This window comes from Streptomyces callyspongiae (assembly GCF_047200695.1).
In the GTDB taxonomy this organism is placed as follows: Bacteria; Actinomycetota; Actinomycetes; order Streptomycetales; family Streptomycetaceae; genus Streptomyces.
The window spans coordinates 1-55,001 of the sequence record NZ_JBJZOM010000015.1 but is presented as its reverse complement, the minus strand read 5'-3'; the positions used below and the strand labels follow the sequence as shown (position 1 = coordinate 55,001).

At 72.0% G+C, this 55,001-nt stretch carries 59 protein-coding genes; 41 read left to right on the top strand and 18 right to left on the bottom strand.

Annotated elements, in window-relative coordinates:
- Positions 1 to 116 precede the first annotated feature (116 nt).
- Positions 117 to 1,940: a bifunctional metallophosphatase/5'-nucleotidase gene (locus tag ACL06G_RS15970; RefSeq protein WP_412786226.1), complete on the top strand. Its 1,824-nt coding sequence runs from the start codon at positions 117 to 119 to the stop codon at positions 1,938 to 1,940.
- 114 nt (positions 1,941 to 2,054) lie between these two features.
- Here ACL06G_RS15970 and ACL06G_RS15965 read toward each other — a convergent pair whose 3' ends face one another.
- Positions 2,055 to 3,080: a LacI family DNA-binding transcriptional regulator gene (locus tag ACL06G_RS15965; RefSeq protein WP_412786227.1), complete on the bottom strand. Its 1,026-nt coding sequence runs from the start codon at positions 3,078 to 3,080 to the stop codon at positions 2,055 to 2,057.
- Positions 3,081 to 3,104: 24 nt separating this feature from the next.
- Positions 3,105 to 3,926: a winged helix-turn-helix transcriptional regulator gene (locus ACL06G_RS15960; RefSeq protein ID WP_412786228.1), complete on the bottom strand. Its 822-nt coding sequence runs from the start codon at positions 3,924 to 3,926 to the stop codon at positions 3,105 to 3,107.
- 197 nt (positions 3,927 to 4,123) lie between these two features.
- On the opposite strand from ACL06G_RS15960, the gene ACL06G_RS15955 reads away from it, so the two are divergent.
- From ACL06G_RS15955 to ACL06G_RS15930, 6 genes are all read left to right on the top strand, one after another.
- Positions 4,124 to 4,996 carry an alpha/beta hydrolase gene (locus tag ACL06G_RS15955; RefSeq protein WP_412836202.1) on the top strand — a complete coding sequence of 291 codons (873 nt, stop codon included), beginning with the start codon at positions 4,124 to 4,126 and terminating at the stop codon, positions 4,994 to 4,996.
- 127 nt (positions 4,997 to 5,123) lie between these two features.
- Positions 5,124 to 5,390, top strand: a complete 267-nt coding sequence (locus ACL06G_RS15950; protein WP_412786230.1) for a MoaD/ThiS family protein — start codon at positions 5,124 to 5,126, stop codon at positions 5,388 to 5,390.
- Positions 5,387 to 6,247, top strand: coding sequence for a hypothetical protein (locus ACL06G_RS15945; RefSeq protein WP_412786231.1), 861 nt, complete (start codon positions 5,387 to 5,389; stop codon positions 6,245 to 6,247). Before ACL06G_RS15950 ends, ACL06G_RS15945 begins: the two co-directional genes overlap by 4 nt.
- Positions 6,248 to 6,382: 135 nt before the next feature.
- Positions 6,383 to 7,096 carry an LmeA family phospholipid-binding protein gene (locus ACL06G_RS15940; RefSeq protein WP_412786232.1) on the top strand — a complete coding sequence of 238 codons (714 nt, stop codon included), beginning with the start codon at positions 6,383 to 6,385 and terminating at the stop codon, positions 7,094 to 7,096.
- 502 nt (positions 7,097 to 7,598) lie between these two features.
- Complete coding sequence (locus ACL06G_RS15935; protein ID WP_412786233.1) at positions 7,599 to 8,435, top strand: sulfurtransferase; 837 nt, start codon at positions 7,599 to 7,601, stop codon at positions 8,433 to 8,435.
- A 43-nt stretch (positions 8,436 to 8,478) separates the two neighbouring features.
- Positions 8,479 to 8,766, top strand: a complete 288-nt coding sequence (locus ACL06G_RS15930; RefSeq protein WP_412836201.1) for a DUF1416 domain-containing protein — start codon at positions 8,479 to 8,481, stop codon at positions 8,764 to 8,766.
- A gap of 127 nt (positions 8,767 to 8,893) precedes the next feature.
- Here the strand turns inward: ACL06G_RS15930 and ACL06G_RS15925 are convergent, their stop codons facing one another.
- A complete protein-coding gene (locus ACL06G_RS15925) occupies positions 8,894 to 9,256 on the bottom strand; it encodes a DsrE family protein (protein WP_412786235.1) in 363 nt (120 codons plus the stop codon).
- A gap of 126 nt (positions 9,257 to 9,382) precedes the next feature.
- Between ACL06G_RS15925 and ACL06G_RS15920 the strand changes: the two genes are divergently transcribed.
- The 6 genes from ACL06G_RS15920 (at position 9,383) to ygfZ (ending at position 14,317) form a co-directional block, all read left to right on the top strand.
- Positions 9,383 to 10,255 carry a hypothetical protein gene (locus tag ACL06G_RS15920; protein WP_412836200.1) on the top strand — a complete coding sequence of 291 codons (873 nt, stop codon included), beginning with the start codon at positions 9,383 to 9,385 and terminating at the stop codon, positions 10,253 to 10,255.
- Positions 10,252 to 11,025 (top strand): hypothetical protein, encoded by a 774-nt coding sequence (locus ACL06G_RS15915; protein ID WP_412836199.1) that lies wholly within the window; start codon positions 10,252 to 10,254, stop codon positions 11,023 to 11,025. The genes ACL06G_RS15920 and ACL06G_RS15915 overlap by 4 nt, the downstream gene beginning before the upstream one ends.
- Entirely contained in the window at positions 11,022 to 11,942 is a 921-nt protein-coding gene (locus ACL06G_RS15910) for a hypothetical protein (RefSeq protein ID WP_412836198.1), read from the top strand. Before ACL06G_RS15915 ends, ACL06G_RS15910 begins: the two co-directional genes overlap by 4 nt.
- Before the next feature lie 298 nt (positions 11,943 to 12,240).
- Positions 12,241 to 12,804: a heme-binding beta-barrel domain-containing protein gene (locus tag ACL06G_RS15905; RefSeq protein ID WP_412786239.1), complete on the top strand. Its 564-nt coding sequence runs from the start codon at positions 12,241 to 12,243 to the stop codon at positions 12,802 to 12,804.
- 84 nt (positions 12,805 to 12,888) lie between these two features.
- Positions 12,889 to 13,335 carry a Fur family transcriptional regulator gene (locus ACL06G_RS15900; RefSeq protein ID WP_412836197.1) on the top strand — a complete coding sequence of 149 codons (447 nt, stop codon included), beginning with the start codon at positions 12,889 to 12,891 and terminating at the stop codon, positions 13,333 to 13,335.
- 10 nt (positions 13,336 to 13,345) lie between these two features.
- Positions 13,346 to 14,317, top strand: a complete 972-nt coding sequence (gene ygfZ / locus ACL06G_RS15895; RefSeq protein WP_412836196.1) for a CAF17-like 4Fe-4S cluster assembly/insertion protein YgfZ — start codon at positions 13,346 to 13,348, stop codon at positions 14,315 to 14,317.
- Between the two features lie 50 nt (positions 14,318 to 14,367).
- On the opposite strand, the gene dtd is transcribed toward ygfZ, so the two are convergent.
- Positions 14,368 to 14,793: a D-aminoacyl-tRNA deacylase gene (gene dtd, locus ACL06G_RS15890; RefSeq protein WP_412786242.1), complete on the bottom strand. Its 426-nt coding sequence runs from the start codon at positions 14,791 to 14,793 to the stop codon at positions 14,368 to 14,370.
- 176 nt (positions 14,794 to 14,969) lie between these two features.
- Here dtd and ACL06G_RS15885 point away from each other — a divergent pair, with 176 nt between their 5' ends.
- From ACL06G_RS15885 to ACL06G_RS15870, 4 genes are all read left to right on the top strand, one after another.
- Positions 14,970 to 15,551, top strand: a complete 582-nt coding sequence (locus ACL06G_RS15885) for an RsiG family protein (RefSeq protein WP_412786243.1) — start codon at positions 14,970 to 14,972, stop codon at positions 15,549 to 15,551.
- 161 nt (positions 15,552 to 15,712) lie between these two features.
- On the top strand, positions 15,713 to 16,675 hold the full coding sequence (locus ACL06G_RS15880) for an asparaginase (RefSeq protein ID WP_412786244.1): 963 nt from the start codon (positions 15,713 to 15,715) through the stop codon (positions 16,673 to 16,675).
- Between the two features lie 55 nt (positions 16,676 to 16,730).
- A complete protein-coding gene (locus ACL06G_RS15875; protein WP_412836195.1) occupies positions 16,731 to 17,984 on the top strand; it encodes a GNAT family N-acetyltransferase in 1,254 nt (417 codons plus the stop codon).
- A 179-nt stretch (positions 17,985 to 18,163) separates the two neighbouring features.
- Positions 18,164 to 18,580 (top strand): ankyrin repeat domain-containing protein, encoded by a 417-nt coding sequence (locus ACL06G_RS15870; protein ID WP_412786246.1) that lies wholly within the window; start codon positions 18,164 to 18,166, stop codon positions 18,578 to 18,580.
- Between the two features lie 42 nt (positions 18,581 to 18,622).
- On the opposite strand, the gene ACL06G_RS15865 is transcribed toward ACL06G_RS15870, so the two are convergent.
- Complete coding sequence (locus ACL06G_RS15865; protein WP_412836194.1) at positions 18,623 to 19,444, bottom strand: class I SAM-dependent methyltransferase; 822 nt, start codon at positions 19,442 to 19,444, stop codon at positions 18,623 to 18,625.
- A gap of 96 nt (positions 19,445 to 19,540) precedes the next feature.
- On the opposite strand from ACL06G_RS15865, the gene ACL06G_RS15860 reads away from it, so the two are divergent.
- Positions 19,541 to 20,209 carry a hypothetical protein gene (locus ACL06G_RS15860; protein ID WP_412836193.1) on the top strand — a complete coding sequence of 223 codons (669 nt, stop codon included), beginning with the start codon at positions 19,541 to 19,543 and terminating at the stop codon, positions 20,207 to 20,209.
- Between the two features lie 266 nt (positions 20,210 to 20,475).
- Positions 20,476 to 20,838: a DUF805 domain-containing protein gene (locus ACL06G_RS15855; protein ID WP_412836192.1), complete on the top strand. Its 363-nt coding sequence runs from the start codon at positions 20,476 to 20,478 to the stop codon at positions 20,836 to 20,838.
- A 79-nt stretch (positions 20,839 to 20,917) separates the two neighbouring features.
- Here ACL06G_RS15855 and ACL06G_RS15850 read toward each other — a convergent pair whose 3' ends face one another.
- Positions 20,918 to 22,033 (bottom strand): MerR family transcriptional regulator, encoded by a 1,116-nt coding sequence (locus ACL06G_RS15850; RefSeq protein WP_412836221.1) that lies wholly within the window; start codon positions 22,031 to 22,033, stop codon positions 20,918 to 20,920.
- 233 nt (positions 22,034 to 22,266) lie between these two features.
- On the opposite strand from ACL06G_RS15850, the gene efeO reads away from it, so the two are divergent.
- From efeO to ACL06G_RS15820, 6 genes are all read left to right on the top strand, one after another.
- Complete coding sequence (efeO, locus tag ACL06G_RS15845; RefSeq protein ID WP_412786251.1) at positions 22,267 to 23,406, top strand: iron uptake system protein EfeO; 1,140 nt, start codon at positions 22,267 to 22,269, stop codon at positions 23,404 to 23,406.
- A gap of 3 nt (positions 23,407 to 23,409) precedes the next feature.
- The gene (efeB, locus tag ACL06G_RS15840; RefSeq protein WP_412786252.1) at positions 23,410 to 24,711 is read left to right on the top strand and encodes an iron uptake transporter deferrochelatase/peroxidase subunit; all 1,302 of its coding nucleotides are present in this window, start codon (positions 23,410 to 23,412) and stop codon (positions 24,709 to 24,711) included.
- The gene (gene efeU / locus ACL06G_RS15835; protein WP_412786253.1) at positions 24,711 to 25,643 is read left to right on the top strand and encodes an iron uptake transporter permease EfeU; all 933 of its coding nucleotides are present in this window, start codon (positions 24,711 to 24,713) and stop codon (positions 25,641 to 25,643) included. Before efeB ends, efeU begins: the two co-directional genes overlap by 1 nt.
- 342 nt (positions 25,644 to 25,985) lie before the next feature.
- On the top strand, positions 25,986 to 26,381 hold the full coding sequence (locus tag ACL06G_RS15830; protein WP_412786256.1) for a helix-turn-helix domain-containing protein: 396 nt from the start codon (positions 25,986 to 25,988) through the stop codon (positions 26,379 to 26,381).
- 49 nt (positions 26,382 to 26,430) lie between these two features.
- Positions 26,431 to 27,144, top strand: coding sequence for a hypothetical protein (locus tag ACL06G_RS15825; RefSeq protein WP_412836191.1), 714 nt, complete (start codon positions 26,431 to 26,433; stop codon positions 27,142 to 27,144).
- Between the two features lie 128 nt (positions 27,145 to 27,272).
- Complete coding sequence (locus ACL06G_RS15820) at positions 27,273 to 27,620, top strand: DUF2516 family protein (protein WP_412786258.1); 348 nt, start codon at positions 27,273 to 27,275, stop codon at positions 27,618 to 27,620.
- A 91-nt stretch (positions 27,621 to 27,711) separates the two neighbouring features.
- Here ACL06G_RS15820 and ACL06G_RS15815 read toward each other — a convergent pair whose 3' ends face one another.
- Entirely contained in the window at positions 27,712 to 29,088 is a 1,377-nt protein-coding gene (locus ACL06G_RS15815; protein WP_412836190.1) for a PP2C family protein-serine/threonine phosphatase, read from the bottom strand.
- A gap of 179 nt (positions 29,089 to 29,267) precedes the next feature.
- Complete coding sequence (locus ACL06G_RS15810) at positions 29,268 to 30,626, bottom strand: C40 family peptidase (protein WP_412836189.1); 1,359 nt, start codon at positions 30,624 to 30,626, stop codon at positions 29,268 to 29,270.
- Between the two features lie 385 nt (positions 30,627 to 31,011).
- Between ACL06G_RS15810 and pstS the strand changes: the two genes are divergently transcribed.
- The 4 genes from pstS (at position 31,012) to pstB (ending at position 35,285) form a co-directional block, all read left to right on the top strand.
- Positions 31,012 to 32,130, top strand: a complete 1,119-nt coding sequence (gene pstS / locus ACL06G_RS15805) for a phosphate ABC transporter substrate-binding protein PstS (RefSeq protein WP_412786261.1) — start codon at positions 31,012 to 31,014, stop codon at positions 32,128 to 32,130.
- Between the two features lie 215 nt (positions 32,131 to 32,345).
- Positions 32,346 to 33,362: a phosphate ABC transporter permease subunit PstC gene (gene pstC, locus ACL06G_RS15800; RefSeq protein WP_412786262.1), complete on the top strand. Its 1,017-nt coding sequence runs from the start codon at positions 32,346 to 32,348 to the stop codon at positions 33,360 to 33,362.
- Positions 33,359 to 34,438, top strand: a complete 1,080-nt coding sequence (gene pstA / locus ACL06G_RS15795) for a phosphate ABC transporter permease PstA (RefSeq protein WP_412786263.1) — start codon at positions 33,359 to 33,361, stop codon at positions 34,436 to 34,438. Before pstC ends, pstA begins: the two co-directional genes overlap by 4 nt.
- Before the next feature lie 70 nt (positions 34,439 to 34,508).
- Positions 34,509 to 35,285 (top strand): phosphate ABC transporter ATP-binding protein PstB, encoded by a 777-nt coding sequence (gene pstB / locus ACL06G_RS15790; protein WP_412786264.1) that lies wholly within the window; start codon positions 34,509 to 34,511, stop codon positions 35,283 to 35,285.
- A gap of 157 nt (positions 35,286 to 35,442) precedes the next feature.
- Here the strand turns inward: pstB and ACL06G_RS15785 are convergent, their stop codons facing one another.
- The gene (locus ACL06G_RS15785) at positions 35,443 to 36,438 is read right to left on the bottom strand and encodes an inorganic phosphate transporter (protein WP_412786265.1); all 996 of its coding nucleotides are present in this window, start codon (positions 36,436 to 36,438) and stop codon (positions 35,443 to 35,445) included.
- Between the two features lie 6 nt (positions 36,439 to 36,444).
- The gene (locus ACL06G_RS15780) at positions 36,445 to 37,065 is read right to left on the bottom strand and encodes a DUF47 domain-containing protein (protein ID WP_412786266.1); all 621 of its coding nucleotides are present in this window, start codon (positions 37,063 to 37,065) and stop codon (positions 36,445 to 36,447) included.
- Between the two features lie 353 nt (positions 37,066 to 37,418).
- Here ACL06G_RS15780 and ACL06G_RS15775 point away from each other — a divergent pair, with 353 nt between their 5' ends.
- Positions 37,419 to 37,784 (top strand): metal-sensitive transcriptional regulator, encoded by a 366-nt coding sequence (locus tag ACL06G_RS15775; protein WP_412836188.1) that lies wholly within the window; start codon positions 37,419 to 37,421, stop codon positions 37,782 to 37,784.
- 34 nt (positions 37,785 to 37,818) lie between these two features.
- Here the strand turns inward: ACL06G_RS15775 and ACL06G_RS15770 are convergent, their stop codons facing one another.
- From ACL06G_RS15770 to ACL06G_RS15760, 3 genes are all read right to left on the bottom strand, one after another.
- Complete coding sequence (locus tag ACL06G_RS15770) at positions 37,819 to 38,430, bottom strand: dihydrofolate reductase family protein (RefSeq protein WP_412786268.1); 612 nt, start codon at positions 38,428 to 38,430, stop codon at positions 37,819 to 37,821.
- A 259-nt stretch (positions 38,431 to 38,689) separates the two neighbouring features.
- Positions 38,690 to 38,953: a hypothetical protein gene (locus ACL06G_RS15765; protein ID WP_412786269.1), complete on the bottom strand. Its 264-nt coding sequence runs from the start codon at positions 38,951 to 38,953 to the stop codon at positions 38,690 to 38,692.
- Between the two features lie 114 nt (positions 38,954 to 39,067).
- The gene (locus ACL06G_RS15760; protein WP_503167829.1) at positions 39,068 to 39,904 is read right to left on the bottom strand and encodes an SCO4651 family lipoprotein; all 837 of its coding nucleotides are present in this window, start codon (positions 39,902 to 39,904) and stop codon (positions 39,068 to 39,070) included.
- Between ACL06G_RS15760 and ACL06G_RS15755 the strand changes: the two genes are divergently transcribed.
- Entirely contained in the window at positions 39,855 to 40,208 is a 354-nt protein-coding gene (locus ACL06G_RS15755) for a hypothetical protein (protein WP_412836187.1), read from the top strand. The genes ACL06G_RS15760 and ACL06G_RS15755 overlap by 50 nt on opposite strands.
- 31 nt (positions 40,209 to 40,239) lie before the next feature.
- Here ACL06G_RS15755 and ACL06G_RS15750 read toward each other — a convergent pair whose 3' ends face one another.
- Together ACL06G_RS15750 and ACL06G_RS15745 are read right to left on the bottom strand one after the other, a co-directional pair.
- Positions 40,240 to 40,968, bottom strand: a complete 729-nt coding sequence (locus tag ACL06G_RS15750; RefSeq protein ID WP_412786272.1) for a phosphatase PAP2 family protein — start codon at positions 40,966 to 40,968, stop codon at positions 40,240 to 40,242.
- 229 nt (positions 40,969 to 41,197) lie between these two features.
- Positions 41,198 to 42,169, bottom strand: a complete 972-nt coding sequence (locus ACL06G_RS15745) for a C40 family peptidase (RefSeq protein ID WP_412786273.1) — start codon at positions 42,167 to 42,169, stop codon at positions 41,198 to 41,200.
- Between the two features lie 105 nt (positions 42,170 to 42,274).
- Between ACL06G_RS15745 and ACL06G_RS15740 the strand changes: the two genes are divergently transcribed.
- Positions 42,275 to 42,583: a DUF8827 family protein gene (locus ACL06G_RS15740; RefSeq protein WP_412786274.1), complete on the top strand. Its 309-nt coding sequence runs from the start codon at positions 42,275 to 42,277 to the stop codon at positions 42,581 to 42,583.
- A 29-nt stretch (positions 42,584 to 42,612) separates the two neighbouring features.
- Positions 42,613 to 43,242 carry a 4'-phosphopantetheinyl transferase family protein gene (locus ACL06G_RS15735; protein ID WP_412786275.1) on the top strand — a complete coding sequence of 210 codons (630 nt, stop codon included), beginning with the start codon at positions 42,613 to 42,615 and terminating at the stop codon, positions 43,240 to 43,242.
- A gap of 21 nt (positions 43,243 to 43,263) precedes the next feature.
- Here the strand turns inward: ACL06G_RS15735 and ACL06G_RS15730 are convergent, their stop codons facing one another.
- Positions 43,264 to 44,127 carry a winged helix-turn-helix domain-containing protein gene (locus tag ACL06G_RS15730; protein WP_412786276.1) on the bottom strand — a complete coding sequence of 288 codons (864 nt, stop codon included), beginning with the start codon at positions 44,125 to 44,127 and terminating at the stop codon, positions 43,264 to 43,266.
- A gap of 282 nt (positions 44,128 to 44,409) precedes the next feature.
- On the opposite strand from ACL06G_RS15730, the gene ACL06G_RS15725 reads away from it, so the two are divergent.
- Together ACL06G_RS15725 and ACL06G_RS15720 are read left to right on the top strand one after the other, a co-directional pair.
- Entirely contained in the window at positions 44,410 to 44,664 is a 255-nt protein-coding gene (locus tag ACL06G_RS15725) for a hypothetical protein (RefSeq protein ID WP_412786277.1), read from the top strand.
- A gap of 261 nt (positions 44,665 to 44,925) precedes the next feature.
- Positions 44,926 to 45,756, top strand: coding sequence for a maleylpyruvate isomerase N-terminal domain-containing protein (locus ACL06G_RS15720; protein WP_412836186.1), 831 nt, complete (start codon positions 44,926 to 44,928; stop codon positions 45,754 to 45,756).
- Positions 45,757 to 45,904: 148 nt separating this feature from the next.
- On the opposite strand, the gene ACL06G_RS15715 is transcribed toward ACL06G_RS15720, so the two are convergent.
- A complete protein-coding gene (locus ACL06G_RS15715) occupies positions 45,905 to 46,486 on the bottom strand; it encodes a suppressor of fused domain protein (protein WP_412786279.1) in 582 nt (193 codons plus the stop codon).
- Positions 46,487 to 46,623: 137 nt separating this feature from the next.
- Between ACL06G_RS15715 and ACL06G_RS15710 the strand changes: the two genes are divergently transcribed.
- The 6 genes from ACL06G_RS15710 to ACL06G_RS15685 all read left to right on the top strand — a co-directional run bounded on the left by ACL06G_RS15710 (position 46,624) and on the right by ACL06G_RS15685 (position 54,444).
- A complete protein-coding gene (locus ACL06G_RS15710) occupies positions 46,624 to 47,406 on the top strand; it encodes a GNAT family N-acetyltransferase (protein ID WP_412836185.1) in 783 nt (260 codons plus the stop codon).
- Positions 47,407 to 47,615: 209 nt separating this feature from the next.
- Positions 47,616 to 48,485 carry a DUF8175 domain-containg protein gene (locus ACL06G_RS15705; protein WP_412786281.1) on the top strand — a complete coding sequence of 290 codons (870 nt, stop codon included), beginning with the start codon at positions 47,616 to 47,618 and terminating at the stop codon, positions 48,483 to 48,485.
- Entirely contained in the window at positions 48,475 to 49,824 is a 1,350-nt protein-coding gene (locus ACL06G_RS15700; RefSeq protein ID WP_412836184.1) for a hypothetical protein, read from the top strand. Before ACL06G_RS15705 ends, ACL06G_RS15700 begins: the two co-directional genes overlap by 11 nt.
- Positions 49,821 to 51,380 carry an SCO6880 family protein gene (locus tag ACL06G_RS15695; RefSeq protein WP_412836183.1) on the top strand — a complete coding sequence of 520 codons (1,560 nt, stop codon included), beginning with the start codon at positions 49,821 to 49,823 and terminating at the stop codon, positions 51,378 to 51,380. Before ACL06G_RS15700 ends, ACL06G_RS15695 begins: the two co-directional genes overlap by 4 nt.
- Before the next feature lie 17 nt (positions 51,381 to 51,397).
- Entirely contained in the window at positions 51,398 to 52,825 is a 1,428-nt protein-coding gene (locus ACL06G_RS15690) for an ATP-binding protein (RefSeq protein ID WP_412786284.1), read from the top strand.
- A gap of 2 nt (positions 52,826 to 52,827) precedes the next feature.
- Positions 52,828 to 54,444: a type IV secretory system conjugative DNA transfer family protein gene (locus ACL06G_RS15685; protein ID WP_412836182.1), complete on the top strand. Its 1,617-nt coding sequence runs from the start codon at positions 52,828 to 52,830 to the stop codon at positions 54,442 to 54,444.
- A gap of 12 nt (positions 54,445 to 54,456) precedes the next feature.
- On the opposite strand, the gene ACL06G_RS15680 is transcribed toward ACL06G_RS15685, so the two are convergent.
- Positions 54,457 to 54,990 carry a GNAT family N-acetyltransferase gene (locus ACL06G_RS15680; RefSeq protein WP_412836220.1) on the bottom strand — a complete coding sequence of 178 codons (534 nt, stop codon included), beginning with the start codon at positions 54,988 to 54,990 and terminating at the stop codon, positions 54,457 to 54,459.
- Positions 54,991 to 55,001 lie beyond the last annotated feature (11 nt).

Below are 55,001 nucleotides of genomic sequence, written 5' to 3'. Positions count from 1 at the left end.
ACCTGCGCGTTCCCTGCCGACGCCAAGTCGTCACCGTCCGGCACGCTGACACGCAACGTGCACCGACCGTACGCTTCAGCGGCCTTCCCATCATCCGCAGAGGGGGATCACACTCGATGGCCGGGAAACTCCACTTCGGCTCGCGCCGCAGACGCACCACGGCTGCGAGCGCCGCGCTGGCCGTGGCGGCCGGACTGGTCGCCGCCGCGCTGCCCGCATACGCCGGTACGGGCGCGGACGGTTCGCGCCACCAGAGCACGCACCACCACTCCGGGCGCACGGTCGACGTGCAGTTGCTCTCCTTCAACGACTTCCACGGCAACCTGGAGCCGCCGCAGGGCTCTTCCGGCCGGGTGACCGAGCAGCATCCGGACGGCAGCACCGAGGAGGTCGACGCCGGCGGCGTCGAGTACCTCGCCTCCAGCCTGCGGGACGCCCGCAGGGGTCACCGGTACTCGGTCACGGCCGCCGCGGGCGACCTCGTCGGGGCGAGCCCCCTGATGTCCGGCCTGTTCCACGACGAGCCGACCGTCGAGGCGATGAACGCCCTGGACCTGGACGTGACCTCGGTGGGCAACCACGAGTTCGACGAGGGCATCGACGAGCTGCGGCGCCTCCACGACGGGGGCTGCCACCCCGAGGACGGCTGCTATGTCGACGGCCGCACCTACGGCGGCGCCGACTTCCCGTACCTCGCCGCGAACGTCACGGACGAGGACACCGGTAAGCCGGTGCTCCAGCCCTACACGATCTGGAAGCACCGCGGTGTCCGCATCGGCTTCGTCGGAGTGACCCTCGAGGGCACCCCGGACATCGTCTCCGCCGAGGGCGTGAAGGGCCTGGAGTTCCACGACGAGGTCGAGACGATCGACAAGTACGCCGCGCAGTTGAAGCGCCGGGGCGTCAACGCGGTCGTCGCGCTGGTCCACGAGGGCGGCTACCCGTCCGGCGAGGCGTACAACTACGACTGCGACAGCCCGGGCCCCGGCGACGGCATCTCGGGGCCGGTCGTCGACATCGCGCGGCACACCAGCCCGATGGTGGACGCGCTGGTCACCGGCCACACCCACGAGGCCTACGCCTGCACGATCCCCGACCCGAACGGCACGCCGCGGACCGTCACTTCGGCCGCCTCCTACGGTCGGCTGTTCACCGAGACGACGCTGACGTACGACCGCGCCACCAAGGACATCGTCCGGCCCGGCGTCGAGACCGGCAACCACGTGGTGAGCCGGGAGCAGCCGAAGGCCGCCGACCTCACGCGGCTCGTGGACCGCTGGGGCGAGCTCGCCGCGCCCGTGGCGAACGCGCCGATCGGCTGGATCTCCGAGGACGTCCCGGGCCGCGGCGCCGGAACCCTCGAATCACCGCTCGGCGACCTCATCGCCGACGCCCAGTTCGCGCACGCGGCCGAGGTCGACCCCGACGCCGACCTCGCGCTCATGAACCCCGGCGGCATCCGCTCCGACCTGGTGCACGCCGCGTCGGGCAGCGAGGGCGACGGGGTCGTGACGTACGCGGAGGGCTTCACCGTCCAGCCGTTCTCCAACACGGTGAACCTGGTCGATCTGACCGGCGACCAGCTGCTGCAGGTGCTGCGCGAGCAGGTCGGCGGGGCCAACGCCGAGTCCCCGAAGGTGCTCCAGGTCTCCGACGGCTTCACCTACACCCTGGACATGACCCGTTCGGGCGCCGACCGCGTGGTCGCCGACTCCGTGCGGCTGAACGGTGAACCGCTGGACCCGGACGCCACGTACCGCGTCGCGGTGAACAGCTTCCTCGCGGGCGGCGGCGACGGCTTCGCCACCCTGGCGGAGGGCACCGACCCGTACGTCGGGGGCAACGACCTCGACGTGCTGGAGGCCTACCTGACGGCGCGCTCCTCGGCGAGCGACCCGCTCGGGGCTCCGGCCGCCGACCGCATCACGGTCGTCGAGTGATCCGCTGAACGCACGGACGGACGCCTCGTCCCGGCACGGCCGGCGGCGGGGCGTCCGCGCTTCCGGCCGCGGCCGGCGCGGGGCTCCGGCGGTGGGCGGACGACGGCCGGCCGGTCAGCCGCCGCAGCCGCAGGAGCGGCGGACGACCAGGCCGGAGGGGAACTGCCGGACGCGTTCACGCCGGGAGCCGAGCACCCGCAGGCCGTCGTCCAGCACGAGGTCCACCGCCGCCCGGGCCATCGCCACCCGGTCCGAGGACACCGTGGTCAACGGCGGGTCGGACAGCGCGGCTTCCTTCACGTCGTCGAAGCCGGCCACCGCGAGATCGCGGGGTACCTCGATACCCAGTTCGCGTGCCGCACGCAGCACTCCGAACGCCTGGTCGTCGGTCGCGCAGAACACGGCGGGCGGCCGGTCCGGCCCGCGCAGCAGGTCCAGCGCGAGCCGGTAGGTGTCGTACCGGTTGTAGGGCGCCTTGACGAGCCGCCCGTCGACGGAACGCCCCGCCTCGCGCATGGCCCGGCTCCAGCCCTCGACGTGGTCCGTGACCGGGTCGCCGCTCTCCGGCGTCGAGTCGATCCCGCCGAGGCAGACGACGTGGTCGTGGCCGTGTTCGAGCAGGTGCCGGGTGGCGAGTTGGGCGCCGCCCACGTCGTCCAGCACCACGGCGACGTCGTCGATCGCCTCGGGGCGGCGGTGCAGCAGCACCACGCGGGCGTCCCAGGCGTCGATCTCCGACGCCGCGCGCTCGGAGGGTCCGGAGCTGATGAGGATGAGCCCGGAGACCCGCATCCCGAGGAAGGCCCGCAGATAGTGGACCTCGCGGTCGTCCAGATAGTCGGAATTGCCGACCAGGACCATCTTCTCGCGTTCGACGGCCGCCTGTTCCACGGCGTGCGCCATCTCCGCGAAGAAGGGCTGCCGCGCGTCGGGAACGACGAGCCCTATGAGGTCGGTGCGCCGGGAGGCCATCGCCTGCGCGACCCGGTCGGGCCGGTAGCCCAGTTCCTTGATCGCGGACAGCACGCGTTCCTTGGTGGCCGAGGCCACGGGACGGGGCCCGTTGTTGATCACATAGCTGACCACCGCGGTCGACGTACCCGCCAGTCTTGCCACATCGTCCCGCGTCACCTTGGCCACGGCGGTCAGTCTACGTGCGACGCCTCAGCCCTCGGACGGCCGTGCCCCGGTGCGACGCACGTCACCGCCGGACGCCGCCTCACCGGCCGCGCTCCTGGCGACCTGCTCCGCCGCGTCCGTCACCGACTTCGCCTCGGCCTCGGCCTTCTTCTCCGCCGCGGACTTCTCCCCCTTGGCCGGGACGACGAAGCGGTAGCCGACGTTCCGCACGGTGCCGATGAGCGACTCGTGCTCGGGCCCGAGCTTCGCGCGCAGCCGCCGCACGTGGACGTCCACGGTCCTGGTGCCGCCGAAGTAGTCGTACCCCCACACCTCCTGCAGCAGCTGGGCGCGGGTGAACACCCGCCCCGGGTGCTGCGCGAGGTACTTCAGAAGTTCGAACTCCTTGAAGGTCAGGTCGAGCACGCGGCCCTTGATCTTCGCGCTGTATGTCGCCTCGTCGACGGTGAGGTCGCCGCTGCGGATCTCCGGGGGCGCCTCGTCCGCGGCGGCGGCGCTGCTGCGGCCGGTCGCCAGCCGCAGCCGGGCCTCGACCTCCGCGGGCCCCGCGCTGTCGAGGAGAACGTCGTCCACGCCCCAGTCGGCCGTCACGGCCGCCAGACCGCCCTCGGTGACGACGAGGAGGACGGGGGAGGTCGTTCCGGTGGAGCGCAGCAGCCGGCACAGGGACTTCGTCTGCGGCAGGTCGCGGCGGCCGTCGACGAGGATCACGTCGGCGCCCGGGGTGTCGACGAGCGCGGGACCCTCCGCCGGTGCGACGCGCACGCCGTGCATCAGCAGCCCCAGCGCCGGGAGGACCTCGTCCGAGGGCTGCAGGGCGTTGGTGAGGAGCAGCAGGGAACTCATCGCGCGGACACCTCCCGTCGGCCGGGGGGCGGAGGGGTGCCGGTTCCGTCTCGCTTGCCCATGACGTCGAATTCCTTCCTTCGGTCCCGGTGGGGCCTGGGGAACTGTGGTGTCGTACGTCGTCGTACGGCTGCCGGAAAGCGCGAAAGGACCCGGGGGCGACGCTGCCCGAGTCCTCTGCCAGCAGAATAGCCCACATGCACGGCAGAACGGAGTGCGAGACCGCTCGACCCGGTGACCTCGTCGTCACGGAGAGCATCGGTGGGCGTGTGTGGACGTCCTCGTCCGGTGACCGTGTACCCCTTCGCGGGGTTCTCCGAACGGCGGACGGGGTGGCGATCGAGGCGGCGTACCGTCCGCCGCCCCGCGGCGGGGCCGACGCCCCGGTGCTCGTGGTCGCCCACGGCTTCAGCGGCGCCCTGGACCGGCCGGCACTTGCCGGCGCGGCGGAGGTGTTCGGTGCCCGGGCGGCCGTGGTCACCTTCTCCTTCCGCGGCCACGGGAGGTCCGGGGGACGGTCGACGGTGGGCGACCGGGAGGTCCTCGACCTGGCGGCGGCGGTGCGCTGGGCCCGCGCGCAGGGGCACCGGCGGGTGGCGACCGTGGGCTTCTCCCTGGGCGGCTCCGTGGCGCTGCGGCACGCGGCGCTGTTCGGCACCGCCCTGGGCAGCCCGCGGGAGGGGACGGATGCGGTGGTCGCCGTCAGCGCCCCTGCACGGTGGTACTACCGGGGCACGGCCCCCATGCGGCGACTGCACTGGGCCGTGCAGCGTCCCCTCGGGCGTGCGGTCACCCGCTGGGGCCTGCGTACCCGGGTGGATGCGGCCGGCTGGGCCGCTCCGCCGCTCTCCCCGACACAGGCGGCACCGCGGATCGCGCCGACGCCGCTGCTCGTGGTGCACGGCGACCGGGACACCTACTTCCCGCTGGACCATCCGAGGAGCGTGGTGGCCGCTGCGGACGCCTCCTGCACCCGGCTGTGGATCGAGGGCGGCTTCGGGCACGCGGAGAACGCTGCGCCGCCGGAGCTGCTGGATCGCGTCGCGCGCTGGGCGGTGAGCCGGATCTGACGGGAGCGGTCCCGCCGGGACCGGCGGACACACCGTGGACGGCAGGGGTGCGGCACGGCGCCGCGGCAGCGGGCGCGATGATGGAGGGGCACCGACACCAGACCCGCCGGCGAGAGGGACGAGCACGATGGCGAGCGGCACCATCCGCTACTGGGCGGCGGCCAAGGCCGCCGTCGGCCGGGCCGAGGAACCGTACGAGGCCGCGACGCTCGCGGAGGCGCTCGACGGCGCCCGGCACCGGCACGGAACGAACGCGGAGTTCGCCCGGGTCCTGGGGCGGTGCTCCTTCCTCGTGGACGGCACCGCCGTCGGGCGCCGCACGCACGACGCGGTGGAGCTGACCGAGGGCGGCACCGTCGAGGTGCTCCCGCCGTTCGCGGGCGGCGCGCAGTGACGGCGGCACGTCCGGACCACCCGGCGCCCGGGCCGCTGCCGCCGGAGCGCACCGCGCCCGCTGCGGCGCCGCCCGGGAGTCCCGCACCGCAGGACCGTGCGGCCGACCCGCTGATCCCTCCCGGCCCGCTGCCGGCGCTCGCCGGGGCGGCCCTCGCGGGGCTGCTGGCCGGGACGGCTGTCCTGCCGCTGCCGGTCTTCGTCTGCGCGGTGGTGGTGCTGCAAGGGCTGACCGCCGCGGGATGGTTCCGCCTGAACGGCATGTGGCCCGCCCGTCAGGGCATCGCACTGGCCTTCCTGGCAGGGGTCGCGGCGGACGTCGCGATGCTCGCGGTGGACGAGGACGACGCGATGACCGCCGTGGTCGGGACGTTCGGGGTCTGGGCCCTGTTGAACCTCGTCCTCCACCTGCGCAACCGGTCCGCTCCCGAGGAACGGCTGTACGCGCTGACCGCCGCGCTCACCGCCACGGCCCTGACCGTCACGGTCTGCGGGTGGCTCGCAGCGGCTGCCGCGGGAGGTCCGGGCGGAGCCGCGACGGGCTCCGTGGTCGTCGGCGCCGCGGCCGTCGCCGCCGCGGTGCTGCTGCGCGCGGCGCCGCTGCCGTCCGTCGTGTCCCTCGCGCTGTCCGCGCTCGCTGCCGCGGGCGCCGGGCACCTCGCCTCCCTGGCGACGGGCTTTCCGGCTCACGGCGAGGGGGCGCTGCTCGGTGCCGCGGCGGGGCTCTGCGCGCTGACGGGGCTGCGCGTCGCGAGCTACGACTTCCCCTCCCGTTTCGTGCACATGACGGCCGGGGTGGCGCTCCCCGCGGCCCTCGCCGCGCCCGCGGTGTACGGCCTGGGGCACCTGCTGGGCTGAGGCACCGCCCGGAGCGGGGCGCTCCCGGCCGTGTACCGGAAATGTCACACCTGGCCCGTGGGGGTTCCGCTCGCCCCTCGCCCGCCGGGCGGCGGGGTTAGGCTCGCGGCAGCCGAACACCTGGGGGAATCCCGCATGCGTGCCCTACGTCGCACCCTCGTCGTCCTGCTCGTGCTGGCCGGACTCTTCGTCGCCGCGGACCGGATCGCGCTGCACCTGGCCGAGAGCCGGGCCGCCGACCGGATCGAGAACGCCAGGGGCGTCGCCTCGACCGACTCGACCTCGGTCGACATCCGCGGCTTCCCCTTCCTGACCCAGGTGGCGGGCAAGAACCTGGACCGGGTCGACGTGGAACTGACCGGCATGACCACGGCCTCCGCCGACCGGCGGATCACGGTCTCGCGGATGGCGGCGACGCTGCGGGACGTCCGCCTGGGCGACGACTACGGGTCCGCGGTCGCGCGGGACGCCACGGGCACGGCGGAGATCTCGTACGCGGACCTGAACGCGATCGCACCGGACGGCATCGAGGTGTCCTACGCCGGCAAGGAACGGGCGCGGAAGAACCAGGTGCGGATCACGGCGAGCATCGAGGTTCTGGGGCGGCGGCTGGAGTTCCCCGAGCCGATCTACAGCACGGTGCGCGTCCTCGGCGACGACCGGCTGGAGCTGCGCGCCGACGTGGTGCCGGGCGCCTCGATCCCCGGAGCGGAGGCGCAGGTGCGGCAGCGGGTCGACTTCGGCAGGGGCGTCGACGGCCTGCCGTCCGGACTGGCCCTGGAGAAGGCGGAGGCGACGAAGGGCGGTCTCCGCTTCACCGTCACCGGCACGGACGTCCCGCTGGGCTGAGGCCGCGGACCCGCCGCCACGCCGGGAAGGGGTTCACCCGTCCGTGTCACCCACCCGCTCCCGACACGCGAGACGGTTCCGCTCGTCGATCGGACGTCGCCCCCGGTGAGAGCCCGCCCCGCGCGCGCCCCGGAGCACCGCGGCCCCCTGCCGCGATCACCATGCGGACGAGAACGTCTCACATGACGGATTCACGGTGACAGCGCCCTCCCTCCCTCCGTACGATCGGGCCCATGAAGCGACAGGCGGATCTCACCAAGCGACGGGCAGTGGACTTCTGCCGCGTCGCCGCCATGCTCTGTCGCGCAGCCGCCTGACGGCCGCTCCGGCACTTTTCCGCGCCGGCAGGACGCCCGTCGTCGCCCCTCTCCTCGCACTCCCCGGCGGGCCCCCGTGTGCCCGCTCGCGCCGCGGCGCCGGAGTGCGGCAGCCCGCCGTGTGCGCAGAGCGCCGCGCACACCGGACATCCACCGGCACCACCTGCCTTCCTCAAGGAGATCCCATGAGCCGCAGTGACGTCCTGGTCGACGCCGACTGGGTCGAGGCCCACCTCGACGACCCGAAGGTCGTCCTCGTCGAGGTCGACGAAGACACCTCGGCGTACGAGAAGAACCACATCCGCAACGCGATCCGCATCGACTGGAAGCAGGACCTGCAGGACCCGGTGCGGCGCGACTTCGTCGACCAGACCGGCTTCGAGACCCTGCTGTCCGAGAAGGGCATCGCCAACGACGACACCGTCGTGCTCTACGGCGGCAACAACAACTGGTTCGCCGCATACGCGTACTGGTACTTCAAGCTCTACGGCCACCAGGACGTGAAGCTCCTGGACGGCGGCCGCAAGAAGTGGGAGCTGGACTCCCGCGACCTGGTGACGGAGGTGCCGGAGCGCGCGCGCACCGAGTACACCGCGCAGCCGCAGGACACCGCGATCCGCGCGTTCCGCGACGAGGTCGTCGACGCCATCGGCACGAAGAACCTGGTGGACGTCCGCTCCCCCGACGAGTTCAGCGGCAAGCTGCTGGCCCCCGCCCACCTGCCGCAGGAGCAGTCCCAGCGCCCCGGCCACGTGCCGACCGCGCGCAACATCCCGTGGTCCAAGTCGGCGAACGACGACGGCACCTTCAAGTCCGACGAGGCGCTGAAGGAGCTCTACGAGGGCGAGGGCGTGGACCTGGGCAAGGACACCATCGCCTACTGCCGCATCGGCGAGCGTTCCGCCCACACCTGGTTCGTGCTGCACGAGCTCCTCGGCCAGGAGAACGTCAAGAACTACGACGGCTCGTGGACCGAGTACGGCTCGCTCGTCGGCGTGCCGGTCGAGGTCGGCGCCAACTGAACCCGCCGGGACACGTCCCGACCCCACTTCAGAAGGAAGCAGCATGTGCGGAGCACAGGCGGGCGGCCCGGATGCCGCCACCATCAAGCCCGGTGAGACGACGATCCAGGGCAGCATCACCAAGGACGGCGAGCCGGTGACCGGCTACGTCCGCCTCCTGGACAGCACCGGCGAGTTCACGGCAGAGGTCCCCACCTCCGCCACCGGCCAGTTCCGCTTCTACGCGGCGGAAGGCACCTGGACGCTGCGGGCCCTGGTGCCCGGCGCCAGCGCCGACCGCACGGTCGTCGCCCAGCAGGGCGGGCTGGCGGAGGTCGCCATCTCCGTCTGACACGCCCCGGTCCGCCCCCGGACCGCCGGCGAACCGGCTGAGGGCCGCACCCCTCGGGTTGGACACCCGGGTGCGGCCCTCACGCCGTTCCGGCACGGGACGCGGCGGTGCGGGAGTCCCGTGCCGTTCAGTAGACCAGCGCCTGGGTGTCCTCCGCCGTCGCCTCGCTGACGAACACCTGCGCACCGGCGATGCGCACGCCCTCGGCGACGTCCTCCTCCCCGATGTCGCGGCGCTTGGCGCACTGCGTGCACAACGTGATGCGCCCGCCCGCCAGGACACCGTCGATCAGCTCCGGCAGCGGTGCCGCGTGCGGCAGTTCGAACTCCGCCGCGCGGCCCGGCAGCGCGAACCACGCCGATTCGCCCGTCAGCCAGAGCGACACCTCCACACCGCTCGCCGCGGCCACCGCCGCCACCGTGAACGCCTGCGAGCAGCGCTCGGGGGCATCCGCCCCCGCCGTCACCTTGATCACCAGCTTCTTCGCCATGACCCCACGGTAGGCCGCCGGTTCCCGACTTCCGCCGCGCCGTGCCGCAACCGGATCGTGATGTCCGTGGAGGGCAACTCTCGGCCACGACGGCGTGTCAGCGCAGGGACGATACGTGGAGGACACATGGAACCCCTGCCGCCGAAGCCTCCGGGAAGTCTCCCGGAGACTCCCCCGGCATCTCAGGAGCAGATCGCGGCCCCGAGCGCCGCCCCGAGCACCGATCCGGCACCGCCGGATCCCCTGCCGGAGGCCGCCGGAACCGCACCGGCACGCCGGCCGCGCGGCCGCACGAGCCTGATCCTCGCCGCGGCCGCGCTGCTGGGCGTCGCCGGCGGCGTGGCGACCGGATACACGGTCCAGGCCGACCGCGCGCCGACACCGCTGCCACCGCTTTCCCAGGCGTCGCTGAGCTACCCGGACGGCCACCTCTCCGAGGACGCGTGGGAGCCGCTCCCCGCGAAGCACGACCACCGGGTGAAGACCGACGGGGACCTGCGGAAGTTGCTGGTCCACAAGCCGAAGGGCAGCCAGGACTCCACCTTCCACGCGGTCACGGACGGGTGGCTCGGAGTGGAGGACTACGCGCGGGACTTCGTCGATCCCGCCCAGATGTTCTCCGGGTTGGCGTCCCAGGACGTGCGCCGCATCGCCGCGACCCAATGGGAGGAGAGCAGCACCGAACTCACCTATGTCCAGCTCGTGCAGTTCAACGAGGCCACGACCCACCGGGCCGCCAACCACGCGCGGGAACAGCTGGCGTACATGCCCGGTGAGGAGTTCGCCGGCAACCCGGGCGTCCCGCTCGAGGGGTCCAGCACCGGCCGGGCCTTCGTTTTCGACGAACCGTCCCGCAATCCCGGCTTCCTGCCGCTCTATGAGGCACGGGCGATCGCTCACCGCGGCGACATCATGATGGACATCCGCGTCACCGACACCGCGCCCGTGAGCGAGAAGGAGATACAGAACCTCGCCGAGCAGCAGTTGGAGCGCCTGTGAGGACAGCGGGACGACAGAAGCTGCTCCGGGCCCTGGCCGCCGTGGCGGTGCTGGGCACCGTCGGCGGCCTGGCCACCTTCACCGGCGCCACCGTGGACGCGGCCGACCGGACCGCCCCCACCCGGGTGTGGGACGCGCCCGACCGCGCACCGTCCGTCGACGATCCGGCACCGGACCTCACCCGGGGGCGCAAGGACGAGCCGCTGAGCAAGGAACTGCTTCCGGTCCCCTCCGCCTTCCGGCTCGGCCCGGACATCGACGGGATCGGCAACGACGTCCACCTGACGGGGAAGCAGGCCGAGGAGCAGATGCGCCGGAGCGCCGCCCTGCTGCCCGCGCAGCAGCGGAAACAGCACCGCGCGTCCCTGAAGAAGCTCGATGTCAAGGGCGCGGCGATGCGCTCCTACACCCGGTACAGCGACGATCTCGTCGTGGAGATCCGGTTGTCGCAGATGGGTAACCGGAGCGCGGTGAAGGACCTCGCCGCCGTCCAGTCGGCGCTCGGCGAGGCGCTGTCGCCGCTGCGGAAGGGACCGGAGATCAAGGGCTACGACAACGCCTCGTGCTTCCTCATGCCGAAGAGCGACGCGGCGGACGACGAGCGGATCGAGGAGATGTTCTGCACGGCCTACGAGGACGACGTCCTGGTGTCGCTCTCCGCGACGGGCAGCGCCTCGTACCAGGGCACCACGCACGTCCGCCGGGAAGGCGGCAAGCTGCTGAGGAAACAGCTCGAGCGGCTGACCGAGGGCGGGGGGATCAGCGCATGAGCGAGTCGACGACCTCGGACGTCGCACAGCGGACCGCGGCACCGGGACCGCTTCCCGAAGCAGCACCGGCGCCGACGCCTGCACCGCACACCGGCACGGACGCCGAAGCAGGCACGGACACGGTGCAGGACACCGGCGCACCGGACACCGGCCCGCGCCGCCGGGTGCTGCGGACCGTGGGGCGCTGGACGGCCGCCGTCGCGGTCTTCGGTCTGCTCGGGGCCGGTACCGCTTTCGGCATCACGCAGCAGGAGCGCACCGACGTACCCGGCCTGAGCACGCGGGACGACGGGCGGTGGGACTACCCGGAGCTGACGCTGCCCACCCTGTCTCCCGGGGCGCCGCGCCCCTTCGGTTCGGGCAACGAGAGCGAGATCCACCACGGCGACGTGCGCGACCTCCTTCTCCCCCCGCCCGCCGGCGCCACCGCGACGGCGGGCGTCCCCGGCATCGAGGGGGCGTGGGTCCCCTCCGGCACCTTCGCGAAGAGGTATCCGAAGGAGGAGCGCGCCGACATCCGGCTCGCGCTCACCGAACACGCCGTACGGCACATCGCCGCCCGCGGCTGGGAGACCGCCGACGGCACCCGGACCAGCATCTACCTCCTGCAGTTCAACTCCGGGGCCTACCCTCCCGGGTTCCTCGCCCAGGCGGTGGAGACCGGATTCACGGCGCACCTGACCGTGCGCGGTTCGCGGGAGGACGAGGCCGACGAGAGCTGGCCGGAGGACGCCTCGGTGCCGAACGTCGAACGCAAAGCCTTCGACGAGGAGAAGCCGCGCGGCGCGACCCACGTGCGGACCGCGTACCTCACCGCCGGTGACGTGCTCGCCGTGATCGTGCAGGAGCGCGAGGGCACCGCCGCCGTCGTGCCGTTCCAGCAGACGGTGATCCTGCAGTCGCAGCTGCTGGGATGACCGGCGGCGGTCTGCCGGCTCCGCCGGGGCGGCGCAGCTCACAGCACCGCCCGGGCGGAGCCGGCACCGCGGCGACTAGACTCGGCAGCGGCCGGAGGAAGACGGCCCGCCGAAGGAACGACCGAGCACCCAAGGAGAGCCCGACGTGCTGCACGCATTCTTCACCACGCTGATGGTCCTGGTCGCCGTCGGGACCCTGGCCTTCGCGGGCCTCGTCGTCACGAAGCTCTACCAGGGCCAGCGCTGACCTTCCCCGCCCGAACCGGCATCCGACCACCACAGATCGTCTGAGTGACCCATGATCGAGATTCCGTCCGACCTGCACCCGGACCTGGTGCCCCTCGCCTTCCTGCTCGGCAACTGGACCGGTGCCGGCGTCGCGGAGTTCCCCGGCAGCGAGAAGTGCAACTTCGGCCAGGAGGTCGCCTTCTCGCACGACGGCCGTGACTTCCTGGAGTACCACTCCCACAGCTGGGTGCTCGACGCCGAAGGCCGGAAGACCACGCCGCTGGAGACCGAGAGCGGCTACTGGCGCATCGACTCCGACCGCAGGGTCGAGGCCGTCATGATCCGCGACCAGGGCGTCGCGGAGGTCTGGTACGGCGAGCTCGCCCACCAGAAGCCGCAGATCGACCTGGCCACCGACGCCATCGCCCGTACCGCGGCGTCCGGCGAGTACAGCGCCGGCAAGCGGCTGTACGGCTACGTGAAGGGCGATCTGATGTGGGTCGGCGAGAAGGCGACCCCCGAGGTGCCGCTGCGCCCCTACATGTCGGCGCATCTGAAGAAGGTCGTCGACCCCAGCGAGTGGGCGAAGGACATCAAGGACCTCCCGGACGACGGGATCGCGTTCTTCAAGTGAGCGGCCGCGCCGGTGCGCCTCTCCGGGGCGCACCGTGCCCGACGGCCCGTCTTCCGGCGGGTGGGCGCTCGTAGACTGGAGCGCGTGGAGACCACCGACTGGCAGAGCGATCTGAGAGCGCGCGGGTACCGGTTGACGCCGCAGCGCCAGCTCGTACTGGAGGCCGTGGACAAGCTGGAGCACTGCACGCCCGACGACATCCTCGCCGAGGTGCGCAGGACCGCGGGCGGCGTGAACATCTCCACCGTCTACCGCACGCTGGAGCTGCTGGAGGAGCTGGGCCTGGTGTCGCACGCGCACCTGGGCCACGGCGCGCCGACGTACCACCTGGCGGACCGGCACCACCACATGCACCTGGTGTGCCGGGACTGCACGGAGGTGATCGAGGCGGATCTGGGTGTCGCGGACCCGTTCACCGCGACGCTCCGCGAGCGGTTCGGCTTCGAGACGGACATGAAGCACTTCGCCATCTTCGGCCGCTGCGAGAAGTGCCGGGCCCGCGCCGCGGAGGACGCCGCGGGGGAGCCGTAGGCTGGGCCCCATGAAGAGCCCGCTCCTGAACCTTCCCGGTGCCGTGCCCGCCGAAGGCGCGGACGAGGGCGTCGCCGCGCACTACGGGGACCTGTTCCGCGAGCAGCGCGCGCTCGCGGACGGCAACGGTTTCGTCGACCTCTCCCACCGCGGTGTGGTCACCGTTTCCGGCGACGACCGCCTGTCGTGGCTGCACCTGCTCCTCACGCAGTACGTGGAGGATCTGCGGCCGTGGCACGCCACCGAGTCGCTGATCCTGTCCGCGCACGGACACGTCGAGCACGCCCTGTATCTGGTGGACGACGGGGAGACCACCTGGATGCACACCGAGCCCGGCTCGGTGGGGGATCTCCTCGCCTACCTGGAGAGCATGAAGTTCTTCTACCGGGTGGAGATCGCCGACCGCACGGGCGACCACGCCGTGGTGCACCTGCCGGCCGGGTCGATCGCGGAGACGCCGACGGGCGCCGTCGTGCGGGAGACCGCCCACGGCCGGGACGTGTTCCTGCCGCGCCCCGAGCTGGAGTCCTTCGCGGAGGCCCGCGGCCCCGCGATCGGCGTCCTGGCCTACGAGGCGCTGCGGGTCGAGGCGCACCGGCCGCGCCTCGGTATGGAGACCGACCACCGCACCATCCCCCACGAGGTGGGCTGGATCGGTTCGGCGGTGCACCTGCAGAAGGGCTGCTACCGGGGGCAGGAGACGGTGGCCCGCGTCCACAATCTGGGGAAGCCGCCACGCCGCCTGGTGTTTCTGCACCTGGACGGCAGCGACGTGCGCATTCCGCAGCACGGCGACGCGGTGCGGCTGGCCGCCGACGGCCCCGAGGGGCGCAAGCTGGGGTTCGTGACCACCTCGGCCCGTCACCACGAGCTGGGACCGATCGCGCTCGCGCTGGTGAAGCGGAACGTGCCCGCGGACGCCGCGCTGATCGCCGGGGAGGATGCCACGGCGGCCGCGCAGGAGGTCGTCGTCGCACCCTGACGGCGGGTGCGGGCACGCGGTGTGCCGGCACCCGGCGGGTCCCGCCCGGTTCAGACCTCGAGGAGAACGGTGAACGGGCCGTCGTTCGTCAGCGACACCTTCATCTGCGCGCCGAACCGGCCCGTCGCCACCTCGGCGCCGAGGGCACGGAGTTGCGCGACGACCTCGTCCACGAGCGGTTCGGCCACCGGGCCGGGCGCGGCCGCCTGCCAGGTGGGTCGGCGGCCCTTGCGCGCGTCACCGTAGAGGGTGAACTGGGAGACGACGAGCAGCGGCGCTCCCAGATCCGAACAGGACTTCTCTCCTTCGAGGATGCGTACGGACCACAGCTTGCGGGCGAGTCGCACCGCCTCGGCGGGCGTGTCGTCGTGCGTGACTCCCACCAGCACGCACAGGCCCTCGCCGACGATCTCGCCGACCGTCTCTCCGTCCACGGCGACACTCGCGCCGTCCACCCTCTGCACCACGGCTCGCATGACCGCCATGATGCCGTGCCCGCGGCGCGCGCCGGTCGGGGGTGTCCGCGTGCCCGCCGTATGGGTGCCGATTCCTGCGGGGGACGGCAGCGCGGTGGCACGATGCGGGTACGGGATGCGCACACCCGGTGCGTACCCGCCCACAGCGGGCACACGGCACGAGGGGACATCGACCCATGGAAAGAGCCGGAACCGGACAGGCGCCCGCCGGGGCACCCGCGTCCTCGCGGCCGCCCCGGCAGCGCGCGGCCGTGGAGTTCGAGGCCCTGCGCGACCGCCCTGCTCCGGAGCTCGGTTCCCGTTCGCTGCCCGAGTTGCGGGCGCTCCGACGGGAGGCGCAGCGCGACGAGGCGGACCTGAGCTACGTGCGGCGGCTGCTCCAGGGCCGCATCGACATCCTGCGGGCCGAGGTGGCGCGGCGTTCCACCCCGGGGTCGCAGCTGCTGGACCTGCTGCCGGAGATTCTCGCCGACGGCCCGTCGCGGCACCGTTCCTCCGCGCGGCACGTGACCGTGGGAACGCCGCACCGGGAGGAGTACCGGCTGCTGGCGGAGGAGATGCTCGCCGAGGTGGAGCTGTCGGATCTCGACGCCCGCTCGGACGCGGAGCTCCAGGACGCCATGCGGCGGCTGGCCCGGTACGAGCAGCAGGTGTCGGAGCGGCGGCAGGTCCTGCAGCGGACGGCGGACGGGTGCAGCGCGGAGATCGCGCACAGGTACCGGAAGGGCGAGGCGCAGGTGGAGGACCTGCTCGCCTGATGGGTGGGGCGCGGAGCGGCCCGAGAGGCGCACCCGGGGCGCGGGCACGCCCCGGCACCGGCTACCGTAAGGAGCGTTTCCGCTGAACGCACCGTACACATCGCAGTGTGCCGCCCACCGGCCGTGACCGGGCCCGGGCGGCACGCCCGGAGGCCCGCCGCATGACCGCCCAGACACCGCCGCCCGCGAACCCGGTGCTCGCCGAAGTCGTCCGCAGTGGCTTCGTCGAGGGCCGCCACCGCGGCTCCCTCGTCGTCCTCGCGCCCGACGGCAGTGTCGAACGTGCCCTCGGCGACGTCACCTCCCCGTTCTTCCCCCGCTCCTGCGCCAAGCCCGTACAGGCCGCGGCCGTGCTGCGCGCCGGTCTCGATCTGGCCGGGGAGCGCCTCGCCCTGGCGGCGGCCAGCCATTCCGCCGAGGCCTTCCACCTCGATCTGGTGCGCAGGATGCTCACCGAGCACGGATTCACCGAGGACGACCTGCGCTGCCCGCCGTCCCTCTCCATCGACCGCGAGGAGGCGGACGCCCTCCTCGCCTCCGGCGGCTCTCCCGCCCGCATCGTCATGGACTGCTCGGGCAAGCACGCCGCGATGCTCGCCGCCTGCCGGGCGGCAGGCTGGCCCACGGAGACGTACCTCGACCCGGACCACCCGCTGCAGCGCCTCGTCGCCCGCCTGCTCGCGGACACCTCGGGGGAGACCGTCGCCCACACCGGCACGGACGGCTGCGGGGCGCCCCTGATGGCGGTCTCGCCGACCGCGCTGGCCCGCACGTTCCAGGCGTTCGCCCGGGCCGCCGCCGACTCCCCGGAGGGCCGCGTCGCGGCGGCGATGCGCTCCCACCCGGAGTACGTGGCGGGAACCCGCCGGCACGACACCTGGCTGATGCGGGAGGTGCCGGGCTCCCTCGCCAAGATCGGGGCCGAGGCCGTGCAGGCGGTCGCACTGCCCGACGGCCGTGCGCTGGCGTTCAAGATCGACGACGGCGCGGCCCGCGCCGTCGGACCGGTGCTGGCCCGGGTACTCGAATCGCTGGACGTCACCGGGCCGGTCGTCGCGCGCATCGCGGACTCCCCGCTGCTGGGCGGCGGGGTGGCCGTGGGCCGGGTGCGCGCCGCGTTCTGACGGCCCTGCGGAAAACCGGGTGCGACCGGCGAGGGGAGCCGCCTAGCGTGGAGGGATGAGTCTCGAGATACGCACCCTCTCCCCCGAGGACCTGCCGGCGTGGCTGCGGGCCGTCGCGGTCGGCTTCGCCATCGCGGCGGAGGCCGGTGACGACGAGATCGAGGCCCGCCGCGGCGGTATCGACCCGGACCGCACCCAGGGCGTTTTCGACGGGGAGCGCTGCGTCGGCACCTTCCGCACAACACCGCAGCGCATGACGGTGCCGGGCGGAGCCACCCTGTCCTCCTGCGCCGTCACCAATGTCACCGTCTCGGCCACCCATCGGCGCCGGGGCCTGCTGACCCGCATGATGGGCTCCGCGCTGCGGACCGCCCGGGAACGCGGCGACGCGTTCGCCTCGCTGATCGCCGCCGAGTACCCAATCTACGGCCGCTACGGCTTCGGGCCCGCCGCCTGGACCACCGAATTCTCCGTCGACGTGCCCCGCACCGGCATGGACCGCCGCTACTCCGGCCCGCCGGAGGACGAGGGCAGCGTGGACCTCGTCGGGATCGACGAGTTCCTCCGGCTCGCACCGGAGTTCCACGAGCGGTACCGGGTGCTGCCGCACCGTCAGGGCACCATCGACCGGACCGACCGCTGGTGGCAGGTTGCCACCGGCCGCATCCGCTACCCGAGCGAGGACTTCGTCACTCCGTTCTGCGCCGTCCACCGAGACCGGGACGGCGTGGTACAAGGCACGGTCAGGTACACGACCAAGCACGACACCTGGCACAACAAGCTGCCGCACGTCACCCTCTCGGTGGAGAAGCTCGAAGCCGCCACGCCTGCCGCCGAACGGGCACTCTGGCACTACCTGCTGTCCGTGGACTGGGTCACCACCCTCCGCTCCGGCCACCGCGCCCCGGACGACGTCCTGCCGCTGCTGCTGCCCGACCCGCGCGCCGCGCACCCCACCACCCACGCCGACTTCCTGTGGCTGCGTCCCCTGGACGTGCCGCGCATGCTCGAGGCCCGCACGTACGCCGTCCCCGGAACGCTCGTGCTCGATCTGCACGACCGCGACGGCCTGGCCGGCGGCCGGTTCCGCCTGGAGGCGGGCACGGGCGGCGCGAAGTGCGCCCCCACCACGGACGCCCCCGACCTCTCCATGGACATCGCCGAACTGGGGACCCTGTACCTCGGCGACGAGGCCACCACCCGCCTGGTTTCCCTCGGCCGGGTGACCGAGCACCACGAGGGCGCCGCGACCACGGCGGACGCCCTGCTGCGCACGGCCCGCCGCGCCTGGTGCCCCGACGTCTTCTGACGCAGCGCCGGGCGACGCGCCCGGCCGCGGCAGCCCCGCAGGCCGGGCGGAAGGCGGAGCGGTGCATAGGGTGACGGCAGCGGCGCGCGTAGGGCCGGCCGTGTGCGGGTACGGCGCACCACGCGTACGACCGGCACGCGCCGTGGCCGCGCGGCACCGCACAGGAGAGGACGATCGCGATGACCAACGCCCCGATGCCCGAGAGCAGCGAGCCCGCGCACGATCCGGAGGTCCTCGAACTCGCCCAGCGGATCTTCGATCTGGCACGTGAGGGGGACACGGCCACCGTCACGGCGTACGTGGATGCGGGAGTCCCGGCGAACCTCACCAACGACAAGGGCGACTCGCTGGTGATGCTCGCGGCCTACCACGGTCACGCGGCGACCGTACGCGCCCTGCTGGAACGCGGGGCGGAGGCGGACCGGCCCAATGACCGGGGTCAGACGCCCCTGGCCGGGGCGGTGTTCAAGGGCGAGGACGAGGTGGTCGAGGTGCTGCTGGGCGGCGGAGCCGACCCGCACGCCGGGACCCCCTCCGCGGTCGAGACGGCACGGATGTTCGAGAAGCGGGAGCTGCTGGAGCGGTTCGGGGCCTGAGACCCGCGCCGCCGCGGGAGACCTCCACCGCCGCGCGAAACCTCACTGCCGCCGGGCCGTGGCGAGTTGCAGGTGCAGCACGCAGGGCGTCGGCGCCCCCTCGGGGGTGATCTTCCGCGCCTCCGACAGGAACGTCCGCCGCAGCTCCGCCAGCACGGAAGCGTCCAGGGTGGCCACGTCGTACACGGAGGAGACGACCTCCCAGACACGTTCCACCGGACCGGCGAGGTCGAGGGCGACCGTCTCCCACCCGAACGAGGCGAAGCCCGCGGGGCCGAGGATCTGCGCGAATCCGCCCGGGGTGCGTGTCCTCCGGTCGCCGAGCGCCGGAACGCGTGCCGACGCGGGCATCGCGTGGACCAGCGGGCGCAGCAGGTCGAGGAAGAGCGCGTAGGCCTCCCCGCCGCCCGCACCGCCGCCCACGACGCAGGCGAAGGTGCCACCGGGAGCGAGAACCCGGGCGGCTTCGGCCGCCACCGCCTCCATCTCGTCCATCAGCATCAGCGCCATGTGGGCCACGCACGCGTCGAAAGATCCGTCTCGGAAGGGAAGTTGCTGCGCCCGGCACTCGACGAGCGTCGTGCCGGCCAGGGCCGGGCGGGCGGCGGCCAGCGCCAGCGCCTCCGGGGAGAGGTCCACTCCCGCCAGACAGGCCCCGTCCCGGCCGTCGTCCTCCGCCAGTGCCTCCAGCAGCACGCCGTCGCCGCAGCCGAGTTCGAGCACCCGCCGGCTCCCGGACACCCGGTCCCGGAGCAGCTCGTAGCTGCTCCTGCCGTCGGCGGTCCGCCCCCGGCCGAAGGTGTCCCCCGTCACCGCGGGCAACCGCGCGTGGAAGGTGCGCAGGAAGTCCTCACCCGTCGTCATGGCAGCGCACGCTACCGCCCGGCAGGCAGCCCCGTCGGGGGATTCGCCGGATCGCCCGCACGACGAGCGGCACGTCCGGGGCTCTACGCTCGCGCCATGCGCGCCGCCCCCGCCCCTCCCGCACCGCACCCGCTGCTGGGCTGGTTCCTCGATGCCGCGGCAGGCCGGTTCCCGCCTGCCGACGGCCGGGTGACCGTGCTGCCCGCACTGACGCGCGGCCTGGAGGCGTCGGTGGCGTTCACCGGACACGCGGTGGTGGCGACGTCCCTGCCCGCGGACGCCGTCCGCTCCCGAGAGCCCGACGGCTTCGGCGGTTCGCTCGCCCCGGACTTCCTCCGCTTCCTCGCCGGGCCGAGTGGCTGGATCGATGTGGTCGACGTGACGCTGACCGCTCCCGGCCGGGGCGGAACCCCGCGCCTGCCACTGCTGCCCGAACCGGTGGAGCACCCCCGGGTGACGCACGCCCGCACGCTCCGCACCGACGTGCGGGTCCTCGGTGACGAACGGGGTCTGGTGACCCTCTCCTCCGGACTGGCGGGGCGCACGGAACTCAGCGTCGAGCTCTGGGAGACCGAGGACGGCAACGGCCGGGAACGACGGGGCCGGTCCCTGCTCGGCGACGCGCTGACCGCCGTCCCGGCGGGCGAGCCGGTGTTCGCGGCGGTCTCTCCCGGCAACGCCCGGTCCCTGCGGGCGTTCCTCGCCTGCGACTTCCGGCCGCTGGGATCGGAGGTCGTGCTGCGTCCGGCGCGGCCCGCACGGTGACGGAACGATCACGGCACGCCAACTCCTCGGCAACGGGTTTGCCCGCCCGACGTCCCGTCACATCGCCGTCGAGATCCTTGGCAGGTGCACCAAAACCTCCCATTGCCACCCGATACACCACCGGAAAGGGCGCACCGGCTCCTCCGCCCACTCCGGAGAACGGCGAACAGATCGATTGACCAGTGCACTTCAGGCCAATAGTTTCTTGGTCGTCACCCGGCCAGTCGGGGCCGGGCCGTTCATCTTCCCTGGGGGGAAACAACACCATGCAGTGGTACCTCGCCGGTCTCCAGCAGTACGCGAACTTCAGCGGTCGTGCACGCCGCAAGGAGTACTGGCTGTTCACCCTGTTCAACGTCCTGATCGCGCTGGCCCTGATGCTCCTCGGCTCCTTCGTCTCCGAGCAGGTCGGCATCATCCTGTACGCCGTGTACCTGCTGGGCACCCTGCTGCCGATGCTGGCCGTGACCGTGCGGCGCCTGCACGACACGGGCCGTTCCGGCTGGTGGTACTTCATCACCTTCGTCCCGGTCGTCGGTGCCATCATCCTGCTGGTGTTCCTGTGCTCCGACAGCAAGCCCGAGCACAACGCCTACGGCCCGAGCCCGAAGATGGTTCCGGCCGTCTGACACCCCGGTCCGTCCCCGGGGACGGACTCGGCTCCGGCGTGTGCCGCCGGCCCGGTGGGCCGGCGGCACACGCCGTTCGCTACGCAGCCCGCTCCACGACGTCGGCCACCACACAGCTCACATTGTCGGGCCCGCCGAACCGGTGGGCGAGGGCGACGAGTTCCCGCGCCGTCTCCTCGGGGGCGCCCCCGGCACGGAGCACATCTCCCAGCTCCTCTCCCGGTACCACCGCGGACAGGCCGTCCGAGCACACCAGGTACCGGTCGCCAGCGCGCGCGTCGTGCAGTTTCGTCTCCGGCACCCCGGCCCCTGTTCGCCCTCCGCCTCCGGCTCCCCCGGCGGTGAGCGCGCGGGTCAGCAGGGCGCGCTGCGGATGGGCCGCGGCCTCCTCCTCGCTGAGCCGCCCTTCGTCGACCATCGCGCGGACCATGGTGTGGTCGTGCGTGATCTGCCGCAGTTCGCCGTCGCGGAGGACGTAGGCGCGGGAGTCACCGATGTGCACCAGCGCCAACTGCGACCCCGACAGCAGCAGCGCGGTCAGCGTGGTCCCGGCGCCGTCGGCATCCGAGCCGTTCCCACCACCGGCCTCTCCGACTCCGCGCACGGCACACCCCACCTGCTCGACCATGTCGTCCAGCGCGTTCAGCAGCGCCCCCGCCGGGACGCCCTCGCCGTCGAACGGCTTGAGCGCCTCGACGGCTGCGGCTCCCGCGGGCGCCCCGGCACCTCCGAAGCCGTCGGCGACGGCGAGCAGTCGCGGGCCCGCGTAAGCGGTGTCCTGATTGGCCCGGCGCACGAGTCCGGTGTCGGACAGGGCGGCGTACCGGATCTCCACTTGCATGGTCATTGCGGACATGTCGCAGTCCCTCCGGTTCAGATGGTCGACGAGGAAGACCGCGAGATCCCGCCGGGCCGCGGTCTCGGCCTCGACCTGCACCCAGTACACGCGGACCGCTTCCGCCGCGGCGGAAGCGTCGAGGGCGCAGACCTCGCGGATGCGGCCGAGCGGCATGCCGAGCCGCCGGAGCCAGACCACCAGGCGGGCGCGCTCCAACTGCTCCGGCGCGTAGCGGCGGTAGCCGTTCACCGGGTCGACGTGCGCGGGGATCAGCAGCCCCAGCTCGTCGTACAGCCGCAGCGCCTTCGGTGACAGCCGCGACGCTCTGGCGAAGGCCCCGATGGTCCACAGCTCCATGCCGAACCACTCCTCCCGCTCCTCCTCCGGTCCGGGCACCTCGCCCGACCCGGGAACGATGCTGCGGCTTCCCCCAAGGGCAAGGTCAACGAAGGATTCCGGCGGCCGCGACGGCCTCCTCGAGCCACCGGTGAGAGGCATGTCACCGCCTCTGTCGCTCTGTAGTGAGGCAGACCTCAGATAGGTTAGGTTTCCCTAAGCATGTCCGCATCGTCTATCCAGGGAGAGTCCTCATGCGTGCCGTCCGACCAGCTGGCGCCGTGGCAGTGTTCGCGGTGCTGGGCGCTGCCGTCGCAGGATGCGCGCAGAAGGAGGACCCCTCCGGTGGCGGTGACGCTGTCGAGGTGACCGCCTCCGACAGCGCCTGCAAGGTCTCCGAGAAGGAGTTCCCGGCGGGGCACATCGAGTTGGCCGTGGAGAACACCGGCAGCAAGGTCACCGAAGTCTACGTCTACGGCGAGGGCGACCGCATCGTCACCGAGCGGGAGAACATCGGCCCCGGCACCTCCGTCACCATCACCACCCAGGTCGAGCCCGGCGACTACGAGATCGCCTGCAAGCCCGGCATGGAGGGTGACGGCATCCGGCAGCAGGTCACCGCGACGGGCGACGGCGCCGAGGCGAAGAACCAGGACCCGCGCCTGTCGAAGGCCGTCGCCGCGTACCGCACGTACGTGAAGGAGCAGGCCGAACTCACCCTGCCCGAGGCGAAGAAGTTCGTCTCGGCGGTGAAGGAGGGCGATCTGAAGGGCGCCAAGGCCGCGTACGCGCCGTCCCGCGTCGGCTGGGAGCGCACGGAGCCGGTCGCCGAGTCCTTCGGCGACATCGACCCCAAGGTCGACCTCCGCGAGGACGGCCTGACCGAGGGCCAGAAGTGGACCGGCTGGCACCGCCTGGAGAAGGCGCTGTGGCAGAAGGAGAAGATCGGCGCCGAGGAGAAGAAGGTCGCCGACCGTCTCATCACCGACCTCGAGGAGTGGGAGGAGCGCGTCGGCAAGGCCGACATCACTCCGACGAGCATGGCCAACGGCGCCAAGGAGCTGCTCGACGAGGTCGCGACCGGCAAGGTCACCGGTGAGGAGGAGCGCTACAGCCACACCGACCTGGTGGACTTCCAGGCGAACATCGAGGGCGCGCAGAAGGCGTACGAACTGCTGCGCCCGGTCGCGAAGGAGAACGACCCCGCACTGGTCGAGCAGCTCGACAAGCGCTTCCCCGCGCTGTTCGACCTGCTGAAGCAGCACCGCGACGGCGACTCCTTCGTCTCCTACGAGAAGGTCGGCGACGCGGAACGCAAGAAGCTCTCCGACTCCGTCAACGCGCTCGCCGAGCCGCTGTCGCAGCTGGCCGCCGCCGTCGCGCCGAAGGCCTGAGCCATGGCGGACGACGCGCAGCAGCAGGGACCCGCCGAGCCCACGGAACCCGCCGAGCCCACGACGGGCTCCGGACCGTCCCGGCGGAACCTCCTCGGCTGGGGAGGCGCGGGCCTCGCCCTCGGCGCGGCGGCGGGCGGCGGCACGGCCGTCGCCGTACGGACCACCGACGCCCCGGACGACCGGGACGAGGCCGGGGCCGCCGTGCCGTTCCACGGACCGCATCAGGCGGGCATCGCCACCGCCGTCCAGGACCGGATGCACTTCGCGGCGTTCGACGTCACGACCGACGACCGCGAAGCGCTCGTCGCCATGCTCAAGGAATGGACACGGGCCGCCGAAAACATGACCGCCGGCCGCCCGGTCGGCGACGGCGCAGTCGGTGGGGCCGCAGCGGCCCCACCGGACGACACCGGTGAGGCACTCGGCCTCAAACCGTCCCGTCTGACGCTGACCTTCGGCGTCGGGCCGTCGCTGTTCGACGACCGGTTCGGGCTGGCGGACCGCCGGCCGGAGGCGCTCGTCGACCTCCCCGTCTTCCCCGGCGACCAGATCGAGGAGGAGCGCAGCCACGGTGACCTGTGCGTGCAGGCCTGCGCCGACGACCCGCAGATCGCGGTGCACGCCATCCGCAACCTGGCGCGCATCGGCATGGGAACCGTCGCGATGCGCTGGTCGCAGCTCGGGTTCGGCAAGACGTCCTCGACGACGCCGAAGGAGCAGACGCCGCGCAACCTCCTGGGGTTCAAGGACGGCACCCGCAACATCTCCGGGGACGACGAACAGGCCCTGGCGGAGCACGTGTGGGTCGGCCGCAACGACGGCTCGCCCTGGCTGACGGGCGGCTCCTACCTGGTGGCCCGGCGCATCCGCATGCACATCGAGACCTGGGACCGCACCTCGCTGCGGGAGCAGGAGCAGATCTTCGGGCGCACCAAGGGCGAAGGGGCACCGCTGGGCGAGAACCGCGAGCGCGACGCCGTCGACCTGAAGGCGCTGCCGCCGAACTCGCACGTGCACCTCGCCCACCCGAAGAGCAACGGCGGGGCACGCATCCTGCGCCGCGGCTACTCCTTCACCGACGGCACGGACCGCCTGGGCCGCCTGGACGCCGGGCTGTTCTTCCTCGCCTACCAGCGGGACGTGCGCAACGGCTTCCTGCCGCTGCAGCGTTCGCTGGCCCGGCACGACACGCTCAACGAATACATCGAACACGTCTCCTCGGCACTGTTCGCGATCCCGCCGGGCGTCCGCGACGGCGACGACTGGTGGGGCAGGGCTCTCTTCGAAGGAAGCGGTACCTGATGTTCGCCAACTACCTGATCGGCCTGCGGGAGGGCCTGGAGGCCTCGCTGGTCGTCTGCATCCTCGTCGCCTACCTGGTCCGGACGGGCCGGCGGGACGCGCTCCGGCCGGTGTGGACGGGCGTCGCCGCCGCGGTCGCGCTCAGCTTCGCGTTCGGCGCGGTGCTGCAGTTCGGCTCGCAGTCCCTCACGTTCGAGGCGCAGGAGATCCTGGGCGGCAGCCTGTCGATCGTCGCGGTCGGGCTGGTCACCTGGATGGTCTTCTGGATGCGCCGCACCGCGCGGCACCTGAAGAAGGAACTGCACGGCAAGCTCGACCAGGCACTCGCCCTCGGCGTCGGCGCACTCGTCCTCACCGCCTTCCTCGCGGTGGGGCGCGAGGGGCTGGAGACGGCCCTGTTCGTGTGGACGGCCGTCTCCGCCACCGGCAACGGCGCACAGCCGCTCATCGGTGCGCTGCTCGGCCTGTTCACGGCTGCCGGGCTGGGCTGGTTGTTCTACCGCGGCGCGCTGCGGATCAACCTGGCCCGGTTCTTCACCTGGACCGGCGCCGCCCTGGTGGTCGTCGCGGCGGGCGTCCTCGCCTACGGCGTCCACGACCTGCAGGAGGCCCGCGTGCTGCCGGGCCTGGCCGCCAAGGCCTTCGACGTCAGCGCGCAGATTCCGCCGAGCAGTTGGTACGGCACCCTGCTGAAGGGCACCGTGAACTTCCAGCCGGACCCGACGGTCCTGCAGTCGATCGTGTGGCTGCTGTACCTCGTCCCGACGCTGGTGCTGTTCTTCGCCCCGGCCGGTGGAGGCGGCAGGAAGACCGCCGCGCCGGCCCCGGCGGCCACCCCGGCCGAGCGGGGCGACGCCCCGGTCTCCGGTCGTGCGGACGCCCCGTCGGGGGCGTCGCCCGCCGCGTCGGGCAGGCCCGCGGACCCGGCCTGACAACAGCCCGCCCCCGCACGGAAGCCCCGGACCCGTCCGGGGCTTCCGGCTTTCCGGGACACTCATCCGGATTCGGCACCGGCACCGTGCAACAAGGCTTCAGCGATCTCTCACACGCGGTCCATGGTGATCCCGAGGCGCTGTTCGACAGCGAGCGGGGGACCGGTGGGCTCCACCACGACGAGGGTCGCAGTGACGGTCGGGGGTGAAGTGCCACTCCAACAGGGCAGACCGCAGCTCCGGCTCGTGTGTGCTCGGGCCCGCAACAGGAACGGATCGCGGCGCGACACACCTGCAAGCAGGTTGCTTGCAAAAGTTAGCAAGCGGGTGCACTCTGGGGACATGGCTTCCCTGCATGTCGGCAACCTCGGCGAGTTCCTGAAGGAGCAGCGGCGCAACGCGCAACTGTCCCTGCGGCAGCTCGCCGACGCCGCCGGGGTGTCCAATCCGTACCTGAGCCAGATCGAGCGCGGGCTGCGCAAGCCGAGTGCGGAGATCCTCCAGCAGATCGCCAAGGCGCTGCGGATCTCCGCGGAGACGCTGTACGTGCAGGCCGGGATTCTCGAGGAGCGCGAGGCGCCTCCGGACCGGGACAAGCTGTCCGTCGACGCCGCGATACTGGCCGATCCGTGGATCACGGAGCAGCAGAAGGAGGCGCTGCTCCAGATCTACGCCTCGTTCCGCAGCGGGAACGGGCACCGCGCGGAGCCGGAGACGCCGCAGGACAAGGAAGCCTGACGGAACGATTCGAGCCCAGACCGCCGACACGTCCCGGAAGGGATTCCTCATGTCGCTGAACCAGGACATCCGCAAGACGCTGACCGACCCGACGCCGCTGTACTTCGCCGCCGGCGTCATCGACAAGATCCGCGAGGAGGCTCCGGGCGCCTTCGAGGCCGTCCGGTCCACGGACCCGAAGGAGGTCCAGACGAAGGTCTCCGAGCGCGCCAAGGACACCCAGGTCCGCTTCAACAAGGCCCTGGAAGGCATCGACGCCGACATCAAGAAGCTCCGCGAGCAGACGCAGTCGCTGGCGATGCAGGGCCTCGGCTACGCGGCCGAGTACGCCGTGAAGGCGCGCGAGGCGTACGACGAGCTCGCCGAGCGCGGTCGCGGCGCCGTCCAGACCTGGCGGGGCGAGGACGCGCCCGAGATCACCGTGGAGCACTCGTCGGTGCGTGTGGCGGAGCCGCCGAAGCAGGACCGCGCCTCCGCGCGGGGCGGCCGCACGGCCGCCGGCGGCAGCACCGGTGCCTCCAGCGGCACTGCGAAGAACACCACGGCCCGGAACACGTCGGCCAGTACCGCCGCCCGGAAGAGCTCCGGCTCCCAGAGCGCCGGGTCCCAGAACTCGGCGTCCAGGAGCAGCAGCACCAAGAGCTCCACGGCCCGGAGCAGCGCCCACACGAAGAGCAGCTCCACCGGCGGTGCCGCGAAGGGCACCACCGGCAGCAGCGCGAAGAAGAACGGCGGCGGCTCGACGCCGAAGTCGGGCTCCTGAGCACCGGGCACGGGCCGGGCACCGAAAGCGTGCCCGGCCCGTTGTACGGGTAGCGTGACCGCTACGGGTGCGGCGCGCCCGGCTGACCGCACCACGCAGGCCGCAGAGCGAACAGGGACGTGACACACATGCTGATCGAAGGCTTCAACACCGTGTTGCTGGTCATCATGCTGGTGGTCCTGTGCCTCGCCGTGTTCGCGTTCATCGACGCGGCCCTGCGCCGCGAGGACGCCTACCGGGCCGCGAGCAAGCAGTCCAAGGGTTTCTGGCTGATCATCCTGGGCCTGGCCGTCGCGGTGAACCTGCCGTTCTTCGGCGTGAGCATCCTGATCCTGCAGATCATCGGTCTGATCGCCAGCATCGTGTACCTCGTCGACGTGCGTCCCGCGCTCAAGAGCGTGATGGGCGGTGGCGGCGGTCCGCGCCGCCGGGGCAGCTCCAGCGACGGGCCGTACGGGCCGTTCCGGGGCCGCTGACCCACCGGTCCACCGGTCCCCGGACGGGCCGGACGGGGCGCCCGGTCCGGGGAAGCACCGCCCCGGGTTTCCGCCCGCAGCGGCCTCGGTGTCAGAGGCGGTCCAGCATGAGCACGGCGACGTCGTCCGTCAGTTCGCCGCCGTTGAGTTCGTGCACCTCCGCGAGCGTGCCGTCGACCAGTGCCTCGCCCCGTTCCCCGGCAGCGAGCCGCCGGGCCACGATGTCGATCATGCCTTCCTGCTCCAGTCTCGGGCCGCCCGCGCCCACCCGTCCCTCGATGAGCCCGTCGGTATACATCATCAGCGACCAGCGACCGCCGAGTTCCACCTGGCGCCGCGGCCAGCGGGCCTGCGCGAGGAGGCCGAGAGCGGGCCCGCTCTCGTCGTAGGGCAGCAGCCGGGGCGTCGCCCGGTCACCGGCGACGATCAGCGGCGAGGGGTGCCCGGCGAGGCACACCCCGGCCCGCCGTCCGTCCGGTGCGATGTCGATCGTGCACAGCGTCGCGAACACCTCGTCGTTGGAGCGCTCGTGCTCCAGCACCTTCTGCAGCGTGCCGAGGAGCTGGTCCCCGCACAGGCCGGCGAAGGTCAGTGCCCGCCAGGCGATGCGCAGTTCCACGCCGAGCGCCGCCTCGTCGGGGCCGTGGCCGCAGACGTCGCCGATCATGGCGTGCACGGTGCCGTCGGCTGTGCGCACGGTGTCGTAGAAGTCCCCGCCCAGCAGGGCGCGCGAGCGCCCCGGGCGGTACCGGGAGGCGAACCGCAGCTCGCTGCCCTCGAGCAGCGGCGTCGGGAGGAGGCCGCGTTCCAGGCGGGCGTTCTCCTCGGCACGCAGCCGGGACTCGGTCAGTTGGCGCTGCTGCAGATCGGCGCGTTTGCGTTCGACGGCGTACCGCACGGCCCGGCCCAGGAGCCGCCCGTCCACCTCGTCGCGGGACAGGTAGTCCTGCGCCCCGACGCGTACGGCTGCGGCCGCGCGCTCGGGATCCGCGCCGTCCGTGAGCGCGAGGACCGCGTGGCGGGGGGCGAGCCGCAGCACGTGGCGGAGCGTGTCGAGGGCGCCGTCGGCCTCGTACGCCTGCGCGGAACCGGCCCCGCCCTCGGAACCGGCCTCGCCCCGGGAGTCGGCGTCCTCCTCGGAGCCGGCGGTCTCCGGACCCGACCGAAGGTTCACCGCCGTCGTCTCGCCGACGGGCAGGTCGAGGTCGAGCAGGATGCAGTGCACGTCGTCCGTCAGGAGGCGCTCGGCCTCCGTGAGGTTGCGTGCCGTGCGGGTGCGGATGGGACGTCCGTCGACGAGCGCGGGCACGCTGAGGTCGCTCGCCGGGTCGTTCTCGATCACGAGGAGCGTGAGCGGCCCTCCGTTCCCTCCCCCTGGAACTGCGTCGGCGAGGGCGCGACCGCCCTGTGCCGGTACGGCCGTGAGCGGCCCCACCGTCGTGTCGTCCCGCTGAACGGGTGCCGGCATGTCTGAGCTTCCTTCCCTCCCCCCGAGGGCCCGGCGTCCATGGCCTCCGGGGACGCCGCAGTGACCTTAGCGCCCCTTGCCGCCGATGTGGAATGCCTGATCGTCAACGTGCCCCTGACATATGCAACAGCCGGTGCACGGACGTCCCGCGGCGAGGGCAGGAGGTTCCGGGCGCGAGGTCACACGTCGGGTCGAACCACGCCGCGGATGGCGTAGGAGCCGGCGCCCTGGACGGTGATCCGCAGGCCGGTGCGCGGTGCGTGCACCATCACACCGTCGCCCAGGTACATGCCGACGTGACCGGCGTCGGCCGTGTAGATGATGAGGTCGCCGGGCCGCATGTCCGCGACGTCCACCCGCGTGAGGTCGCGCCACTGCTCCTGCGACGTCCGCGGGATGCGGACGCCCGCGGCCTCCCACGCGCGCATGGTGAGCCCGGAGCAGTCGTACGTGGCGGGACCCTCGGCTCCCCATTCGTAGTCCTTGCCGACCTGCGCCATCGCGTACGCGACGGCCTTGCGGCCCTTCGCGGACGCCCGGCCGTCGATCTCCTCCAGGATCCCGGTGCGCAGCCAGCGGAGCTGCCGTGCCGCCGCGGCGCTGCGTTCCATCTCCCGCAGGTCGGCGCGCTGCTCGGCGCTCAGCCGGGAAGCGGTCCGCTCCGCCTGCTTCAGCTGCCTCTCGACCCGCTTGCGGGCCTTCGCGGCGCGCGTCCGGTGCTTCCGCAGCGTGTCGTGGCGCTCCTCCGCCTCGCGCGTGTACCGGGCGAGCCGGTCCCGGGTCTCGGTGAGCGAGGCGACGAGGCTCTTCGCGGCCCGCTGCTCCCTGCGGGCGAGCCCGGCGTCGCGGAGGAAGGCGTCCGGGTCGTCGGAGAGCATCAGCCGGGCGGTGCCGGACAGCCCGCCGGTGCGGTACTGCTCCCGTGCCAGCGCCCCGGCGCGGTCGGTGAGCTCTCCGAGCTGCTTCCTGGTGTGCCTCGCGCGCCGCTCGAGACCGGAGAGCTTCTTCCGCTGCGCGTCCGCCTTCTCGTCGGCGGCGTTGTAGTCCTCGGTGGCGGCCTCCGCCCGGTCGTGCAGCCGGGCGATGCGGCGGCGGACGTCCCGCAGCGTGGGCGCGGCGTCCTCGCTGCTGCCGGCCGACTCCCGCCGGTCGGCGTCCCCCGCGCCCCCGGAGGGAGGCGACGGGCGGGGCGTGCCCGGCCCTCCGGACGCGACAGGTCCGGGACCGGCAGCGCCGGCATCCCCGGCGCGGGGGCCGCGGGTGGGCGCAGACACGGCCGGGTCCCCGGTGGCCGTCCCGGGCGCGGGCGTCGGCGGGGTTCCCGGTGAGGGCTGCGGCGTCGGCCCGACGTCCGCGGCGCGCGGCGCCGCGGGGGCGAGCGGCGCGGTGTAGGCCGCCGCGGACGTCGCGGTCCCTCCGAGCACCATCACCACGCAGGCCACGGCCAGGGTGAGCCGACGGCCCGGCACATGCCTGCCGCTCCGTGCTGCGGCTGCGGCGGTCTCCGACCCCGCGCCGGGCTTCAACCGATCCGCCACCGTCCCCCCTCAGGTCCGCCCGCGAGCGCGTCCGCACCGCCTCCGCGGTGACGCGCACGTCTGTGCGGATGGTGCCACGCCGGGCGCGCCGGCAACAGAGCGGCCCCCGGATGCGACTCTCCGTGGCACCGCCGCGAGCCGGCCCGCCCCCGATGTGAGCCGGCTCTCTCCCGATCGGCCCGGGCCATGACGCCGACGGCCGGGGTTCACCTTCCGTTCACCCGCACCCGTCGGCGGCTTCACCTGCCCTGCCTAACTTCAGGGTCGTGGCCAGCGTGCCGCCTGCCGACGTGCGGGCCGCGCACCTCTGCTGAACAGTCAGACGAGAGACAACCTCAGCTTGCCCTGCCCCACCGGTGAGCTTCTGGGAAGGAAGAACCCGAAAGTGATGCTTCAGCGCACGAACCGGCTCCGGTCCCTCGCCGTCGGCGCGGTCGCCGTCTCCGGTGCCCTGCTCCTGACCGCTTGCGGCACGGACCAGCAGTCCGGCCAGCAGCAGAACAGCGCCGCTCCGGGCGACGTGAAGTGCGAGGGCAAGGGCAATCTGCTGGCCTCCGGCTCCAGCGCCCAGGCGAACGCCATGGACGTCTGGATCAAGAACTACCAGTCGGCCTGCAGCAACACGAAGGTCAACTACAAGCCCACCGGCTCCGGCGCGGGCGTCCAGGAGTTCCTCCAGGGCACCACCGCCTTCGCCGGTTCCGACTCGGCCCTCTCCCCGGAGGAGATCGAGCACTCCAAGAAGGTCTGCAAGAACGGCCAGGCCGTGGATCTCCCGATGGTCGGCGGCCCGATCGCCGTCGGCTACAACCTGCCCGGCGTCGACGACCTGGTCCTCGACGCCGAGACCACCGCCAAGATCTTCGACTCGAAGATCTCCAAGTGGAACGACCCGGCGATCGAGAAGCTCAACCCGGACGCCGACCTGCCGGACACCAAGATCCAGGCGTTCCACCGCTCGGACGACTCCGGCACGACCGACAACTTCACCAAGTACCTGCACACCGCCGCTCCGGACGCCTGGGGCTACGAGCCGGCGAAGCAGTGGGCCGCGAAGGGCGGCCAGTCCGCCGACGGCTCGTCCGGCATCGCGACCAACGTGAAGCAGAACGAGGGCGCCATCGGCTACTTCGAGCTGTCCTACGCGACCGGCAACGACATCCCGACCGTCTCCCTGGACAACGGCGCCGGCAAGCCGGTCGAGGCCACCACCGCGAACGCCTCCAAGGCCATCGCCGAGGCGCAGGTCGTCGGCAAGGGCAAGGACATGGCCCTGGAGCTGAACTACACCACCGAGGCGCAGAACGCCTACCCGATGGTGCTGGTGACCTACGAGATCGCCTGCGACAAGGGCAACGACAAGGCCACCCTCGGCGCCACGAAGTCCCTGCTGTCCTACATGGCCAGCGACAGCGGCCAGAAGGCCGTCACCGACATCGACTACGCCCCGATGCCGAAGGAGATCATCACGAAGGTCCGGGACACCATCGACTCCCTCTCCTGACGCCGGACCGAGCGCCCACCGGCCTCGGCCCCGGTTCCGACCGCACGCAGCATCCTCGGCTCCCGGCCGGGAGGGGCACGCATCCAGCCCCTCCCGGCCGGACCGACGAACCCATCCGGTGCACCGCCGCCCGGGAAGACCGGCCCACCGCCTGACAGGCGGAGTGCTCGACACAGCACTGGTCCGGAACGCCCTCTCAGACCGGAGACGAACACATGGCACCTGACTCACCCTCCTCACCGGCGCCGCCGGCCGCGGACCGCGACCCGTCCGCCCTCGCGGCCCCCGAGGCCCGCAAGGCCCGGCCGCGCCCCGGAGACCGAATATTCAGCGGACTCGCCCGCGGGTCCGGCCTCACCCTGCTGCTCATCATGGCCTCGATCGCCGTCTTCCTGAGCGTGCAGGCCGTTGTCGCCCTCCAGGCGAACCACGGCAACTTCCTCACGACATTCCAGTGGAACGTCAACGCGAAGCCCCCGGTCTTCGGGATCGCGGTCCTCGCGTACGGCACGATCGTCACGTCCCTGATCGCGCTGGTCCTCGCGGTCCCGGTCTCGGTCGGCATCGCGCTGTTCATCTCGCACTACGCGCCCCGCAGGATCGCCTCGCCGATCGCGTACGTCATCGACCTGCTGGCCGCCGTCCCCTCCGTGGTGTACGGCCTGTGGGGCTTCCTCTTCCTGGTCCCCCACCTCGAGGGCCTCTACGAGTGGCTCGACGACTACTTCGCGTGGACCCGGATCTTCGAGTACTCCGGCGGGGCGCCCCGCACCCTGTTCGCGGCGGCGATCCTGCTCGCCGTCATGATCGTTCCGATCGTCACGAACGTCTCCCGCGAGGTCTTCCGGCAGTCGCCGAAGATGCAGGAGGAGGCGGCACTGGCGCTGGGGGCCACCCGCTGGGAAGTCGTCCGCACCGCGGTGCTGCCGTTCGGCCGCTCCGGCGTCATCAGCGCCGCGATGCTGGGGCTGGGCCGCGCGCTGGGCGAGACGATGGCCGTCGCCCTCGTCCTCTCCCCCAGCTTCGACATCCGGCCCAGTCTGCTGAACCCGGGCGGCGGGACGTTCGCACAGAACATCGCCGCGTCCTTCGAGGAGGCGTCCCCGGCGGGCGTGGGGCGTGAGGCGCTCATCGCCTCCGGCCTCGTGCTCTTCCTCATCACCCTGCTGGTGAACGGACTCGCCCGCATGATCATCGCCCGCCGCAAGGAGTACTCGGGGGCCACCGCATGAGCAACCCGACCACCATGGAGAAGCCGACCCGCGAGGCACCGGTGCAGCCCACGACGCTGCGCCGCCCCCGGCTGCCGCGCTGGGCACCGGCCGCGCTGGCGGCCGGTTCCGCCGCGGCGGGAAGCGGCATCGGCATCGCGTTCGGCCTGACGAGCCACATCCAGTGGGGACTGATGGCCGCCCTGCTGTTCGTCGTGGCCACCTTCACCCTCACCTCCGCCGTGGAGGGCAGCCGGCAGGCACGTGACCGGCTCGCCACCAGCCTGGTGTGGGTGTGCTTCCTCATCGCGCTGCTCCCGCTGCTCTCCCTGCTGTGGGAGACGGTGGTGCGCGGCTCGAAGGTGATGGACGGCTACTTCCTCACCCACTCGATGCAGGGCGTCATCACGCTCAAGCCGGGCGGCGGCGCCTACCACGCGCTGCTGGGAACCCTGGAGCAGATCGGGCTCACCGTGCTGATGGCGACGCCGATCGGCATGCTCACCGCGATCTACCTGGTCGAGTACGGGAAGGGCCGGCTCGCCAAGGCGGTGACGTTCTTCGTCGACGTCATGACCGGCATCCCCTCGATCGTCGCCGGCCTGTTCATCCTGTCCTTCTGGATCCTCATCCTGGACTTCGGCTACTCGGGCTTCGCCGGCGCGCTGGCGCTGACGATCCTGATGCTGCCGATCGTGGTCCGTTCCACGGAGGAGATGCTCAAGCTCGTCCCGAACGAGCTGCGCGAGGCGTCGCTGGCCCTCGGCGTCCCCAAGTGGCTGACCATCGTCAAGGTGGTGATCCCGACCGCGATCGGCGGCATCACCACCGGCGTGATGCTCGCCATCGCGCGGGTCGCGGGAGAGACGGCGCCGATCCTTCTTCTGGTCTTCGGCTCCACGTCGATCAACGGAAACCCCTTCGAGGGCCCGCAGTCATCTCTGCCGTACTACGTGTACCAGCAGTGGTCCTTGGGCAACGAGGCCTCCTACGACCGCGCCTGGGCCGCCGCGCTGCTGCTGATCGCCATCATCATGATGCTGAACCTGGCTGCGCGTGCCGTGGCCCGCTGGAAGGCCCCCAAGACCGCCCACTGACGCCGGGCTCCTGCCCGGCACACAGGCTTCCGGGGCCGAGGGTCCCGGCGACGCAGAAGGAAGTACTCCCATGGCCAAGCGCATCGACGTCAGCGGCCTCTCCGCGTTCTACGGCTCGCACCGGGCCATCGACGACATCTCCATGAGCGTCGAACCCCGCTCCGTGACGGCCTTCATCGGCCCGTCCGGCTGCGGCAAGTCCACCTTCCTCCGCACCCTGAACCGGATGCACGAGGTCACCCCCGGCGGTCGCGTCGAGGGCAAGGTGCTGCTGGACGACGAGGACCTCTACAGCCCCGGTGTGGACCCGGTGTCGGTCCGCCGCACCGTCGGCATGGTCTTCCAGCGCCCGAACCCGTTCCCGACGATGTCCATCTACGACAACGTCGCGGCCGGCCTGAAGCTGAACGGCGGGGCGAAGAAGTCCGAGCTGGACGACGTGGTCGAGAAGTCCCTGAAGGGCGCGAACCTCTGGAGTGAGGTGAAGGACCGCCTGAACAAGCCCGGATCCGGCCTCTCCGGCGGTCAGCAGCAGCGGCTGTGCATCGCCCGGGCCATCGCGGTGGAGCCGCAGGTGCTGCTGATGGACGAGCCCTGCTCGGCCCTCGACCCCATCTCGACCCTGGCGATCGAGGACCTGGTCGGCGAGCTGAAGTCGCAGTACACGATCGTGATCGTGACGCACAACATGCAGCAGGCCGCCCGCGTCTCGGACCGCACCGCCTTCTTCAACCTCGCGGCGGTCGGCGAGCCCGGCAGGCTCGTCGAGATCGACGACACCGAGCGCATCTTCTCCAACCCGACGGTGCAGGCCACCGAGGACTACATCTCCGGCCGCTTCGGCTGACCTACTCCGACGGCAGCCCCGCCGCAGGCGGAGCCGTCGCCGGTCGACCCCGCGGTGCTGCATGGCGGTGCCGCCGCGGGGCCTGCGGGCCCGTGCATGACCTCATGTGCGGGCCCGCGCCCTTTCCCGGGTCCGTGCGCCGGGCGGGCGGTGCAGCTCAGCCGGCCAGCGCCAGAAGCCCGTAGCAGAGCGCCGCGACGGCCGCGGCGGCCGGCATGGTGACGAACCAGCCGGTGACGATGTTCTTCGCCACGTCCCACCGGACGGCGGAGAGCCGCTTCGTCGAGCCCACGCCCATGATCGCCGAGGTGGTGACGTGCGTCGTGGAGATCGGCGCGTTGAAGAGGAACGACGCCGTGTACATCACGGACGACGCCGTCGCCTCGGCCGCGAACCCCTGCGGCGGGTCCAGCTCGATGATCCGCCGCCCCAGCGTGCGCATGATCCGCCACCCGCCCGCGTAGGTGCCCAATGAGAGCATGAGCGCGCTGGAGATCTTGACCCACAGCGGGATGCCGTTGTGGTCCTGGACGTCGGCGATGGTGAGCGCCATCACCACCACGCCCATGGTCTTCTGCGCGTCCTGGATACCGTGGCCGAGGGCCATGCCCGCGGCGGAGACGGTCTGCGCCATGCGGAAGCCGCGCTTCGCCCGCTGCGGGGTCGTGCGCCGGAACAGCCACAGCAGCGCGAGCATCACCGCGTAGCCCAGCAGCATGCCCACGAGCGGTGAGAGGAACATCGGGACGACGATCTTCCAGAGGACGCCCGTCCAGTAGACGGCGATCCCGCCGGCCAGCGCGGCACCGGCCAGACCGCCGATGAGGGCGTGGCTGGAGGACGAGGGCAGCCCGAAGTACCAGGTGATCAGGTTCCACACGATCGCGCCGGTGAGCGCGGCGAAGAGGATCGCCATGCCGCCGGAGTCACCGTCCGGCGTCTCGATGACGCCTTCGCTGACCGTCTTGGCGACACCACTGCCCAGGAAGGCTCCCGCCAGGTTCATCACCGCGGCCATCACCAGCGCGGCCCGGGGCGTGAGGGCACGCGTGGACACCGACGTGGCGATCGCGTTCGCCGAGTCGTGGAATCCGTTGGTGTAGGTGAAGAAGAACGCGACCCCGATGGTCACGACGAGAGCAAAGGTGTCCACGGCCGGTCAGGACTCCTTGACCGCGATGGTCTCGACCGTGTTCGCGACGTGCTCGAAGGCGTCCGCCGCCTCCTCCAGCACGTCGACGACCTGCTTGAGCTTCATGACCTCGATCGCGTCGTACTTGCCGTTGAACAGGTGGGCCAGGAGCTTGCGGTGGATGCGGTCGGCCTGGTTCTCCAGCCGGTTGACCTCGATCCAGTACTCGGTGAGGTTGTCCATCGTCCGCAGGTGGGGCATGGCGTCGGCGGTCAGGACCGCGGCGCGCGACAGGACCTCGATCTGCTGTTCGACGCCCTGGGGGAGCTGCTCGATCTCGTACAGCACGACGAGATCGACGGCCTCCTCCATGAAGTCCATGATGTCGTCGAGCGACGAGGCCAGTTTGTAGATGTCCTCACGGTCGAAGGGCGTGATGAAGGAGGAGTTCAGCTGGTGGAAGATCGCGTGCGTCGCGTCGTCCCCGGCGTGCTCCGCGGCCCGCATCCGCTCTGCGATCTCGGTACGCGCGGAGGAATCCGCCCCGAGCAGTTCCATCAGGAGTTTCGAGCCGGTCACGATATTGTCCGCCGATGCGGCGAACATGTCGTAGAAGCTCGTCTCCCGTGGGGTCAGACGAAAGCGCACTGGGTGTCCTCAATGTGAACGGTCTCGGACCCGACGATGCTAGATGAGCACGTCCGATGTCACTCCCCCTGGGTCCGACTGTCCGGAATATCACCCTGGAAGGAATGCTGCGCGGTCGCCCGGTCACGCACCGGAACGGGCGCCCCGCCCCGGCCTGCCGGTCTCATCGCCGGGCACTCCGTCGGGCCGCGGCACATCGGCCCCAGTCTTCCCCATCGCCGCGGTCACCGACACCCGTCGCGCTGCGCGGTGGATTACGCTATACCCGCAGGGGGTATGCACGTCCGGGTGCGCGCGCCGCCCCCGCCCGGCGAACAGCCCGGCGCCCGATTCCGTCCGCCCGGGAGGACTCCATGTCGACGGCCGACCCCGCCTCCGGGCCCGCGCCCGAGACCGGCGGCGCCGAGCCCTGCGCCGCCCACGAAGCAACCGGCGAACACGGCTACACACCTCACAAAGACGCACACCTGCGTCGGCTGCGGCGCATCGAGGGACAGATCCGCGGCCTGCAACGCATGGTCGAGGAGGACGTCTACTGCATCGACATCCTCACCCAGGTCTCGGCCTCCACGAAGGCACTGCAGTCCTTCGCACTGCAGCTGCTGGAGGAGCATCTGCGCCACTGCGTGGCCCATGCCGCCGCGCACCAGGGCAGCGCCGAGACCGACACCAAGGTCGAGGAGGCCACCGCCGCGGTGGCACGGCTGCTCCGCACCTAGCGGGTAGTCCCCCGGTGCCGGTGGCACCGGGGACCTACGTGTCGGCCCCATACGTCCCGTACTCCGGACGCCCCGCCGATGTGAAGGTGTGCACCGAGAGGCCTCCCGGGGTCGTCTCGTGGCTGACGAGCCGGAGACCGGCCGGTGCACCGCCGTCCGGGAAGAGGCGTCGGCCCTTGCCCACCACGACCGGGGCGATCACGAGACGCAAGGTGTCGATCAACCCGGCGGCCAGCAGGGACTGGGCCAACTCGGCACTACCGTGGATCTGCAGTTCCCGGCCGGGCTGCCGCTTCAGTTCGGCGACCCGGGTGGGGATGTCGCCGGAAAGGATCGTGGACGGGTTCCACTCGGCCTTGGTGAGGCTGCGGGAAACCACATATTTCGGCAGACCGTTCAAGATGTCGGCGGAGGGGTGGTCGGTCATCGTCGGCCAATCCCGCGCGAAGTTCTGGTAAGTGCGGCGACCGAACAGGAACGCGTCCGCCTCACCGAGCCAGACACCGGCCAGCCGGTCAAACTCCTCATCCAGGTGCGGCACGAACCAGCCACCCCGCGTGAAACCGTCACTGGTGTCCTCGTCCGGAGACCCCGGGCCCTGGGACACCCCGTCGAGCGTCAGGAACTCCTGCAGAACCAGTTTCACCGAACCGCCACCTTCTCTTCGACCGCCACGGCCCATTCCGCTTCTACCGGCGCGGGAGACGGCTCGCTCCCACTCGTCGCACGTCGTGGCCCGAGAAATCCTTGCCGGCCACGCCGGTCTGCGCACGCCGTCGAAACATGCGCAACCGATGACCCACAGGAGTGCGTTGCCACCTACCTGTGGACGTCACACCCATCCCATCCGAATCGATCACCGGACGTACTGTTCGGATCACTGACTCGGCCTGATCCGAATCGTCCTAGCGCTCCACCCCGAGCTCCGCACCGGACGGCTCCCCACCACCGCACCCGAGGCGGCGGCGCTGCCGCGGCACGTTCGGGGCCTGCACGCGCAGCACCTCGTCGATGCGTGCCGCGCTCAACCGTTCGGACGCCTCCGTCGACGCCGCGATCATGAGTTCGCAGCAGAGTTCTATCTCGTCGAGCGCCACCCGGTCGTGGACCAACGCGCGGGAAGCGTCACAGGCACTGTCCGGCAGCTGACCGGAAACGGACGCAGGCACACCACACCACCTCCACGGCTCCGCGACCGGAGCACACCCGCGACGACCGACTCGCGACTTCAAGACTAGGGAAGCGACACGGTCCGGCGCATGACACGTACGAACCATTCGCCGCTACGGCGTGGCGATCCGGCCGGTGTAGATGTCCTCCGGCGCGGGCATCGACACGGCCACCGGCACCCCGAAGTCGTACATCTCCGTCACGGACGTCGCGGAGACCGGGGCGAAGCGGTGCTGCACCCGGCGCAGCCGCCCCTCGTCGTCGAACCAGGCATCGAAGCGGAACGACTTCGGGCCGAAGGTCGCTGCCGCGGCCGCGAACCGGGCCGCCGGCTCCCCCTCCGAAGGGCCCGCGGCGCGCGCCACCGCGCCGAGATCGCCCGTGCCGTGGAAGCGCCGCAGCAACACGCCGTCCACCCGCTCCCGCCCCTCGTACCGGACGTCGACCGCGCCGCGCAGCAGCTCGGCCGCGCTCAGCGGGTCGGTGGCGCCGTTCGTCAGCAGGTTGCCGTCCGGCAGCGTCGTCACGTCCAGGCGGACCCACTTGTCCGCGGGAACCCCCGCACCGCGGTTGCGCATGTGGAGCACGCCCGGGCTGAACACCTCGACGATGGGCGCCGTGTCGCCGGCGCCGCCGTGCTCCGTGTCCGGAGGGGTCACGGTGAGGGTGCCGCGCTGACGCGCGTAGTCGAATCGGCCCCGCCCGGTGATGGTCACCCGGGTACCCCCGGACGTGGTCCGCAGGGTGGTGCGCACTCGCGACGTCCCGGCGGCGGTGAGCCGCTCCGCGGCCCGGCGTACGTACGCCGGGCCGGTGGTGCCGGGCTTGTCGTCGGCCGCGGCGCCCTGTTCGGCACAGCCGCTGCACGCGGCGACCGCGAGGGTCCCGAGCACCCCCGCGGTGACTCTCACGACTGCCGCTCTCCTCCGTGCACGCCGCCGCGACACCATCGTGCCCAGTCCCCCTTCGGCTGTCCTCGTCCGCTTCCTCCTGCCTCAACGAGGAACCGGGGACAACCGTCACGCCGGGGCGGAGGGCGGGGCGCCCGACGGATACGGTGAACCGGTGGACGCCGAGGAAGCAGCCGGACAGCCCCCGCATCCCTCCGGTGAGGACGGTGTGCACGAGACGGAGACCGTGGAGCTCGGGGCGTTCGCCCACGCGCGCTGCGCATGCGGCTGGCGCGGTCCGGCACGGCGGGCGCGGGACAGGGCCCGTGCGGACGCGTCCGGGCACACCGCGCGGGAGGGGTGAGAAGCGCCTCCGCCCCCGCGGTGCAGGTGGATCAGGCCGCCAGGTCGCTGTCCGGCTGGGGCCCGAACGGGCCGGTGGTCCGAGCGGTGGGTCCCCGACCGGCCGTCGCCGCGCCGCCGCCCGCTGCGCCCGGGGACGGTTCGGCGCCCGCCCAGACCAGACGGCCGGCCCTCGGCGACTGCGCCACCGCCTGCATCAGCGGGGTCAGCAACCAGAGCGCCAGCGGGGCGAGCAGCAGCGCGACGGCGGTGCCCAGGGCGAGGCCACCGATGACGTCGGTCGGGTAGTGGACCCCCATGTAGACACGGCTGAAGCCGGCGAAGACCGCGACGGCGATGCCGAGGAGTCCGTAGGTGCGGCTGACCATGAAGATGGCGACGGCGACGGCCATGGTCAGGGCCGCGTGGTCGCTGACGAAGGAGAAGTCGCTCTTGCCGCCCACGAGGACCTCGAGCCCGTCGTGGTCGACGAACGGCCTCGGTCTCTCCACCAGGTTCCGGATAGGGATGTTGACCAGCAGGGCCACCGCGGCGGCGAGGGGCGCCCAGACCAGCCCGGCCAGCGCGCCGGCGGCGGTGTCACGGTCGGGGCTCCGGCGCCGCAGCGACCACCAGGCGCAGAGGCCGAGCAGGACCACGGCCAGAACCGTGCCGTACTCGCCGACGTACTCCATCACCTGGTCCGCCCAGGTGGGTGCCCCCTGGGCCAGACCGTTGACGTCGTAGAGCAGGTCGACGTCGGGGTTGTCCCATCCAGCCATCGGTACGGCCCCTTCATGTGGTCGGTCGATCCGCAGTTGCCGCCCCGTGACCCCGTACCCCCGTGCGGTGGCGCCGGCGATAGAGGAGTGCCCATTCCGCACCGGACAACGCGCCGACTTCCGCTGCGCGTTCCGCCCTCCACCGAAAGATCACCCCGACGTTATCGAAGGGTGACCCGTTCATGCAGCTCAAGGCCAATGCCTCACTCACGGTGCTCGCCCGTGGGGGTCATCGGACCGTCGGGCGCGTGGCGCCGAAGTAGTCCGGTGTGCCGATCGGGTCGAACCTGATCTCCGCCCCGGTGTAGGGCGCGTCGATCATGAAACCGCCACCGACGTAGATGCCCACGTGGTGAATGGACCGAGGGTCCGTCAGATCGTACGCGAAGAAGACCAGGTCCCCGGGCAGCAGCTCCTCGCGCGAGGGATGCGGACCCGCGTTCCACTGGTCGTTCGCGACACGCGGCAGCTCCACCCCCACCGAGGCGTACGCCGCCTTGGTCAGGCCGGAGCAGTCGAACCGGCCGCCGTCGGCCGCGGTACCGTCACCGCCCCACAGGTACGGCGTCCCCAGCTTCTCCTGGGCGAAGTGGATGGCTCCCGCCGCCCGTTCGGACGGGTCGACGCGGCCCTGCGGGGCGGCGAAGCTCTCCTCCAGCTCGCGAATCCGCCGCACGTAGTTGCGGGTCTCCGTGTACGGCGGCACACCCCCGTGCTCGATCACCGCGTAGGCACCCGCGTTGTACGCGGCCAGCATGTTGCTCGTCGGATCGCCGGGGACGTCCTTGACGTAGCGCGCCAGCTCGCAGTCGTAGGAGGCCGCGGAAGGGATCGCGTCGGCCGGGTCCCACACGTCCCGGTCGCCGTCGCCGTCGCCGTCCACGCCGTGCGTCGCCCAGGTGCCGGGGATGAACTGGGCGATGCCCTGCGCCTGCGCACTGCTCCGCGCATCGGGCCGCCAGCCGCTCTCCTGGTACAGCTGCGCGGCGAGCAGGGCCGGGTTGATCTCGGGGCAGAGGCCGCCCCAGCGGCTCACCAAGTCCTGATAGGCCGCCGGAACAGCTCCCTTCGCCAAGGGCACCTGCCCTCCGAGCATGCCGCGCAGCCCGGAAGCGGCCACGAAAGTCCCGACGACGAGTAACGCGACGAACCCGGCCAGCAGGCCCGATCCCAGTCCCACACCCACCCACAGTTTCCGCACCCTCAAACCATCACCGGTCACCCCGGCATCCCACAAGTCGGCGTAGAGTCGGGGGGAGCGGATCCGTGGGGGATCCAACCGTGCGATCGGGGTGGTGAGTTCCACATGTTCCTGGCAGCCGACAAGGGTGACATCAGCACCATCATCGGTGGGATCGCTCCCGACTGGGGACCGTTCGGCTCCCTGGGCCAGGAGGCCCGCGTGATGGTGGAAGTGGTGATGGCGGTCGCCATCCTGCTCTGCCTCGGCATCGCCATCTGGGGAGCGGCGAAACAGCGCATCGGCGCCACCGCGCTGCGCGACACCTTCAGCGCGGAACAGGGCAAGGGGCTGATCGTCGCCGGACTCACCGGTGTCTTCATCATCGGCTCCCTCGGCACCCTGTTCACCATCGTCTACGGGATGGCGGTCTGAGTCCCGGCCGCGCCGCCGACGTCCGGTTCTTGCGCGTCACGGAACACGTGCGGGACGCGGAGGCGCACACCCGGCTGCTCGATGCCCAGGAACGCGACCGCGCCGCCGCCTTCGCCCGCCCCGCCGACCGCCACCGCTACCTCGTCGCCCACGTCGCCCTCCGCCGGCTGCTCGGCGAGCGCCTCGGCGTCCCGCCGCAGGACGTGGTGACGACACGGCAGCCCTGCCAGGGGTGCGGCGGCCCGCACGGGCGCCCCGTCGTGCCCGGCGACCCGGTCCACTTCTCGCTGTCCCACTCCGGGGACCTCGTCATGATCGCCCTCGCGGAGACCCCGGTGGGAGCCGACGTCGAGGAGGTCCCCGAACTCCGCACGGTCGACGACACCGCGGGAATGCTGCACGCCGCGGAGCACAGTGCCCTCAGCGCACTGGACGGCGCCCGGCGTCCGGCGGCGTTCGCCCGCTGCTGGACGCGCAAGGAGGCCTACCTCAAGGCCACCGGCGCCGGCCTCACCGAGGACCTCTCGGCCACCCACGTCGGCGCCGGCCCCGACCCCCAACCGCTCGCCGGTTGGCTGATCACCGACCACGCCGTCCCGCACGGCTACGCCGCCGCGACCGCGGTGCGCCGGCCCGGCGGCGGCCCGCCGGACGCCTGAGAGGCCGCCGCCGACGCCCCCTCAGCCCTCCAGCCGCAGCGGCCGCGCGACGTTCTCCCACCGCGTCTCGAACCACTGCCTGATCTGCTCGAACCGCGCGTCGTCCAACGGGCCCGTACCACCCGCCCCCCGCACCAGGGGGAACAGGCTGCCGTCGCTGTAGAGCTCCAGCACCTCCAGCGACACCCCGTCCGCGTGGTGGTACATGTGGCTGCGCCGGATCTGGTAGAAGCCGGTGAGGATCTCCGTGCCGTTGATGAGGTAGCGCTTCTCACCGGGAATCGTCGGCATGCCCCGGATCTCCACCCGCACGTCGTCCACCAGCCGCTCCTCCGCCAGCGCGGTCAACGAGTGCTCCAGCGCCCCGGCATAGGTGCGGATGACGTGCCGCAGCCGCTGCAGCGGCCGCGGATCGTCGGGGTCGTCCACGCGGCACGGGTACGGGTGACGCGCCTCGAGGTCGGGCAGCAGCACCCGCACCGCGACGGACTCCGGGCGGAACTCGCCGGCCCGGATCGCCTCGGTCTGGTTCTGCACCGCCTTGCTGAGCTGCTCGGCGGTGAGCGCCCACACGTCCAGCCGCACGTGCCGAGCCGCGAAGGCCCGCGCGATGTGGTGACCGAGCGGCTGCAGCGTGCCGCCACGCCGGGCGACGCGGGCCGCCCGGCCGGACACACCGTCCTCCACCAGGCCTTCCTCCCGCAGCACCGCCAGGGCGCTCTGGACCGTTCCGCGCCCGACGGCGTACCGACGGCGCAGACTCTGCTGCGTGGGAAGGTTCGCCTCCGGCTCGATCCGGCCGTCCAGGATCCTGGTCCGCAGGTCGGCGGCCACCTGCCGGTAGCGGGGTGTTCCCCCGACATCGTCCTCGCTCCCGGAATCCACCTGCCGAGGCTACAACTGCCGGACAGGTCCGGACAGATGGCGGCAACGACCGGTCGTCCCGACGTACGGCCCACAGTCGCCCGGCATGTGCCACCGTCCTGCCGCGGACCGGCGGTCAGGCTGCCCCGGTAGTCCTGAGATGGCGTCGGACGGCAGGGGTAGGCGCACGTGTGGGGAGTTGTGCAACCAATGGGCGGCGCTCAACGACGAGTTCCTGCCGACGAGAAAGCCATCCACTGGACTGCCCGCCCCACGGGGCGGGATCCCCCGAAGGAGGGTGCCATGGGTGCGCTGCTGCGCATGGAACTGCTCACCGAACTGCTGGCCCGGGTGGCCGTGGACCTGCTCTCCGCACTCGACGGGCAGGGCACCGCCCTGGTGCTCACCGCGGGGTTCCTGCTGCGACTGCTGCACCGCCGCGGGGACGAACCGGACCGGCAGCCCCCGCGCGCGCCGGCTCCGGGCACACCGGGCGTCGGACTCGCCTGCGTCGCCACGGTGCTGCTCGCACTGGTCCTCCTCGGCGGAATCGGCTGAGCGGGACACCGGCACCACGGCCGGGGGCATCACCGCACGTGGCAACTGCGCCGCCGGCCGGACCTCACCGGATTCCGGGCCGGGTTCCGGCCGAGAGGAAACACGGTGGTGACCGGCCGGCACCTCACGGCCGTCGAGGACGGGGACCACGTGCAGGAGTTGCCGAACGCCCCTTCCTCCGACGGCCATCCACCGCCGGGGACACGCGGACGGGCCACAATACGGATGCCGCACGGCCGGTGCCGCGTCCAGGGTCCCGGCATGACCGACGGTCCGACCTTCGCCCCCGCGCCACGTCTCGACCACGACCGGTACTGCGACGAGATCGTGGAACAGACCCGGCTGCTGCGCCGGACACTCGGCGGGACCGACCTCTCCGCCCGCGTACCGACCTGCCCGGACTGGTCGCTGCGCGAACTGGCCGTCCACGTCGGCGGGGCGCACCGCTGGGTGCACGAGATCGTCCGCACCCGCGCCACCGAGGAGGTCGCGGAGGACACCGCGCCCGGTTTCCACGGCCCGCGGGGCGGGACACCGGACGACCTGGACGCATGGCTCGCGTCCGGCGCGGAACAGCTGGCGGAAGCGCTGCGGGACGCCGGGGCGGCGGCCGAGGTGTGGACCTGGGTGCCGCAGCAGTCGTCGGGGTTCTGGGCCCGCCGCATGACCCACGAGACCGTGGTCCACCGTGCCGACGCCTCGGGAGCCGCGGCGGACACCACCACCTACCGCGTGGCGGCGGACCTCGCCGCGGACTGCATCGAGGAGTGGCTGGACCTGCTGACCCTGGCGTCCGCGGACGACCCCGGGATGCACGACCTGCGCCGCCACGCCGGACACAGCCTCCTGCTCCACGCCACGGACACACCGGAGGGCGGGTCCGGCGACGACGCCGCGTGGACGATCTCCCTCGGTCCCGCCGGCATTCGCTGGCGCCGCGCCCGCAGCTCCGCCACCGTCACGGTGCGCGGCCCCTTGACCGACGTGATGCGGGTGCTGCACCGACGGCTTCCGCCCGACGCGGGGCCGGTCGAGGTGCTGGGCGACGCCGGGCTGCTCCACTTCTGGCTCGACCGAACGCGCTGGGCCTGACCCACCGGAACGCCCGAGCCTCCTTTCCGGTCCGGGAGGACCCGCCGCACGCGCCGTCCGCCTCGCGCACTCCGGGGGAGACCTTCCACAGGCTGTGGAAGGAGCGGGAGGAGCAACCGGCGGAAGCGGGAACGGGCGCGCCGCGGCGTCATCCGCTGCGTTCCACGTCCCAGAACTCCACGCGGTCCGCACGCCACCGCTGCCACAACCGTTCCTGCCGCCCCGGGCCCTCGTCCCCCTGGGTGAGGAAGCGGATGTCCGAGGCCGTCAGCGGGAGCAGCGTCAGGTAGCGCAGCACGGTCGCACCGCCCTTGCCGGCGAACGACGACACACCGCGGAACACCGGGTGCACGCCGAAGAGCAGGCCGCGGATCTGCGTACGGGGCACCAACAGGTCGTCGCTCGCGATCAGTTGGTCCTGGACGGCGAGCGGCTTCGGTTCCGCGTCGCGCAGCAGGTACCGGGCGGCGGTGTGCACCAGGTGCAGAGCGGCGGGCTCCTGGCCGGTCTGCAGGGTGCAGATCAGCTCCACGGGTTCCGGTGATCTGACGGGCCGGTACCGCAGGCCGTTGGTCACGGCGGAGACGACCGGCAGCGGCCTCTCCTCCGGGTAGTGCAGAGTGACGCCGTAGCCGGCGTCGTCCTCTGTCGGCGTCCACCGCTTCACGGCCGGACCCACATGGCTGACGACATGCTCCGCCAGCCCGTCGAACTGATCACCCTCGCTCATGGCCGCCGACACTATCCAGTGCGCAGGGACCGGGCGTGCACCCCGGGTGCCTGCCTGTCGCGAACCCGGGCGGAGTCGGAGTTCGCCGACGAAGAAACCGGGGTCGCGGCTCGAACCCGTGGGATAGACACCACGACATGAAGGAACTGAGGGGCTGGCCGGAGGTCGAGAGGGCGGCACCCGGCGACAGCCGGATCGCGTGGGCGGCCCAGGAACGGCCGGACGGAGAGCTGGGGCCGGGAGTCAGGGCGTGGCGCCAGGGCTCGGCCGTGGTCGTGGCGAGCCCGGACCTCTCGGGCCGCGACCGGCTCGCCGTCACCGGAGAGGTGGGCGACACCACTCCCCTGGTGCGGGGCGTTCTCGACGAAGTCGGCCCGTCGTACCGCATCTTCGGCCCCTCGGAACTGGTCGACGGCTTGGTGGAGCGCATCCCGGGGCTCGGCCTGCTGGGCGAGCTCTACTGGATGGAGGCGCACCGCACGCCACGGGGGCGGGAACGGAGGACGGGCAGCCGGCCGGAAGTGGTCTGGCTGGACACTGCCGCGGAGAAGGCTGCCGAGGGGCTCTTCGACCACCACTTTCCGCGCTCCTACGCGCAACCGGGGCGACGAGGCGTGAAGCGGTGGGCGGGCATTCTCGACGACACGGACGGCAGTGGTTCCGAACGCCCGGTGGCCGTGGCGGCGGAAGCCTGGTCGAGCAGCACGTGCGGGTTCATGGCCGGGGTCGTCACCCATCCGGAGATGCGCGGGAAGGGGCTGTCCCAGGCCGTGTGCGCCTTCCTGCTGGACGCCCTGGTGAGCCGGCACGGCCGGGCCGCACTGATGGTGCACCGCCACAACGCACCGGCCGTCGGGACGTATCGGGCGCTGGGCATGACCGGACAGGCGCTCCGCGCCACCTCACTCGTGCAGGCATGACCCACCCCAGCCGCCCCACCGTTCCGGTGTGCACCCGTGACGTGTGGGAACCGTGGGGCGGAAGTGCGAACAAGGCGCAGCTCATCGGAAGAGATGCCTGCCACTGTGGAAACGGAGGACCCGCGCGAGCGTTCCGACAGCTAACGTCATGTGAGGAGACAATGCACAACAGCGGGTTGACCAGTTGAGGATGAGGGGGCACGTCCGGCATGAGCATCGGCGACGACGAGTACGACGAGCAGGGTCGTACCGTCGGCACAGGCACGTCCACGCGACGCGGCCCGGCGCGCGGCACCCGCACCCGGCTGCCCGGCGAGGACGGAGACGTCTACGGCGTCGGCAGACAGTCCTCCGGGCGCCCCGGTCGCAGCCTGCTCATGGTGGTCGGCGTCGTGGTGCTGCTCGTCGCGGCGATTGCCTTCGCCAACCGGAACGGAGCCTCCGGTCCGAACGACGAGCGATCCGGCAGCGCTTCCCCGGACACCCGTCCCACGGCCCCGACGGGCGAGCGCCCCGTGCAGGGCGCCGACGCGGCAACAGGCATACCGTCCGGTTTCGCCCACACCCGCCAGGGAGCGCAGTCCGCCGCGGCGAACTACGCCGTGGCGTTGGGCGGCGACGGGATGTTCAACCGGGACACCCGACACAGCATTGTGGATGCCGTATATGCACCCGCTTCAGCCGAGGAACTCAAAGGAAAGCAGGACAAGGCCTATTCCGAGGAGCTTCTCGACCGAATGGGCCTTGATCCTCGAGGAGCAGCTCCGGCCGGAAAGACGTTCGTCTCACGCACGGTACCGGTGGGCACGAACATTGCCTCCTACGAGGATTCCAAGGCATCGGTCTCGGTCTGGTACATGGGGTTGATCGGCATGGCAGGGGCCGAATCGCAGGACCCGGTGCGGACCACCTGGAAGACCTGGACTTTCAACCTGCAATGGGTCAACGGCGACTGGAAGATCATCGATGATGACCAGAAAGACGGGCCGGCTCCTGTTCCAGGTGATTCGGTGGCAGCCAACTCCGACGAAATCAGCCGGGCCGCAGAGGAATTCGGAGGGTTTACCTATGCCCGGTAGATCCCGGTGGCTGCTGGCCGTCATAGCCGGAATCGCAACAGCACAGGCTGCAGCTCATCCGGTCGCCGCGGCCCCGACCCCGAGCCCTTCGGAAGACCCCTGCGACCTCCTCATCGGGCCCGCAAGGGAACACTGCACCGGCGGTGCCGCCGGGGGCAGTGGTGGGGGAGGAGGTGGAGGCGCACGGGGGCTCGACGCCGGCGTGCTCGACCCCCTCTCGTCCCTCGCGAGGGGCTGCGCCGAGGCGGCCTCCTGGACGATCCGTGAACTGTCGCAGCTCGTCAACGAGACGACCAGGGTCGACTTCACGAACCCGGCGTTCCTGCGCCAGTACGCCGTCGTGTTCGCCGCGTCGACCGTCCTCACGCTGGTGCTGTGGCTGTTGGCCGTCGCAAAGCGGGCCGTCAGGGGTGTCCCGCTCATGCAGGCGCTCACCGAGGCCGTCGGATTCCTGTGGCTCGTGGTGCTCGCGTCGGCCTTCACCCCACTGATCCTGTACACCGTGGTCACGGCGACGGACTCCGTGACGGAAGCGATCTCGTCCGGCACCCGCGGCCGGACCGACGCGTTCTTCGGCACGTTCGCCGACGCGCTGGAGCAGGGCGACGACATCGGCGGCGGGCCCATCATGCTGATCGTCGTCTCGCTGATCTCGATCCTCGCCGCGGGGGTTCTCTATCTGGAACTGGTCGTCCGGGCCGCGCTGCTCTACATCGGCGCGCTCCTCGGTACCGCCGTCTACGCCGGGCTGGTGGACAAGGATCTGTGGGGCCACGTACGCCGCTGGGCCGGAATCATGATCGCGGTGATCCTGGTGAAGCCGGTCATCATGGTCGTGCTGAGTCTTGCCGGTGCCCTCGCCGGAGACCAGGGCCCGAACGCGTTCTCCGCGATCGTCTCCGGCCTGGCGATCATTCTGCTCGCCATCTTCGCCTCCGCGATGATCTACCGCTTCGTCCCCGGGTTCGGGGACGAGATCGTGAGCCACCGGAACGCCAGTCAGGACGCCGCGTCCCGTTCGGCCGCCGCCGTCGTCGCCTCGCCCGCCACCATGCTGCGGCAGGGCATCACCACGCACGGTGCCCGCGGTGGAGGGGGCGCCGGGGCCGACGACGCCGGGCGGAGCGGTTCGGGAGGGGGCCGACCGGCCAATCCGGCCGCCGGTGGTGTCGCCGCGCACAGCACGCGCGACGGCGACTCCGGCGGCGGCAGCGCCGCACCCGCGCCCGGCAGGTCCGCCGCCGATCCCGTCCGTACCCCGCACAGCAGCCGCGCCGCGGGCGCGGGCAAGGCCGGTTCCACCGGCGGATCGAATCGTTCCGGAGGTGATGGCCGATGACGACCCCCTCCCAGACCGTCGCGCCGCGCCGCACGTACATGATCGGGCGGGCGCGGCCCAACGCAGTCGTCGGGAAGAACCGGGAGACCGGCGAGATCGCGCTCATCGTCGTCGGCGCGTTCCTCGGCATGATGAGCGGACTGCTGGTCCCGACACTGTCGGCGCGGATCCCGGCACTCGTCGGCTTTCCTCTGCTCGCCCTGGCCGCCGTCTACGTGCCCTACCGCGGCCGCACGATGTACAGGTGGTTCGAGATCGACCGTTCGTACCGGCGCCTGCTGCGCAGCGGCGCCACCTACCGTTCCGGGGCGGTCGAGGCCGGCACCCGGCTGGACGGGACCGAGACGGATGTGGTGCCCCCTCCCGGCGTCGGCCGGATCACTTGGCTCGCGGCCCCGTTCGGTCCCGACGAGCTGGCGGTGCTGCTGCACGCCGACCGGCGGACCGTCACCGCCGCCATCGAGATCGAGGGCCCCGGCGTCGGACTGCGGGACAGCGAGGACCAGGAGGCCCTCGTCGACCGGTTCGGCGTCCTGCTCAAGCACGTCGCCAACGGCGACGGTTTCGTGACGCGGCTGCAGATGCTCGCCCGTACGCTTCCCGCCGACCCGGACGCGCACGCGAAGGACGTGGCGGTGCGCGGCGACACCCGGGCGGCACCCTGGCTCCAGGAGTCCTACGAGGAACTCCAGTCCATGGTCTCCACCTCCAGCGAGCAGCACCGGGCCTACCTGGTGGCCTGCATGCACTACGGCCGGGACCTGGCGGCGGAGAGCGCCGCCATTGCGAAGGCCGCGCGCGCCTCGGACGCCGGCGGCGGGCGCCGCATGACGAAGGACGAGGGCCTCGCCGTCGTCATGGCGCGGGAACTCACCGACATCTGCGCCCGCCTGGCCGAGGCGGACATCCGGGTGCGCCAGCCCCTCGGGCAGGCGCGGCTCGCCTCGCTCGTGCACTCGATGTACGACCCGGACCACCCCGTCGACCACATCCAGGCCATGTCCAAGCGGAACGCCTGGCCCGCGGAACTGGACGCCCGGGAACCGACGTACATGACGGCCAAGACCCGGGAGGCGCCGACGCGCGCCCCCTGGTGCCACGCCACTGCCTGGGTGAAGGAATGGCCGATGACCCCGGTCGGGGTCAATTTCCTGGCCCCGCTCCTGGTCCACACCCCGGACGTCATCCGCACCGTCGCGGTGGTGATGGACCTGGAACCGACGGAACTGGCCATCGAGCGCATGCTCACGGAGAAGACCAACGACGCCGCCGACGCGAGCCGCGCGGCGAAGATGAACCGCACGGTCGACCCGCGGGACGTCGCCGCGCAGGGCCGCGTGGACCAGCGCGGCGACGACCTCGCCAGCGGCGCCGCCGGTGTCAACCTGGTCGGGTACATCACGGTCTCGTCGCGTACGCCCGACGCGTTGGCGCGGGACCGGCGCACGATCCGCGCCTCGGCCGGCAAGTCCTACCTGAAGCTGGAATGGTGCGACCGGGAGCACCACCGGGCGTTCGTCAACACGCTGCCGTTCGCCACCGGCATCCGGCGCTGAGGACTGGGGGATTCCCTGTGGCACGCGATCTGCTGAGCGCCCTCACCGAGGGCTTCACCAGCTTCCTGTTCGGAAGGACAGAGACGACGCGCCTTCCGGTCCGCACCTCCACGGGCCAGGCTCAGGCGGTCTACCTGCCCACGGCAGCCCCCGGGCTGGGGGACTCCGGCGTCATCATCGGGCGCGAGGTCTACAGCGGCAAGGGCTACATCTACGACCCGTTCCAGCTGTACGGACAGCAACTGCCCGCCCCCCACTGGCTGGTGCTGGGCGAGTCCGGCAACGGCAAATCGGCGCTGGAGAAGACGTACGTGCTGCGTCAGCTCCGGTTCCGGGACCGACAGGTCGTGGTCCTGGACGCGCAGGGCGAGGACGGTGTCGGCGAATGGAACCTCATCGCCGAGGAGATGGGCATCACTCCCATCCGCCTCGATCCCACGGCGGCGCTCGACCAGGGCATACGCCTCAACCCGCTGGACCCGGCCATCACCACCACCGGCCAGCTCGCGCTGCTGCGCACCATCATCGAGGTGGCCCTGGGACACGGTCTCGACGAACGCTCGGGGTTCGCGCTGAAGGTGGCCCACTCCTACGTGAACGCCACCGTCGCGGACCGCCAGCCGGTGCTCACCGACATCGTCGAGCAACTGCGGCACCCCGAACCGGAGTCGGCCCGGGCCATGAACGTCGCCCTGGACGACGTGCGTGCCTGGGGTCTGGATGTCGCGCTCGTCCTGGACCGGCTCGTCGACGGCGATCTCCGCGGCATGTTCGACGGCCCCACCACGGTCGGCATCGACCTGGAGGCGCCCCTCATCGTCTTCGACCTGTCGCACATCGACCGCAACTCCATCGCCATGCCGATCCTCATGGCGATCGTCGGCGTGTGGCTGGAGCACACCTGGATCCGGCCGGACCGGAGGAAGCGGATCTTCCTGGTGGAGGAGGCCTGGCACATCATCAACAGCCCGTTCGTCGCTCAACTCTTCCAGCGGCTCCTCAAGTTCGGGCGACGGCTGGGGCTGTCGTTCGTGGCCGTGGTGCACCACCTCTCGGACATCGTGGACGGGGCAGCGGCGAAGGAGGCCGCGGCCATCCTCAAGATGGCCTCGACACGCACCGTCTACGCCCAGAAGGCGGACGAGGCACGCGCGACCGGCCAGGTACTCGGCCTCCCGCGGTGGGCCGTCGAGATCATTCCGACGCTGTCCCCGGGGATCGCGGTCTGGGACGTCAACGGCAACGTGCAGGTGGTGAAGCACCTGGTGACGGAGACCGAGCGGCCGCTGGTCTTCACGGACCGGGCGATGACGGAGCACTCGTCGCCGCAGTCCGCATCCGAGGCGCTGGAGGCCGAGTTGGAGGCGGAGGCGGAGGCCCGGGCGGCGGCCATGGACGGTGCGCCCGGCCGGGGCGGTTCCGGCCCGGCGTCCGGGGTGGCCTGACCGTGACACCGTACGAACGGGGTTCCGGGGGCGACCGGTGGGGCACCGGCGGCGAGCGCCGGGAGGGCAACCGGGGCGTCCCGGACGGCATGCTGGTGGGAGCCCTTGCCCTGGTGCTGGCGGCGGCGGGCCTGGTCTGGTCGGCGACCGGGCTGTCGGCCCTGCTGGGCCACGGCCACTGGCCCGACGGTCTGAGCTTCTCCCGCACTCCCCTGGCGCTGAGGCACCTCGCCACCGATCCGCGGGACGTCGCCGGCGCGTGGCCGGACGTCCCGGCGGGGCAGCTGTCCGGCCTCGGCCTCTTCTGGGGTGTGTTCATCGGCCAGCTGATGGTGCTGCTGGTGCTCGCCGTCTTCGTGATCGGCACTGTGACACGTGGGCGTGCGGTACGTGCCTCCCGCCGGGAGAAGCAGAACGCGACACTCGACTCCGGCCCGTCCGGCACGGGCACCCCGGCCGGTGCTCCCGCCGTCGGGCCGGACGCAGCCGGTCCGGGTGCGGGCCCGCCTGCCGCAGGACCGAGCCCCCGGGAGAAGGACTTCCACGAAGCCGACGAAGCCCGGCAGCCTCCCCAGCGGCCGGAGACCGCCTCGCCCGGCCTGCTGCCGCCCGTCCCACCCGTGGTGCTCCCGCAGCACAACGCCCGCACACACGCGGACCCGCCGAGCGGCATCCCACCGCAGCCGTCCACACCTTCCTCGTCCGGGCTGCTCGTGGCTCCGGAGGACGGAGCCGTCGCCGAGGCCGCCCACGCCGCTCCGGGCCCGCTCGTCGTGGTCACGGCGAACCCCGGCCTGTGGTCCCGCACCGCAGCGGCACGCGCGGAACGGGGCCCGGTGCACGTCTACGACCCCGAACAGCGCACGGACTGCCCGGTGCGGCTGCGGTGGGCGCCGCATCACGGCTGCGCCGACATGGCGACCGCCCGCACGCGGGCCGCCGCGCTGCTCGCTCCTGTCCGGCGTCCGGCGATGAGCGAGGAGGCCGTCCACGACACGGCCCGAACGCTGCTCCGCTGCTGGCTGCACGCGGCGGCCGTCGCCCGCGAACCGTTCCGTCAGGTGCACCGCTGGGCGCTCGGCGGCTCCTGCAAGGACGCCGTCCGCGTGCTGCGCACCGACCCGGGCGCCACGGCGGGTGCGGCGGGCGAACTCGAGGCCGCCCTCACGGGACACCCGGAGAGGAGGGAAGCCGCCACGGAACGCATCCGCAGGGCGCTGACCTGCCTCTCCACGCTGCACGTGCGGAACGCGTGCACTGCGTCCCGAACCGATCGCCTCGCGTGGGAATCGTTCGCCCCGGAAGGGGGAAGTCTCTACATCGTGGGCGCGTCCGTGGAGGCTCCGTACCGCGGGGACCCGGGCGTGACGCCTCTGCTGACGGCGCTCACCTCAGCCGTGGTCGGGCACGGCCGCCGCATGGCCGCACGGTCATCCTCCGGCCGGCTCGACCCACCAATCACTCTCGTGCTGGACCAGCCGGCCACCGTCGCGCCGCTCCCGGAACTTCCGTCGCTGCTCGCCGAGGGTGAGGAGGCCGGCCTGGTGACACACGCCGTGGTGCGCTCCGAGGAACAACTCCGCACCTGGTGGCCGGGCCTGGCCGACCGGATGCACTGACCGGAGCGGAACTCAGCGGTCGGCCGACGGTCCGCCCCCGCCGGGACGCTCGAACGTCATCTCCCATTCGAGAGCGCCCGGGTGCACGGGATCGGCCCTGGAGGAGCCGGTGCGGACGAAGCCGTACCGCCGGTAGAAGGCCTCCGCCCGCGGATTGCCCTCGTGCACGTCGAGACGCATCCGCGCCACGTCGGAGCGGGCCCACGACCACTTCTGCGCGGCGTCGAACAGCTGCTGCGCGAGACCGCTGCCGCGGTGTTCGGGGCGCACGTACACCGCCACCACATTCGCTTCCCCGTCCTCCACGAACACGGTCAGCATGCCCGCCCAGGAACCGTCCGCGAGTTCGCCGACGAGCGTGGTGATGGGGCGTCCGTTCCGGGCCTCGCCGGCGCGCTTGCGCCAGAACAGCGGGGCCCGTGCGGCGGCACGGTCGTACGTCTCGGTGAAGGCGACGGGCGCCACTGGATCCGCGAGTGCGGCAAGCCGCAGGTCCCGCAGTTCCCGCCAGTCCTCCGCCTTCGCCTCCCGGATTCCGTACGTCATGTGCCCATGGT

Coding starts and splice junctions, on each gene's coding strand:
- ACL06G_RS15970 (WP_412786226.1), top strand. CDS start 117: ATGGCCGGGAAACTCCACTTCGGCTCGCGCCGCAGACGCACCACGGCT.
- ACL06G_RS15960 (WP_412786228.1), bottom strand. CDS start 3,926: ATGAGTTCCCTGCTGCTCCTCACCAACGCCCTGCAGCCCTCGGACGAG.
- ACL06G_RS15955 (WP_412836202.1), top strand. CDS start 4,124: ATGCACGGCAGAACGGAGTGCGAGACCGCTCGACCCGGTGACCTCGTC.
- ACL06G_RS15950 (WP_412786230.1), top strand. CDS start 5,124: ATGGCGAGCGGCACCATCCGCTACTGGGCGGCGGCCAAGGCCGCCGTC.
- ACL06G_RS15940 (WP_412786232.1), top strand. CDS start 6,383: ATGCGTGCCCTACGTCGCACCCTCGTCGTCCTGCTCGTGCTGGCCGGA.
- ACL06G_RS15935 (WP_412786233.1), top strand. CDS start 7,599: ATGAGCCGCAGTGACGTCCTGGTCGACGCCGACTGGGTCGAGGCCCAC.
- ACL06G_RS15930 (WP_412836201.1), top strand. CDS start 8,479: ATGTGCGGAGCACAGGCGGGCGGCCCGGATGCCGCCACCATCAAGCCC.
- ACL06G_RS15925 (WP_412786235.1), bottom strand. CDS start 9,256: ATGGCGAAGAAGCTGGTGATCAAGGTGACGGCGGGGGCGGATGCCCCC.
- ACL06G_RS15920 (WP_412836200.1), top strand. CDS start 9,383: ATGGAACCCCTGCCGCCGAAGCCTCCGGGAAGTCTCCCGGAGACTCCC.
- ACL06G_RS15910 (WP_412836198.1), top strand. CDS start 11,022: ATGAGCGAGTCGACGACCTCGGACGTCGCACAGCGGACCGCGGCACCG.
- ACL06G_RS15905 (WP_412786239.1), top strand. CDS start 12,241: ATGATCGAGATTCCGTCCGACCTGCACCCGGACCTGGTGCCCCTCGCC.
- ygfZ (WP_412836196.1), top strand. CDS start 13,346: ATGAAGAGCCCGCTCCTGAACCTTCCCGGTGCCGTGCCCGCCGAAGGC.
- dtd (WP_412786242.1), bottom strand. CDS start 14,793: ATGCGAGCCGTGGTGCAGAGGGTGGACGGCGCGAGTGTCGCCGTGGAC.
- ACL06G_RS15885 (WP_412786243.1), top strand. CDS start 14,970: ATGGAAAGAGCCGGAACCGGACAGGCGCCCGCCGGGGCACCCGCGTCC.
- ACL06G_RS15880 (WP_412786244.1), top strand. CDS start 15,713: ATGACCGCCCAGACACCGCCGCCCGCGAACCCGGTGCTCGCCGAAGTC.
- ACL06G_RS15875 (WP_412836195.1), top strand. CDS start 16,731: ATGAGTCTCGAGATACGCACCCTCTCCCCCGAGGACCTGCCGGCGTGG.
- ACL06G_RS15870 (WP_412786246.1), top strand. CDS start 18,164: ATGACCAACGCCCCGATGCCCGAGAGCAGCGAGCCCGCGCACGATCCG.
- ACL06G_RS15865 (WP_412836194.1), bottom strand. CDS start 19,444: ATGACGACGGGTGAGGACTTCCTGCGCACCTTCCACGCGCGGTTGCCC.
- ACL06G_RS15860 (WP_412836193.1), top strand. CDS start 19,541: ATGCGCGCCGCCCCCGCCCCTCCCGCACCGCACCCGCTGCTGGGCTGG.
- ACL06G_RS15855 (WP_412836192.1), top strand. CDS start 20,476: ATGCAGTGGTACCTCGCCGGTCTCCAGCAGTACGCGAACTTCAGCGGT.
- ACL06G_RS15850 (WP_412836221.1), bottom strand. CDS start 22,033: ATGGAGCTGTGGACCATCGGGGCCTTCGCCAGAGCGTCGCGGCTGTCA.
- efeO (WP_412786251.1), top strand. CDS start 22,267: ATGCGTGCCGTCCGACCAGCTGGCGCCGTGGCAGTGTTCGCGGTGCTG.
- efeB (WP_412786252.1), top strand. CDS start 23,410: ATGGCGGACGACGCGCAGCAGCAGGGACCCGCCGAGCCCACGGAACCC.
- efeU (WP_412786253.1), top strand. CDS start 24,711: ATGTTCGCCAACTACCTGATCGGCCTGCGGGAGGGCCTGGAGGCCTCG.
- ACL06G_RS15830 (WP_412786256.1), top strand. CDS start 25,986: ATGGCTTCCCTGCATGTCGGCAACCTCGGCGAGTTCCTGAAGGAGCAG.
- ACL06G_RS15825 (WP_412836191.1), top strand. CDS start 26,431: ATGTCGCTGAACCAGGACATCCGCAAGACGCTGACCGACCCGACGCCG.
- ACL06G_RS15820 (WP_412786258.1), top strand. CDS start 27,273: ATGCTGATCGAAGGCTTCAACACCGTGTTGCTGGTCATCATGCTGGTG.
- ACL06G_RS15815 (WP_412836190.1), bottom strand. CDS start 29,088: ATGCCGGCACCCGTTCAGCGGGACGACACGACGGTGGGGCCGCTCACG.
- pstC (WP_412786262.1), top strand. CDS start 32,346: ATGGCACCTGACTCACCCTCCTCACCGGCGCCGCCGGCCGCGGACCGC.
- pstA (WP_412786263.1), top strand. CDS start 33,359: ATGAGCAACCCGACCACCATGGAGAAGCCGACCCGCGAGGCACCGGTG.
- pstB (WP_412786264.1), top strand. CDS start 34,509: ATGGCCAAGCGCATCGACGTCAGCGGCCTCTCCGCGTTCTACGGCTCG.
- ACL06G_RS15775 (WP_412836188.1), top strand. CDS start 37,419: ATGTCGACGGCCGACCCCGCCTCCGGGCCCGCGCCCGAGACCGGCGGC.
- ACL06G_RS15760 (WP_503167829.1), bottom strand. CDS start 39,904: ATGGTGTCGCGGCGGCGTGCACGGAGGAGAGCGGCAGTCGTGAGAGTC.
- ACL06G_RS15750 (WP_412786272.1), bottom strand. CDS start 40,968: ATGGCTGGATGGGACAACCCCGACGTCGACCTGCTCTACGACGTCAAC.
- ACL06G_RS15740 (WP_412786274.1), top strand. CDS start 42,275: ATGTTCCTGGCAGCCGACAAGGGTGACATCAGCACCATCATCGGTGGG.
- ACL06G_RS15725 (WP_412786277.1), top strand. CDS start 44,410: ATGGGTGCGCTGCTGCGCATGGAACTGCTCACCGAACTGCTGGCCCGG.
- ACL06G_RS15720 (WP_412836186.1), top strand. CDS start 44,926: ATGACCGACGGTCCGACCTTCGCCCCCGCGCCACGTCTCGACCACGAC.
- ACL06G_RS15715 (WP_412786279.1), bottom strand. CDS start 46,486: ATGAGCGAGGGTGATCAGTTCGACGGGCTGGCGGAGCATGTCGTCAGC.
- ACL06G_RS15710 (WP_412836185.1), top strand. CDS start 46,624: ATGAAGGAACTGAGGGGCTGGCCGGAGGTCGAGAGGGCGGCACCCGGC.
- ACL06G_RS15705 (WP_412786281.1), top strand. CDS start 47,616: ATGAGCATCGGCGACGACGAGTACGACGAGCAGGGTCGTACCGTCGGC.
- ACL06G_RS15700 (WP_412836184.1), top strand. CDS start 48,475: ATGCCCGGTAGATCCCGGTGGCTGCTGGCCGTCATAGCCGGAATCGCA.
- ACL06G_RS15695 (WP_412836183.1), top strand. CDS start 49,821: ATGACGACCCCCTCCCAGACCGTCGCGCCGCGCCGCACGTACATGATC.
- ACL06G_RS15680 (WP_412836220.1), bottom strand. CDS start 54,990: ATGACGTACGGAATCCGGGAGGCGAAGGCGGAGGACTGGCGGGAACTG.